Origin of the sequence: Alcaligenes phenolicus, assembly GCF_032063905.1 — a bacterium.
Lineage (GTDB): Bacteria > Pseudomonadota > Gammaproteobacteria > Burkholderiales > Burkholderiaceae_B > Alcaligenes > Alcaligenes phenolicus.
The window spans coordinates 115344-173014 of the sequence record NZ_DAMBOE010000009.1; the positions used below are offsets into that span (position 1 = coordinate 115344).

Genomic DNA, 57671 nt, shown 5'->3' on the forward strand with positions numbered 1-57671 from the left:
TTTCGCCGTCCACTTCCAGGTCGGGAGCGCGTTCAGCCAGGATCTGACGAGCCTTGGCCATCTTGCGCGAGGACTCGGTCTGGCGGCTGCCAAAGTTCGAGTGCGACAAGAGTGCGACACGAGGCACCACGCCAAAGCGTTTGACTTCATCAGCAGCCTGGATCGTCATGTCGGCGATCTGTTCGGCAGTGGGGTTCTCGTTGACGTGGGTGTCGCACACAAACAGAGTTTGTGTAGGCAACATCAGCACGTTCATGGCGGCGAAAGTCTGGGCTTCTTTCTTCAGGCCAATGACTTGCTCAACATAGTGCAGCTGGCTGTCGTAGTTGCTGGCCACACCGCAGATCATGCCGTCAGCATCACCACGTTGCAGCAGCATCACGCCGATCAGCGAGTTGTGCTTGCGTATCATGGCTTTGGCGATGTCTGGAGTCACGCCTTCACGTGCCTTGAGCTTGTAGTAGGCAGTCCACGTCTCGGTGAAGCGATCGTCGTCTTCAGGATCAACGATTTGCACGTTCTTGCCCGCTTCCAGACGCAGGCCAGCTTTCTTGACGCGCATGTCGATCACGCTGGGGCGACCCACCAGAATAGGCTGGGCCAGCTTTTCGTCCACCACGGTTTGCACGGCACGCAATACGCGCTCGTCTTCGCCATCAGCGTAAATGATGCGCTTGGGCGCAGCCTTGGCCTGCATGTACAACGGACGCATCAGCGGGCCGGTGTGGTAGGTCATGGCGATCAGTTTCTGACGGTAGGCGTCCATGTCTTCGATAGGACGGGCGGCAACGCCGGAGTCCATCGCAGCCTGGGCCACGGCAGGTGCGATCTGAACGATCAGACGGGAGTCGAACGGTTTGGGGATGATGTACTCAGGACCAAAACGCAGATCTTCGCCGCCGTAAGCAGTGGCCATATCGTCGCTTTGCTCGACCTGGGCCAGCTCGGCAATGGCTTTCACGCAAGCCAGCTTCATTTCTTCGTTGATCACGCTGGCGCCAACGTCCAGGGCACCACGGAAGATGAAGGGGAAGCACAGCACGTTGTTGACCTGGTTCGGGTAGTCCGAACGGCCGGTCGCGATGATGCAGTCAGGGCGGGCAGCCTTGGCCACTTCGGGGCGGATTTCAGGCTCGGGGTTGGCCAGGGCCAGAATCAGTGGCTTGTCGGCCATGGTCTTGACCATGTCGGCGGACAATACGCCAGGAGCGGAACAACCCAGGAACACGTCAGCGCCAACCATGGCATCAGCCAGGGTGCGGGCGTCGGTTTCCTGAGCGTAGCGAGCCTTGTTGGGCTCCATGTTCTCGTCGCGACCTTTCCAGATGATGCCGCGCGAGTCAGCCACGAAAATGTTGCTCAGCTTCACGCCCAGGGCAACCAGCAAGTCCAGGCAAGCAATGGCAGCAGCGCCAGCGCCCGAGCAAACCAGTTTAATGTCGGCGATGTTCTTGTTAACGACTTTCAGGCCGTTCAGAACAGCGGAGGACGAGATGATGGCGGTACCGTGCTGGTCATCGTGGAACACGGGAATGCTCATGCGCTCGCGCAGCTTCTTCTCGATGTAGAAGCATTCGGGGGCCTTGATGTCTTCCAGGTTCACACCACCCAGGGTGGGTTCCAGTGCGGCAATGATGTCGACCAGCTTGTCCGGATCGGTTTCGTTCAGTTCGATATCGAACACGTCGATGCCGGCGAATTTCTTGAACAGGCAGCCTTTGCCTTCCATGACGGGCTTGGCGGCCAAGGGGCCGATATTGCCCAGACCCAGCACGGCGGTACCGTTGGTAACCACGGCAACCAGGTTGGCGCGCGAGGTGTACTTGGCGGCGGCTTCTTCGCCTTCGGCGTGGATGGCCATGCAAGCAGATGCGACGCCGGGGGAGTAGGCTAGCGAGAGGTCATCTTGATTGGCTAGGGTCTTGGTAGGGACCACCGAGATTTTCCCGGGAGTGGGATACGCGTGATAGTCCAGCGCAAGTTTGGCCAGATCGGCGTTGGCATCCATTTTGGTAAAGCTCCTGATAGGATTTTCTAGTGTAAAAGTGAATCTAATTTATAAGAAATACAGTCACCAGGTAGGTGCTGATTTGTTATAGGCAGCATATGTCATGGCAACGCTTGTTGCCTGCCTCAAGGTGACCAAGGGCAGGCTGGGCTCGGTTTGGTGGAAAAGGGGCCCGCGAAGCGCGTACTTGCTGCACCCGATTAGCATATCGGAATTTTTCCTTCATGTGGGGCAGCCAAGGGGCGTCAATCATGATTTGGAGCGCTTCTTTTGTAAGAATTCGCCCTCGTGATAGATCGATGTGTTTGTTAATGCCAACGGTATGACGCAGTCGCCAAGCATTTTAGATGTCATTAATTGCGCCTTTTGTGTGCGGCGTTATACTAGATCAATACGGCTTGTATAAGGCGTCCTACGTTGCCTTCTGCTCCTGCTATCCGCTAACCGGCGAGGTCCGTGTCGCGGAAGGTTTTCCTGCATCTCAACACGAGTGAAACACTCGGATAGGTGAAGCGTAATAATGTCATCGCAAAAAGAACTGCTCAGTAACTCTTATTTGTTCGGGAGCAATGCTCCTTACGTCGAAGAACTCTACGAGTCCTACCTCGACAATCCAGGCTCCGTCGCCGACCAATGGCGCGAGTACTTCGACCAGCTGCAGCACCAGCCTGCGACTGACGGCCGCGACAGCACCCGCGATCAAGCTCACGCTCCCATCGTCGAGTCCTTCGCTCAGCGTGCCAAAGCCAATGCCTTCCTGACCAGCGCCCAAGCACCGGACCTGACAGTTGCCATGAAGCAAGTGTCGATTCAGTCCATGATTGCTGCTTACCGCTCCCTGGGTGCACGCATTGCTGATCTGGATCCTCTGAAGCGCTCCGAACGCCCCAGCATCCCTGAACTGGACCCTGCTTTCTACGGTTTGACCGAAGCAGATCTGGACCAGGTCTACTCCGCCACCAACACTTACTTCACCAAAGCCGACACCATGACGCTGCGCGACATGCTCAAGGCCTTGCGTGATACGTACTCCCGTTCGGTGGGCGCAGAATTCATGTACATCTCCGACCCGGTCGTCAAGCGCTGGATTCAGCAGCGCCTGGAGTCGGTGCATGGCACAGGTTCTTTCAACGTTGAGCAAAAACGCAACATCTTGCAGCAGCTGACCGAGGCCGAAGGCCTGGAGCGCTTCCTGCATACCAAATACGTCGGTCAGAAACGCTTCTCCCTGGAAGGTGGCGAGAGCTTCATCGCTTGTATGGATGAAGTGGTCAACCACGCTGGCGAGAACGGCGTTCAGGAAATCATCGTGGGTATGGCTCACCGTGGTCGTCTGAACATGCTGGTCAACATCATGGGCAAGATGCCCGGTGACCTGTTTGCCGAGTTTGAAGGCCGTCACGCCGAAGGCTTGACCGACGGCGACGTGAAGTACCACAACGGTTTCTCCAGCGACCTGTCCACTCGTGGCGGTCCGGTTCACCTGTCTCTGGCCTTTAACCCATCCCACCTGGAAATTGTTAACCCAGTGGTCGAGGGGTCGGTCCGTGCTCGTCAGGATCGTCGTAGCGACGAAGACGGCAGCCAGGTTCTGCCCGTGCTGGTTCACGGTGACGCGGCTTTTGCCGGTCAGGGTGTGGTCATGGAAACACTGAACCTGGCCCAGACCCGTGGCTACGGTACCGGTGGTACGCTGCACATCGTTATTAACAACCAGATCGGTTTCACCACCTCTGACCCTCGCGATACACGCTCCACGCTGTATTGCACGGACGTGGTCAAGATGATTGAAGCCCCTGTGTTCCACGTCAACGGCGACGATCCTGAAGCCGTGGTGTTCGTGACTCAGCTGGCTCTGGACTTCCGCCGCGAGTTCAAGCACGACGTGGTGGTTGATATTGTTTGCTTCCGCAAACTGGGCCACAACGAGCAAGACACTCCCTCGATGACCCAGCCGCTGATGTACAAGAAGATTGGTCAGCACAACGGTACGCGCAAACTGTACGCCGACAAGCTGGTTGCTCAAGGCATTCTGTCCGAGAACGAACCCGAAGATCTGGTCAAGGCTTACCGTCAACTGATGGAAGATGGCAAGCGCACGGTTGAACCTGTTCTGACAGACTACAAGAACAAGTACGCCACCGACTGGTCTGCTTTCCTGGGCGCCAAATGGACTGACCAGGCTGACACCGCCTTGCCTATGTCCGAACTGACACGCATCGGTGAAAAACTGACCACCGTGCCAGAAGGCTTTACGGTTCACCCACTGGTCAACCGCATGCTGAACGACCGTCGTGCCATGGCACGTGGCGAAGCTCAGGTGGACTGGGGCATGGGCGAGCACTTGGCCTTTGCAACCTTGGTGAACAACGGCTACGCCATTCGTATTACCGGTCAGGATTCGGGCCGTGGTACGTTTACCCACCGTCACGCTGTGCTGCACGATCAAAAACGTGAGCGCTGGAACGACGGCACCTACATTCCTTTGCAGAACGTCTCCGAAGGCCAGGCCAACTTCACGGTGATCGACTCGGTTCTGTCCGAAGAAGCCGTGCTGGCATTTGAATACGGTTACGCTTCGGCAGAGCCCAACATTTTGACTATCTGGGAAGCTCAGTTCGGCGACTTCGCCAACGGCGCCCAGGTTGTGATCGACCAGTTCATTACGTCGGGTGAAGCCAAGTGGGGCCGTCATTGCGGTCTGACTCTGATGCTGCCACACGGCTACGAAGGTCAGGGTCCGGAGCACTCCTCGGCCCGTATCGAGCGCTTCTTGCAACTGTGCGCTGACAACAATATCCAGGTTGTTCAGCCCACCAACGGCGCTCAGATCTTCCACGTGCTGCGTCGTCAGATGATCCGTCCTTTCCGCAAGCCTTTGGTCATCATGACACCCAAGTCCTTGCTGCGTAATAAAGACGCTACCTCGCCATTGAGCGATCTGGCTGAAGGCCACTTCATGCCCGTGATCGGCGAGACCGATCAGGCAATTGATGCAGCCGCTGTCAAACGTGTTCTGGCTTGCTCGGGCAAGGTTTACTACGATCTGGTGAACCACCGTAAAGAGCTGGAGCGCAACGATATTGCCATTATCCGTGTGGAGCAGTTGTATCCGTTTGCCCACAAGGCCTTCCAGGCAGAGCTGGCTAAATACAGCAACGCCAAGGAAGTTATCTGGGTTCAGGACGAACCTCAAAACCAAGGTGCATGGTTCTACGTTCAGCATCACATCTACGAGAACATGACCGAAGGTCAGAAGCTGGGTTACGCCGGCCGTGCCGCGTCCGCTTCGCCTGCCGTTGGTTACCTGGCCAAACACCAGGAACAACAAAAGGCGCTGCTGGAGCAGGCTTTCGGCGCTCGCAAAGGCTTCATGCTGACCAAATAACGCACCCTAAATTTTAAATACGGAAAATATAATCATGGCAATTACCGACGTTCTGGTTCCCCAACTCTCTGAATCCATCTCCGAAGCCACTTTGCTGGAGTGGAAAAAACAACCTGGCGAAATGGTCCAGGCTGATGAAATCCTGATCGAAGTCGAAACCGACAAGGTTGTGCTGGAAGTTCCCGCTCCTGCCTCGGGCGTGCTGAGCGAAATCGTCAAGGCCAACGGTAGCACCGTTACCTCCGGCGACGTGCTGGCCCGTATCGACTCCGAAGGCAAGGCCAGCGCTGCTGCTCCTGCCACCGCTGCACAAGAAGCCGCTCCTGCTGCTGCCCCAGCCGCTGCCGCTCCTGCTACCAGCTCCGCCGCCTCTTCGGTTGCTTCGCCTGCTGCTGCCAAGATCCTGGCTGAAAAGGGTGTGGAAGCCAGTTCCGTTGAAGGTTCCGGCCGTGGTGGTCGCATCACCAAGGGTGACGCTCTGGAAGCCAACGCCGCTGCCGCCAGCAAGCCTGCAGCTGCTCCTGTTGCACCTCCAACCCTGTCCCTGGACGGCCGTCCAGAGCAGCGCGTGCCCATGAGCCGTCTGCGCGCTCGCATCGCCGAGCGTTTGCTGCAGTCGCAGTCCGAAAACGCCATGCTGACCACGTTCAACGAAGTCAACATGCAAGCGGTGCTGGACCTGCGCAAGAAGTACAAGGATCAGTTCGAGAAAGAGCACGGCGTGAAACTGGGCTTCATGTCCTTCTTCGTCAAGGCTGCTGTTGCCGCCCTGAAGAAATACCCCGTACTGAATGCCTCGGTTGATGGCAAGGACATTATCTACCACGGTTACTTCGACATCGGTGTGGCCGTTGGTAGCCCACGTGGTCTGGTGGTGCCTATTTTGCGTAACGCTGATCAAATGTCCATCGCTGACATCGAAAAGCAAATCGCTGACTTCGGTGCCCGTGCCCGCGACGGCAAGCTGACCCTGGAAGAAATGACAGGCGGTACCTTCTCGATCTCCAACGGTGGCGTGTTCGGCTCCATGCTGTCCACCCCCATCATCAACCCACCTCAGTCCGCCATCCTGGGCATTCACGCCACCAAGGATCGCGCTGTTGTGGAAAACGGTCAGATCGTGATTCGCCCCATGAACTACCTGGCCATGTCCTACGACCACCGTATCATCGACGGCCGCGAAGCCGTTCTGGGTCTGGTGGCCATGAAGGAAGCCTTGGAAGATCCACAGCGTCTGCTGTTGAACGTCTAAGCACGCGGTAGTTTCGGTCTAGTATGTTTACGGCCAAGTGCTTGCTTCTAAGCCTTGGCCGACTTTGTTTAAGGCCCTGGGGGTTGGCGTTCGCCACCTGATACTTTCCCGCCCGACTTCTGGGCGGTCCAGCATGCTTTTTCACATTTATGGGATTTTTTTATGGCTAAGCAATTTGATGTTGTCGTGATTGGTGCAGGCCCTGGTGGCTACATCGCCGCCATCCGTGCTGCTCAACTGGGTATGAGCGTCGCTTGCGTGGACGCATGGTCCACCGCTGAAGGCAAACCTGCTCCTGGCGGTACTTGCACCAACGTTGGTTGCATTCCTTCCAAGGCCTTGCTGCAATCGTCCGAGCACTTCGAGCACGCTAATCTGCATCTGGCTGATCACGGTGTGGACGTCAAGGGCGTATCGCTGAATCTGGACAAGCTGATCGGTCGCAAAGACGTGGTCGTCAAACAGAACAACGACGGCATCCTGTACCTGTTCAAAAAGAACAAGGTTACTTTCTTCCACGGCACCGCTTCCTTTGGCGCCAAGGTTGACGGCGGCTGGTCGGTGAACGTGGCCGGTGCCAACGCTGAAGAGCTGGTTGCCAAGAACGTCATCATCGCTACCGGTAGCTCGGCTCGTGCCTTGCCCGGTGCCGAGTTCGACGAAGAGCAGATTCTGTCCAACGACGGCGCACTGCGTCTGCCCAAGGTTCCCAAGAAGCTGGCCGTTATCGGTGCCGGTGTGATTGGTCTGGAACTGGGTAGTGTGTGGCGTCGCCTGGGTGCCGAAGTGACCATTCTGGAGGGTGCTCCCGAGTTCCTTTCCGCCGTGGATCGCGACGTTGCCAAGGAAGCCCTGAAGGCTTTCACCAAGCAAGGTCTGAAGATCAATGTGGGCGTGAAAGTTGGCGAAATCAAGAAGTCCGCCAAACAGGTCACCATCAACTACGTGGACGCCGCTGGTGCAGAGCACAAGCTGGAAGCCGACAAGCTGATCGTGTCCATCGGCCGTGTGCCTAACACTGCCGGTCTGGGTGCAGACACCATCGGTCTGAAACTGGACGAGCGTGGCTTCGTGGTTGTGGACGACGATTGCGCCACCAGCCTGCCAGGTATCTGGGCGGTGGGTGACGTGGTGCGTGGTCCTATGCTGGCTCACAAAGCCGAAGAGGAAGGTGTGGCTGTGGCCGAGCGTCTGGCTGGTCAGCAACCCCACGTCAACTTCGACACCGTGCCTTGGGTTATCTATACCTCGCCCGAAATCGCTTGGGTTGGCAAGACCGAACAGCAACTGAAGACCGAAGGCCGTGCTTACCGCGCTGGCAGCTTCCCCTTCCTGGCTAACGGCCGTGCCCGCGCACTGGGTGACACGACCGGCTTTGTGAAGGTTCTGGCGGATGCCAAGACGGACGAAGTCCTGGGCGTGCACTTTGTGGGCCCTGTGGCTTCCGAGCTGGTGGCTGAAGCTGTTGCAATAATGGAATTCCGTGGCGCGTCGGAAGATATCGCCCGTATTTGCCATGCTCACCCAACCCTGTCCGAAGCCCTGAAAGAAGCGGCCTTGGCAGTGGACAAACGCGCTCTGAACTTCTGATAGACTTTCAGGGTGTTGTTGGAAAAGGGCGGGCACGGGCTCGCCCTTTTTTTCGTCACGAAAGGCTGATCACAGCAGTCCGTAGCGGCTGCGATGCGTGAGATAATTGACCGCGCAGTATGCTCAAACCCTGCATCAAAAGCGGTGCTGCTGTGGATCGCAGTGCATGCTGGCAGACCACTACCTGTCTTGGACAGGTTCTTTTATTTTCAGTGATATGAATGTTCGCGAGTATTACCATCAGGCTTTAGCGGAAAAAGGCTACCGTGCCGACCAGGCACAGGAGCAAGCTATAGACCGGCTGCAACGCTATTACGACGAGTGGGTAGAGTTTCGCAAAATGCGCTCCAGCGCCTTGCGTCGTATGTTCTCCCGCCCGGAAGTGCCGCGTGGTGTGTACCTGTGGGGTGGGGTCGGGCGCGGCAAGAGCTTCCTGATGGACGCCTTTTACCTGACTGTGCCGCTCAAGCGCAAAACACGAATTCACTTCCATGAGTTCATGCGCGGCGTGCACAAAGAGCTGAATCAGGTTAAAGGCATGAGCGATCCCTTGGATGAGGTCGCCAAGCGTATCGCCAAGCGTTATCGCCTGATCTGTTTTGACGAGTTCCATGTCTCGGATGTGGCCGATGCCATGATTCTGTACAAGCTGCTGCTGGGTCTGTTCGAGCGCGGTACGTCCTTTGTCATGACCTCCAACTACGAGCCCTCTACCTTGTATCCGGAAGGCCTGCACCGCGATCGGATCTTGCCCGCGATCGCGCTGATCCAGAAGAACATGGATATCATGAACGTGGATACGGGCGTGGATTATCGCCGTCGTGCTCTGGAGCAGGTGAAAACCTATTTGACGCCATTGGGCCCGCAGACCACCGCAGAGCTGCAGTCCATGTTCACCGCCTTGTCGGACACGGCCCCTCAAGAGCCGGTGCTCAGTATTGAAAACCGGGATGTAAAAGCGGTCGCCTTGTCCGGTTCAGCCGTCTGGTTTGATTTCGAGACCCTGTGCGTCAGCCCACGTTCGCAAAATGACTATCTGGAACTGGCGAACCGCTTCCAGACCGTGATTTTGTCTGATGTGCCTCGCATGACGGCGCGTGATGCCTCTGCGGCGCGACGCTTCACCTGGCTGGTCGACGTTTTTTACGATCACAAGGTGAAGTTCATCATGTCCGCAGCGGTGCCTGAAGAAGAATTGTATGTGGATGGCCCTATGGCCAATGAGTTCCACCGTACTGTCTCGCGTTTGATGGAAATGCAATCGCGAGAGTACCTGGAGTCAGAACGGCGCCAGGCAGTTATTTTGTAGGAGGCTGGGCGCGGCCACTGGCCACGCGCCTGACTCCTGAACCCTGACACGTAGTTTTATAAGCGTATTTTTTATCATGACGACACGAGTACTGACCGGCGTTACAACGACCGGTATTCCACACTTGGGTAATTATGCCGGGGCGATTCGTCCTGCTATCCGTGCTAGCCAGCAAGCCGATGTCGACGCATTTTTCTTCATGGCGGACTACCACGCCCTGATCAAATGTGACGATCCGGAGCGCGTAGCCATTTCGCGCCGTGCGATTGCTGCTACCTGGCTGGCCTGCGGCCTGGATGTGGAAAAAGTAACGTTCTACCGTCAATCCGATATTCCGGAAATTCCGGAGCTGTCCTGGATGCTGGGTTGCGTAACCGGCAAGGGCTTGATGAACCGTGCGCACGCTTACAAGGCTTCTGTCGACAAGAATGAAGCTGCGGGCGTAGAGCCTGATGATGGCGTTACCATGGGCCTGTTCAGCTACCCCGTACTGATGGCGGCCGACATCCTGATGTTCAATGCCCACAAGGTGCCCGTGGGCCGGGATCAGGTGCAGCACCTGGAAATGGCACGCGATATCGCCAAGAGCTTCAACCACCTGTATGGCCGTGGCAAGGAGCTGTTTGTATTGCCTGAAGTACAGGTGGAAGAGGACGTGGCCCTCTTGCCTGGTCTGGATGGCCGCAAGATGTCCAAGAGCTACGACAACACGATTCCTCTGTTCGAGGGTGGTGCCAAGGCACTGAAGGCGGCCATTGCCCGCATCGTGACGGACTCCAAAGGTCCCGGCGAGTCTAAAGATCCCGATGATTCGCACCTGACGGCCTTGTACAAGGCATTTGCGACACCGGAGCAGACCCAAGCCTTCCGTCAGCAGTTGATCGACGGCATGGCCTGGGGCGAGGCCAAGGATGCCTTGCATCAGTTGCTGGAAGCCATGATTGCGCCCATGCGCGATCGCTACGAAGCCTTGATGGCTCGTCCCCAGGATATTGAGGATTTGCTGCAAGTGGGCGCGCGCAAGGCTCGTGCCTACGCTACCCCCTTCATCCATGAATTGAAGGCAGCTGTGGGCCTGCGTGACCCCTTGAGCGTGGCAGTTAGCAAGACTGAAGCCAAGGCTCGTAAAGCTCGTTTTGTGAACTTCCGCGATGAAGACGGCACATTCCGTTTCCGCCTGCAAGATGCTGCTGGACAAGAGCTGTTTCTGTCTCGCTCTTACGCAGACCCAAAACAGGCTGGTGTGGCGATCAAGGCACTGCAGACTGCGGCTTTTGCCGAAGTTGCCAAGCAGGAAGGTCAGGAGTTGCAAATCCATTGTGCCGGTGAAGAAGTGGCACGAGTATCGGCAGATCTGCGTGATGCAGTGGAAGCCGCTTTGGATTCGATGCGCGACTAAGTGGTTCGTCTACTGAGGGATGGATCTGCTATTCAGGATTGATGCCGCATGGATGCAGCAAGCTTCTTTGAGCAGCAGCGCTTCAGCTTGAAGACTGCTTGAAAATGAGCAGCCCCAAAAGAGAGACTTATCTCACTTTTGGGGCTGTTCTTTATGCGCTGTATTGAACGTGTGCAGAAGATCAAAGCTGGAGCTTTGCTTGACCTTGTTCGTGTAATCGGCTTTGGACTTCTGATCCCAGTCCTGGCTGGCCTGCTCCAGCGCTGCAATATCTTCGGCGCAGATCATATCTCGCAACGCCGTGAATTTCTCTTCCGGCCAGTCGTAAATCTTCAAGGCCAATAGCCGTTCAATCGCTGCGTCTTCAAAGCGCTTGCGCACCGGTACAGCCGGGTTGCCTGCCACAATCGTATACGGGGCCACATTCTTGGTGACCAGTGCACCCGAGGCAATTACGGCGCCTTCACCAATGACCACGCCGGGCATGATCATGGCTCGCATGCCGATCCAGGCACCATCGTGAATATGGGTGTCGCCTTTACCGACGTAAGCCTCCGTAATCTTGTCCACGAAGGGGTACAGGCTGAACCAGTCCATGCGGTGGGTGTGATTGCCGCCCATCAGAATCACGGCCTCGGCACCGATACACACGTAGTCGCCAATATGTAGCTGGTCTACCGGCCATTGAGAGGTCCAGGCCTTGCGGCTGTATTCATCCCCGTACAGGTAACGCACCACGCTTTCTTCAAAACTGCCGGTCCAGGCATGGCTGTAGTAGCTGTGCGTGCCACGCACATGGATATTGGGATTGGATACGGTTTCGTGCAGGAGTTCGACCTGCGACCAGTGCTTTTGCACCATGCTTCTCCTTCTGGACTCTGCCGCGCTGGAACTGACTTTGCGCCGGTCCCGGCAAAGTGGGTGTTCGTGTTTGGGCCAAGCAGCCAACCGAGCACAAGAGGCTCGCTTGCTGATGTTGATGGCGGGACTAGTCTAATGCGCTTTGAGCTGCTTGGCATTCAAGCGGGCCAAAAGCATCAAGCCCTGCATGAATGCTCACGCAGGGCTTGATGTGTTTGGGCCTGGGTTGCTGGCCTTATTCGGCTGCTTGAGCGGGAATATCCAGCTTTTCGCACAGACTCAGGATTTCCTCCAGGTTCTCGCGTTTGACCACGATCAGCTGAAATTCCTCGTCATAGCTTTGGGCAAACTCCAACAGACAGTAGGAGGGATGAAACTCCTGTAACTGCTCGTTGGCCCACTGGAAAAAGCCGTCCACGTCCTGAAACGGCATATCGTCGTAGGGAAAGGAAGGCAGATCCTGGCTTTCAAAGGCAGCCAGAATCTCTTCCCACAGTTCGTCCACGGTATCGGCCAGAGCCAGATAGTCGTCCAGCTCGTAGCTGATGGCCAGGATCAGAGCGCCATCCGGATCGTGTTCCATCAAGTTCTGGGCGTGCTTGCCATACGCCTCCCCCATCGCTGTCGGGCTGGCGCTGGCTGTCAGCACGGACTGGCTGATGGCTGCAATATCCTGTTCCTTCTGATCAAATCCGGTCAGCAGATTGAGCAGACGCGTCAGTTGGGAAAGGCGCTCGGTCTCAGTCATGGCTTATCTCCGAAGTTTGCTAAAGGCGGCTGCCATAGCACCTGTCGGTGCCGGTTCAGCTTGCCGGTTGGGGCGATTGTTTCCGGAACGGCGCTGGGGAGCGTTGCCGGTGTTGCTGGAACCACGCATAGGGCCGCTGTCGTCGTTCAGGCGCATGGTCAAGCCGATGCGCTTACGAGCTACATCCACTTCCTGGACTTTAACCTTAACGGTCTGCCCAACGCGAACCACATCACGCGGATCTTTGACAAAGGTCTCGGACAGGGCCGAGATATGCACCAGACCGTCCTGGTGCACACCCACGTCCACAAAGGCACCAAAGTTGGCCACGTTGGTGACCACGCCTTCCAGAATCATGCCGGGCGTCAAATCGTTCAGGGAGTTGATGCCTTCCTGGAACTTGGCGGTGGTGAATTCAGGGCGAGGGTCGCGACCGGGTTTTTCAATTTCATTAAAAATATCACGCACGGTGGGCAAACCAAAGCGTTCATCCGTGAAGTCGGAAGGCGACAAGCCTTTCAGTGCGCCAGATTTTCCCATCACATCGCTGGCCTCGGTTTGCAGGCGCTCCAGAATGCGGGCGGCAACCGGGTAGGCTTCGGGGTGAACCGCCGAGGCGTCCAGAGGGTTGGCTGCACCGGGAATACGCAAAAAGCCCGCTGCCTGTTCAAAGGCTTTTTCACCAAAGCGCGGCACCTCACGCAACTGCTTGCGGCTTTGGAAGGCACCGTTTTCGTCACGCCAGGTGACGATGTTTTTGGCCAGTGTATTGTTCAGGCCCGAAACTCGTGCCAGCAGGGGGGCAGAGGCGGTGTTGACGTCCACACCCACGGCGTTCACACAATCCTCGACCACGGCGTCCAGGCTGCGAGCCAGTTCGCGCTGGTTCACGTCGTGCTGGTATTGGCCAACACCAATGGATTTGGGGTCGATCTTGACCAGCTCGGCCAGCGGATCTTGCAGGCGGCGGGCGATGGAAACGGCACCGCGCAGGCTGACGTCCATATCCGGGAATTCTTGTGCGGCCAGTTCAGAGGCGGAGTACACCGAAGCGCCAGCCTCGGACACGACCACGCGGGTCAAAGGCAACTGCGGGAAAGCGGATTGCAGGTCTGCAACCAGTTTCTCGGTTTCGCGCGACGCTGTGCCGTTACCAATCGCCACCAGTTCAACTTGATAGCGTGTAGCCAGACCGGCCAGAGTACGAATCGCGCCCTCACGATCTCGGCGAGGCTCAAAGGGATAGACGGTGGCCGTATCCAGCACCTTGCCGGTTGCATCGATCACAGCGGCTTTTACGCCGGTGCGAATGCCTGGGTCCAGGCCCAGAACGGCTTTATTGCCAGCGGGGGCTGCCAGCAGCAAATCGCGCAGATTGGCGGCAAACACGCGGGTGGATTCTTGTTCGGCTTCTTCGCGCAGACGGCCAATCAGCTCGGATTCGAATGCTGTCAGCAATTTGACGCGCCAGGTCCAGCGGCAAACCTCGGCCAGCCAATGGTCGCGTGGGCTGGCGTCGGCGGAAAAGTCAGCGCCAATATCGGTCAGCTCGGCGACTTTCAGCACACAAGGGTGGGGCAGAAGCGCATCCTGCTCGGGGTTCAGGCCCAGGCGCAGGTCCAGTGCACCTTGCTGACGACCGCGCAGCAAAGCCAGCACGCGGTGAGAAGGCAGTTGGCGCAGCGCTTCGTTAAAGTCGAACCAGTCGCGGAACTTGTCGCCTTCCTGTTCCTTGCCTTCGGCAACCTTGGAGTACAGGTGAGCGGACTTCCACAGATAGTCGCGCATGGCTTCCAGCAGGTCGGCCTGTTCGGCAAAGCGTTCGGCCAGAATGTCGCGGGCACCGTCCAGGGCGGCTTTGGGCGTGTCGATCTTGGCTTCGGCATTCAGATAGCCTTCGGCCAGCGCCAGAGGATCTGCATTCTTCTGGGCCAGAATGGCGTCCGCCAGCGGCTCCAGACCGGCCTCGCGGGCAATCTGGGCGCGGGTACGACGCTTGGGCTTGTACGGTGCGTACAAGTCTTCCAGACGCTGCTTGGTGTCAGCCGCCAAAATGGCTTGCTCCAGCTCGGGCGTCAGTTTTTCCTGCTGGCGGATCGATTCCAGAATGGCATGACGACGCGATTGCATATCGCGCAAATAGATCAGCCGCACTTCCAGATCACGCAGGACATTATCGTCCAGGCCACCGGTAGCTTCCTTGCGGTAACGGGCAATAAAAGGGACCGTGGCCCCGTTGTCCAAGAGCTCAACCGTAGAGGCGGCTTGTTGGATGCGGATGTTCAGTTCAGAGGCCAGTAGCGCCAGAATCTGTTGGTGATCCTGTTGCTGGGCGAGGGTTTCCACAGTCATTTCAGTTATGGGTCCATCGTTGTAAAAGGGTCTGCAAGCGCCGCATTTTGCCATAAAGACCGGCAGCGACCCAGAATTGGCAGGTATCATCTTGTATGTATTCCACTGTGATTGTAGACAGTTCTGTCATTCGTCACCTCTCCCTGAGCGGTTTTGCCCCATGTTGTTGCAGGATTATTCCGATATCTTTTCTCCCCAAGGCCCTCTGGCAGAGTCTGTCTCGCACTATCGTCCGCGGCAGGCTCAGCTGGAGCTGGCCCAAGCCATCAGCGAGACGGTTGCCGAGTCCGGCGTATTGATTGCCGAGGCTGGTACCGGAACGGGCAAGACCTGGGCCTATCTGGTGCCCGTGTTCATGCAAGGTGGCAAAGCCTTGGTCTCGACCGGGACGCGCACCTTGCAGGATCAATTGTTCCGTCGGGATATTCCCCACCTGCGCAAGGCGCTGGCCTTGCCGGTGGATGTGGCCTTGCTCAAGGGGCGCAGCAACTACGTTTGTCATTACCATTTGGAACGATTGGGTCAGGATGACCGTGCCCTGAAGTCCCGTGCGGAAATTGCTTATCTGCGGGCCATCCAGCTTTTTACTGAACGCAGCCGTAGCGGCGACAAGGGTGAGTTGGCCGAAGTCCCGGAGGACGCGGATATCTGGCACCGAGTCACTTCCACACGCGATAACTGCCTGGGACAGGATTGCCCCTTTGTGCGCGACTGCTTTGTGATGAAGGCGCGCCGTCATGCCCAGGATGCCGATGTGGTGGTGGTGAACCATGCCCTGTTCATGGCCGATCTGGCCTTGCGCGAAGAGGGCGTGACGGATTTGCTGCCTAGCGTGGATCTGGTGGTGTTTGACGAAGCCCACCAACTGCCCGACGTGGCCACACGTTTTCTGGGTAGTAGCGTGTCCTTGTATCAATTGACGGATTTGTGTCGGCAGATAGAAGCGGCAGGTCTGGCCCAGGCACGTGAGACCGTGGATTGGAGTCAGGTGGCCCGCAAGCTGGAGCAAGCGGCTCGGGATTTGCATTTGCGTACTGCGTCGCTGGCGGCACAGGGTGGTCGCGCCACTTTCCAGGCCTTGCCCGAGCCCGAGCTTTTTGATGAGGCGCTGGAGAATTTGCTGGAGACCTTCGACAAGGTCATCAAGATGCTGGCCATGGTGGCTGAGCGTCATCCTGATCTGACGGCGGCGCATAAAAGCGCCTTGGAATTGCGTGCACGCTTGTTCCAATGGAGCCAGCCGGACCGTCAGGGTCGCCACGCCTATTTGCCAGAAAGCGAAAAAGATGAAGACCAGCCTGACGAGTTCGTGCGTTGGGTAGAAAGTGGGCAGCATTATCTGCGCTTGCACAGCGCGCCTTTGTCGGTCGCCAAGATTTTCTCGCGCTACCGAGGCAAAGAGCAGTCCTGGGTGCTGACCTCGGCTACCTTGTCGGTGCATGGTGATTTCAATCACTTCAAGCGTCAGCTGGGTTTGTTTGATGCTCGCACCGAAGCCTGGGCTTCGCCGTTCGATTACCCGAATCAGGCACTGTTCTATGTCCCCAGCACCTTGCCGCTTCCTAGCCATCCCAACTTCAATCAGGCGTTCGTGGATGCGCTCATTCCGCTGATCAAGGCGGGTCAGGGTGGTGTGCTGGTGCTCTGTACCACCTTGCGCTCGGTAGAGCGGATTGCAGATATGCTGCGGGACCGATTTGATCGGGAAGACATCGAACGCAATGTGCTGCGCCAGGGGGAGCGTTCACGGCAAGTTCTGCTGGACGAGTTCCGTGCGCGTGGCAATGCGGTGCTGGTGGGTAGTGCCAGCTTCTGGGAAGGGATTGACCTGCCCGGTGATGCCTTGACGCTGGTTGCTATCGACAAGCTGCCTTTTGCCCCACCGGATGATCCGGTGCTGGAAGCTCGTATCAAGGAATGCAAGGACAGGGGTGGTAATCCCTTCATGGAATACCAGTTGCCCGAAGCTGCCATTGCCTTGAAACAAGGGGCAGGGCGTCTGATCCGTACCGAGCGCGACTGGGGCGTGCTGATGGTGGGCGACACCCGTATTGTCGAGAAACCCTATGGCAAATTGCTGTGGCGTGGTTTGCCGCCCTTTGCCCGTACGCGTGATCCCGCCCGAGCCCTGGCGTTTCTGCGGGAGCAGAAAGCCAGGCGGCAGAGTGCTCAAGCCAGTGATGTGGAACTGAACGACAGCTCTGAACAGGCTTGAGAATATGGCTTGTATTCCGTTTGCCTTGGCTTGGACTACACGCTTGTAGAAGCTTGAGGCAGAGGATCAGAGGAAATAAAGCCAGCCGCTCCCTGTGCAGCCCACCGGGGCTGGCTTTTTTATATAAATCTAGGGCAAGGACTCGTCTGCGATGATGTCCTCTGCCACCAAGCCCCACAAGAACAGATCGGGCGTGCCAGCACCTTCCAGATTGCCCTCTATCTGCTGCAGCACGGACATGATGGCGCTGCGATTGCTGACTGCCTCAAATGCTTCCCGAGTGATAGGCGGATACCAGCCTTGCTTGAGTACAGCGACAGCCATGGCCAGCGCCATGGAAAATACATGTTGGCCCAGCATGGGGACTTGGACCGTTTCACCGGCGCGATTGCGCACATCGAACATCTGCTCTTCATCAGGCAGCTTGGCACCCAGACGCCAGGCCAGTGCCAGCCCGAAGGCTTCGGGAATCATTACGCAAAGCTTGGTCGCACGGACTTCTGACAGGCCGCTGGCTTGCAGTTGAGCGATGCATTCGTCAATGCTTAGCTCCGCTGCCAGTACAGGAATGGCTTGCAGCACCTGTGTTTCTGCTTGTTCGTGATTCATGGTGTCTGCTTTAAGAAGGGGGCACGTCCGGATGCGGGGAAACGGGGGGTGAGGAAAAGTGTGGTGCATGTCCACACTTGTTCAGAGGTCAACAATCTATTCTGCTGATCTTGCATCAGGGCAATTTTAACCAGGATCTTCAGCACGAGGCCCGTCAGAAAACGGTCCGCCGTTCCATGAAAAACGTCATTTCGAAGGGCGTTCATGAGGCGGGTTAAATTGTTTAAATATAAAGCACTTGGCTGCCGAACGCAGGGTAATCCCCATCCTCCAACAGATTGACTCCCTAAACCTGGCTCATTACCATTACAACATACAGATATGTATGTTCTAAATCCACTTGTGTTTGGTGATCCTAATGACGACAGAAAAGACTTTGCCGCGGGTAATGCGTTTTGATGAGTTGGCCTTCCAGCCTCGACAGGAAAAACCCGAGATGGCGCAACTGGCCCAGACCGTGGGAGAGCAGGACGGTACGCCTTTAAGTGCCGGTTATGCCCGCTTGAGCAAGGCACGGATTGAATGGACCGTCTTGTATGACGAAGTGGTCACGGTGATTGAAGGCAGCATCAACATTCACACTCCACAAGGTGTGTTGACGGCAGGGCCTCTGGATTGCATCTGGCTGCCCGCTGGCACGCCCTTGATTTACGAAACAGAATCCGCCTTGATTCATTACTGTCTGCACCCCAGCAACTGGGCCAGCGCACGGACGGCCGCATGAGCATCCGGAAAATCGCGCGTCTGCCGGAGAACGACAAGACCAATGGGTGGAGTCGGCTGTTGACTCCTCGCACCCCCAAACCGTCCCTGCTTAAAGACATACAGGCGGATTGGGTGATTGTCGGTGGTGGTCTGGCCGGTTTGGCCGCCGCCCGTCGTCTGGCAGAGAACCTCCCCGGTGACAGCATCGTGGTACTGGAAGCGGATCAGGTGGGCGAGGGGGCTCAAGGTCGAAACTCTGGCTTTGCCATTGATAGCCCCCACAACGTGGGTAGCTCCATGGGCGAGCTGGATGCCGCGCGTTCGCATCTGCGCCTGGCACGTACGGCGATTGCGTATCTGAAAACACAGGTAGAGCGTTACGGCATTGAATGCGACTGGAGTCCGATCGGTAAATTCCACGCTGCGGTCTCGCAAGAGGGCGTAGAGAAAACACTGAAGCCGACGCGTCAGGTTCTGGATTCCTTGCAAGAGCCGTACGAATGGCTGGACGGCAAAGCCTTGCACGACAAGCTGGGGTTCACGCATTTCCGCACAGGGATTTACACCCCCGGCACCGTCTTGCTGAACCCTGCGGGTCTGTCACGCGGTCTGGCCGACAATATGCCCCCCAACGTCACCGTCTACGAAAAAACGCCCGTGCTGTCCCTGCAGCAAGGCGACGGTGTCACGCTGGAAACCCCCGGAGGCAAGGTTCGTGCAGGCAAGATGATTCTGGCCGTGAATGTGTTCGCCGAGCAGTTCGGTTTTTACAGCGGCAAGCTGATGCCAATGGCGGCTCATGCCAGCCTGACCCGTTGCCTGACGCAAAGCGAGCAGCGTGAGCTGGGTGGGTTGCCCAGTTGGGGATTGACCCCCGCCAATGCCTTTGTGGGCATCACCATGCGTCGCACCAATGACCAACGCATTCTGATCCGCCAGCACATGACTTACGCGCCCAATCTGCGCAGTGATGATGAAAGCCGCCGCCGCGTGCGCATTGAGCACAAAACCCTGTTTGACGAGCGTTTCCCGAATCTGAAAAACGTGGAAATGGAGCACACCTGGACCGGCTTTATCTGCCTGTCCCGTAATGGCTCCCCAGGCTTTGGTCAGGTGGCACCGCATGTGTATTCTGCGGTGTGTCAGAACGGGGTGGGTCTGACCAAGGGCACGATTTCCGGCATGTTGGTCGCCGATCTGGCTTGCGGTGTGGACAATCCCTTGATTGCCGAGATGCAGGCTTTGGGGCAACCCGATGCCTTGCCGCCACGTCCGTTTCTGGATGTGGGTGTCCGGGCCCGTTTGGGCTGGGAGTTATGGCGGCACCGGGCGGAAGCCTGACAGCCGAAGTTTGAACAATAAATTTAAAAGAAATACCCAGGAGGAGTTATGAAGCTTTTGAGCAAGACTTTGCTGACGGTGATGTTCAGTCTGAGCGCGGCCACCGTGTCCGCACAGACCGTGCGCATTGCAACGGACTCGGGCGCGCAAGGTTCGCCTAGCGGTGATGCCATCGAGAAATGGGCTGCGCTGATCAAAGAGGGTACGCAAGGTGCAGTGTCGCCACGCGTTTTTTATCAAAACCAGTTGGGTGGTCAGGAAGAGGTGTTCGACCAGCATGTAGCCGGTGATGTGCAGTTGATGTTGAACTGGCCCATGACTTCCTACGACAAGCGCATTGCGGTGATCTACACACCCTATATGTTCACCACCTGGGAAGAAGCCTTGGCCGCGTACCAGCCCGGTGGCTGGTTGAATGAAACGCTGGACGGTATCTACCAAGAGAACGGCTTGAAGTTTTTCGGTGCCTGGCCTGAAGGATTCAATGGCGTCGCCACCAAAGGTAAACATGCCGTGACGGTAGAAGACGCCAGGAACATCAAGGTACGTGTCCCCCCGATCCCCATGATGCAGCAATCGGTGCAAGCCATGGGTTATCAGACAGCGGCCATTGACTGGGGCGAAGTGTTTACCTCGATTCAGACCGGCGTGGTGGATGGCGACGCAGCCAACGTCATTTACTACGACTACGAGTATTTCCGCGACACGCTGGATTACTACGTGCGCAGCAAGCAGCAGTTCATTACCGGCGTGCTGTCCATGAACCTGGAAGCCTGGGAAGCCTTGACGCCCGAGCAGCAGAAAGTGATTCAGACCTCGGCCATCACCATCATGCAAGATCAGTTTTCCAAGGCCCAGGTCGCGGACGCAGCCATTGTGGAGAAGTGGAAGGCGCTGGGTAAAAACTACCTTGAGCTCGACAAGGAGCAGTTGGCTGCCTTGGGTACGCATGTCCGCTCCAAGGTCTGGCCGTCCATGCACGCTGAAGTGGGCGACAGCATCATGGCCCATATCGAGAAAAACGCTTCGGCTCTCAAGTGAACACCTTGGAACAAGGGAGTACGACGGTGAGTGAGGATATTCCGATCAAGCGCGGGCCAACCCTGATCGCGCTGGAATGGCTGGCCATTGTGTCCAGTATCGTGGTGGCGGCAGGTTTGGCCTATGTGGTGGCAGCACGTTATTACCTGAACTGGCCGGCAGCCGGCGTGCACACCATTGTGATGGTGGCGGCGATCTGGCTGTATATGACGGGGGCCTTGATTGCCAGCCAGTCCCGTCAGCATCTGGTGGTGGATTACCTGTCGCATCGTTTGAAGACCCCACGGGCGCGCGCTATCCATCGTTTCATCGTGTCGGTACTGGTGCTGATCATTGTGGTGGCTTTTGCCTATTGGACCTTGCGCATGTTCATGTGGGGTTCCCGGTTCTCGACCACGATGGCCGAACTTGGAATTCCTGTCTGGGTGCCGCAAGCCGCTATTGGTCTGAACGCCGCCGGTAGCCTGATGTATGCCTTGCGCGATGTTTATCAGTCTTTAATGGCCTTGCGCCATGGGGGCCATTGATTATGCATGCTGGATTTTCTGTTCTCTTGCTCCTGTTCCTGCTGGGTGTCGGGGTGCCGGTGGCCTGGTCCTTTGCGGGCACGCTGCTGATGTTGACGCTGGTGTATGACGTCAACTTGAACACCTTGATGCTGCAAGGTTTTCGTTCCTTGAACTCACTGGTTCTGCTGGCTTTGCCTTTGTTCATCATGGCGGGTTACTTGATGCAGGCAGGCGGGATTGCGCACCGTTTGGTGGGTTTCGCCGAAATGCTGGTCAAGAATCGTCGTGGTGGCATGGGGGCCAGCATGGTGCTGGCTTCGGGGGTGTTCGGGGCGATTTCGGGTACGGCCTCGGCGGCGGTGGCGTCCATTGGCACCATTCTGGTCGACCCCATGGAGCAGCGTGGTTATCCGCGTCAGTACTCGGCCGCCTTGCTGGGGATTTCCTCTTTGCTGGGGATTCTGATTCCGCCGTCCATCACCATGATTCTGTTCGCGGTGGTGACACAGCAGTCGGTAGTGGCGTGTTTTGCCGCCACGATCGGGCCAGGGATTCTGTTGATGGTTGGGTTGACGCTGTTCAACTATGTGGTGGCTGGACGCTGGTTCAAGGAACTGCCACCACAAGCTGTTGATGAAAAATCCCGTCGTTCTTCCCTCAAGACTTTGCTTTATGCCGTGCCCGCCTTGTGTATTCCTACCTTGATTCTGGGTGGCATTTACGGGGGCGTATTCACGCCTACAGAGGCGGCAGCGGTGGCGGTTGTGCTGGTGATTGGTATTGGCTGTTTTGTGTATCGTGAACTGACCCTGCGCAAGCTGCGCGACAGCTTCGTACGTACGGCAGAGACTACGGGCACCGTTATCCTGATCTTGCTGTTCTCCTTTCTGATCGGCCGTATTTTGGTTGCGCAAGGCGTGCCACAGGACCTGACCGCCTTTGTGACGGGTCTGGTGGACAGCCCCATCGGCATTCTCTTGATGGTCAATGTGTTCCTGATCCTGGTGGGCATGATTATTGACGATGTGTCCTTGACCGTGGTGGTGGCTCCCTTGCTGCTGCCTTTGGTGGGCGTGGCCGATGTCAATCCGATACAGTTCGCCGCGATTGTGGCGTGTGCGGTGATTGTGGGTTCCAACAGCCCGCCGATGGCGCCTGTGCTGTACATGTCCTGCCGTATCAGCAAGGTGACGGTACATCGTTCCTTTGGTCCGGCCATCGCCATGATCGTGTTTGTGGCTATTCCGATTCAATTGATCACCACTTTCGTGCCCGCTGTTTCCTTGGCGTTTCCACGAATGCTGGGCCTGTTATAAGAGGAGCGCCGGTATACTTTGGCGACTAAAGCGACTCTACAAGCAGGCGATATGAGCGATAAGGAATTGATTGAACGTGTGGCCCAGGCCGGCGCGCTGACCGAGCCCAATGTGCATTTGACGCGGGCGGATTGGCTGGAGGCGGCCATTCGCCTGTTTATGCAGGAAGGCGTGGAGGCGGTGCGCATCACTCGCCTGGCGCAAGTGATGGCCGTCACGCGAGGCAGTTTTTATTGGCATTTCAAGGACAGGGACGATCTGCTGGATGGTCTGGTCGGTTTCTGGGAACAAAAGAACATGCGCTCCACCATGCTGGCGCTGGAGAATGTGGACAATCTGCAAGATGGCATGTTGTCCCTGTTCTCTACCTGGCTGGACGTGTCCCGTTTTGAGCCGGGCCTGGATATGGCCATGCGGGATTGGGCAAGGCGCTCCGAGCGTGTGCGTCAGGCGGTAGCGCGGGCGGATAAAGCCTGCATGAATGCCTTGGCCAATTTCTTTCAGCGCATGGGTGTGGAAGAGATTGAAGCCCAGACCCGAGCCCGGACGACGTATTTTTGTCAGATTGGCTATTACTTGATTGGTTTGCAGGAAGAACTGGAAGACCGGATGGTGTATCTGGATGACACCATGAAGATCCTGGGTGGTCAGCCCCTGGACCCAGCCAAGGCCAAGGCTTTTGCAGAGCGTATGTATAGCGTGCAAAAGGACAATGCCAAGAAGGTGGGGTGATATGCCTGATGCTCTGGAGCCTGTGGGGACGGAGCGTGTTTAGACGGCCGCAGGCTAAGGAGCTACCTGACTTGCCGTTCCTGTTTTGATGAGCAGGGCAGAGCAGACTGGTAAGGAATATCAGCTTGAAGCCGGAAAACTAAAAAGGCCGAATCCCATGCAGGATTCGGCCTTTTTTGACTGCGTTCTGTGAGACGTTTTATTGTCGCTTTACAAAGGCAGTCCGTGTTTCGTGCTGCTTTGCCTCATGGCTTAGAACCAGTTAATCGGGTTCCAGTAGTTAACCTTGGCATCCAGACCGTCTTTGAAGTAGGTGGAGTCCGGGAAGTTCTGATCCATCACGCGTTTGGTAGTGTCACGCAGCTCGGTTTGACCCATCTTGTCGTAGGACAGGTACATCAAGTACAGCGCGCGTTCAGCAATAGGCACGCCCTTGAAGTCCGTAATCACGGTTTGCGCACGGTTCACGGCAGCCACGTAAGCGCCACGCTTGTAGTAGTACTCGGCTACGTGTACTTCGTTCTGGGCGATGGTGCTGACCAGCCAGGTCAAGCGCTTGGCGGCATCCGGTGCGTAACGGCTATTGGGGTAGCGTTGCAGCAGATCGTTAAAGGCTTCGTAGGATTCACGCAGACCTTTGGGGTCACGCTCGCTGGGGTCCTGTTGGGTAATGTTGGACAGGGCAGCGCTAGGAGGCGTAAAGGAGATCAGCCCTTTCAGGTACAGCATGTAGTCGGTACCGGGGTGGCTGGGGTACTGCTTCTGGAAGCGGTCGATAGCGGCCAGGGCTTTGGCAGGCTCTTCGTCTTTCCAGTTGATATAGGCTTGGTCGATCAGCGATTGCTGTGCGTAAGTGCCAAAGGGGTAGCGGGACTCGACGGCTTCCAGGCGGGTACGCGCGTCTTTCCAGTTGCCGGCGGACATTTCTTCACGGGCGTCTTTATACAGGCGCTCGGCGGTCCAACCCGAGGTGGGGTCAACTTCTTTTTTGGTAGTGCCGCAGCCAGCAAGCAAAGTGGCAGCCAGCATTAATGCGGCTACTTGGGCCAGCTTGGTACCACGAATGCGTGGCAAGTTCAGGTTCAGGCGAGTCACAAAAGCGTCCTTGGTGTTAGCATTGCTGCTCAATTATATGATTTGTCGCCATGCCTGACACAGATACTGAAAAAGATAGTGTTGTTTCTTCCGACGCACTGCGTTTTATCCTTCCCATCACTGCGTCTCCCGACCGTCTGGACAAGACTTTAGCGCGTTTACTGCCACAGCATTCGCGCAGCCGTCTACAGTCCTGGGTCGAGAGTGGGCATGTTCTCGTCAACGGCCAGGCCGTCAAGGTCAAGCATACGGTTTACCCCGGTGATACCGTGCTGGTCTGGGAGCAGCAGGCCCCAGAAGACATGGCCTTCGAACCCGATGACGTGGACTTCGAGATTGTGGCTCAAAGCGACTCCTGGCTGGTGGTTAACAAGCCAGTGGGTCTGGTCACGCATCCTGGCGCGGGTAACTGGCGTGGCACCTTGCTCAATGGTTTGCTGTTTCGCTTCCCCAATTTGCGTCAGGTACCCCGTGCCGGTGTTGTACACCGGCTGGACAAAGACACTTCCGGCTTGCTGGTCGTGGCCCGCACGGAAGTCGCACAAACTCACTTTGTCCGACAACTGCAAGAGCGTAGCATGGGACGCCAGTATCTGGCGTTGGTCCACGGCGTCTTGCCGGGTCAGGGCTCGGTGGATGAGCCGATTGGACGCGATTTGCGCGTGCCAGTGCGCATGAGTACTGGGCCGTCCGTCGCTCCCAAGCATGCTGTAACGCATTATCAAATGTTGCGTCAGGGTTATGCAGGCGAGGAAGCGGTGACCGAGGTGGCTTGCCGACTGGAGACAGGGCGTACCCACCAGATTCGTGTCCACCTGAGCTCAATCAAGCATCCTTTGCTGGCCGATACCTTATATGGTGGCCGCGTTGTCGCGGGGGCGCAGCGCCAAATGCTGCATGCCCATGTGCTGGAGTTTGATGATCCCGATACGGGCGAGCGCCGTCGCTTCTCGGCGGAGCCACCGTCTGACTATCAGTCTGTTGCAGAGGCGATTGAATGGCACACTCAAAGCTGATTCCTGGTGTTAGCGGCCCCGAACAAGCGGGGCTGCTTTATTTCTGTACGACTCGGGCAGGGGGCGTCAGCCAGGACGAGCGTGACAGCCTGAATCTGGGCCTGAATACCGGCGACGATCCGGAGCGGGTGCAGGTTAACCGCCAGCGGCTGGCGGACTTCCTGGGTTCGGAGCCAGTCTGGCTGGCACAGGTACACGGCACAGACGTGCTGGATGCGGATCAAGATGTTTTGCCTGCCGTGCCCAGACAGTTTGATGCTGCCATCACTACACGCCGGGATCGTACCCTGGCCATTCTGACCGCCGATTGCCTGCCGGTGGTGATCTGGGACGAACAATCTCAGGTATTGGGTGTGGCCCATGCCGGTTGGCGTGGTCTGCAAGCCGGAGTCCTGGAACGTACCTGGCAGGCGATGACTGCCCGTTGTCCCCAGGCGCACTCCTGGCAAGCCTGGATTGGTCCGGCAATCAGTCAGGAGCACTTCGAAGTCGGGCAGGAGGTCTTTGATGCCTATGTTCAGGATGAGCCGGAATTGGTCGCCTTTTTTATTCAGGGAAAGCGTTCTGGAAAATGGCAGGCGGATTTGCCCGGTATTGCCCGCCACCGTTTGGAAAAATTAAGCCCTGGAAAAATGACCGTGCACTTGAGCGGCTTGTGTACGTTTCAAGAGAATGAATTGTTTTATTCCTACCGCCGCTCGCCCTTGACCGGCCGACAGGCCACCATTGCTCGCTTGAACCTGCTTTAACGGTTTTTTGATCGTATTAAATACGATATGGAATCTTTAATTCCGTCTATTGGCGTGCCAGCCTAATTAATTACCCCAATTGACTGCTTTTGTTACGAACGTCATGCTCTAAGCGTATTTGCAATTCGTTTACAGGTGGCAGATGTCGAGCAACAACAGAGCTTTTCAAGGTTTTGGCAAACCGATGGATGCTACCCGCTGTGCCGAACTTCAGGCTCGTTACATGCAGCAGTGGCAGGATCTGTGGGACCAGGCCCAGCGCGGTGCCTTGCCACCTCCCCAGGATCGCCGGTTTGCGGATGCTGCCTGGCAGAGCAATCCCACCGCCTTGTTCAATGCCCATATCTGGCAGCTTAGCGTTCAGGCCATGAACGAGATGCTGGACTCGATGGAGCTGGAAGCCGCGCAGCGTGAGCGCCTGAGCTTTTCCATGATGCAGTGGGCCGAGGCCATGTCGCCCAGCAACTATTTGATGCTTAACCCCCAGGCCCTGCAAACCATGATGGATACGGGCGGCCAGTCCGTGCTGGAAGGGATGTCCAATTTTATGGAAGACTGGCAAAAAGGCCGTCTGACACAAACGGATGAAAGCCAGTTTCAACTGGGGCAAAACGTGGGTACCACCCCCGGTGCCGTGGTATTCCAGAACGATATTTTTCAACTGATTCAATACGCGCCTACCACCAGCATGGTGCATGCCGTGCCTTTGCTGATCGTGCCGCCTTGCATTAACAAGTTCTACATTCTGGACCTGCAGCCGGAGAATTCCTTTGTACGCCACGCCCTGGATCAGGGGCTGACGGTATACCTGATGTCCTGGCGCAATCCCCAGCCGAATGACGCGGCCCATATCCATGCATTTAGTTGGCAGGATTATCTGGAGCAGGGCGTGTTGGAGGCGGTTCGCGTCAGCCAGGAGCTGTCGGGACAGGAAAAAATCAATACACTGGGTTTTTGCATCGGTGGCACCTTGCTGGCCAGCGCTTTGGCACTGGCACGCGATAAAGGTCAGGACCCGGCCGCTTCCATGACCTTGCTGACCACCATGCTGGACTTCACTGACGTGGGCATGCTGAGTGTCTTTATCGACGAAGCACAGGTTGCGTTTCGGGAGTGGCAGTTGGGGCAGGGCGGATTGCTCAATGCCCGCGAGCTGGCCAGTACCTTTTCTTTCCTGCGCCCCGCCGAGCTGGTTTGGAACTATGTGAACAGCAACTACTTGCAGGGTAAAAAACCACCTGCTTTTGACTTGCTGTACTGGAACTCCGACGGCACTCATTTGCCCGGTCCTTTCTTTACCTGGTATTTGCGCAATACCTATCTGGAAAATCGTCTAGTTCAAAAAGGTGGTGTCCCTGTGGGGGCGCACCGCGCGGATCTGAGCCAACTGGATTTGCCTGTGTATCTGTATGGCTCGAAAGAAGACCATATCGTGCCCTGGCAGTCGGCCTATGCGTCCTTGCAGGCACTGCCTGCGGCTCAGCATCGTTTTGTGCTGGGAGCTTCGGGCCATATCGCAGGCGTGATCAATCCGCCTGCCAAGCAGCGCCGTAATTACTGGGTGCTGCAAGATGGCGAGCCAGTCGCCACGCTGGATGCCCAGCAGTATATGGAGCGGGCTCAGTCCGTACCTGGTAGCTGGTGGTCCGATTGGATTGCGTGGCTTGTACCCTTGTCGGGTTCGCGGCGTCGCGCCAAACGTCGTCTGGGCCATGCGCGTTATCCCGTGCTGGAGGATGCGCCCGGCAGTTATGTGAAAGTGCGCGCCAGTTAATTTTCAATTTTTCAGGTTTCGGGAGCAGGGCGGTCTGCCTGCTTCCATTATCCCGACGCCAGGCTTTTTCATTGCCCGGGCCGGCCCAGGGATCGAGCTTTGTCACCCCTTTCAGGAGAAGTATATGAGCAGCAAAGTAGCTTACGTAACTGGTGGTATGGGAGGGATAGGGACAGTCATTTGTCAGCGTCTGGCTAAAGACGGTTTTACCGTTATTGCAGGCTGCGGCCCCAACCGCGATTTTCAGAAATGGTTGGGCGAGCAGGCCGAGCTGGGCTACACATTTCATGCTTCGGTGGGCAACGTAGCAGACTGGGACTCGACCGTTGAAACCTTTAAAAAGGTCTTTGCCGATTTTGGTCGTGTGGACGTGCTGGTCAATAATGCCGGGATCACACGCGACGGCACCTTCCGTAAAATGAGCCAGGAAGACTGGCGTGCGGTGATCGACACCAACCTGAACAGCTTGTTCAACGTGACCAAACAAGTCATTGATGGCATGGTAGAGCGCCAATGGGGCCGCATCATCAACATCAGTTCGGTGAACGGGCAGAAAGGACAGTTTGGCCAGACCAACTACTCCACGGCCAAAGCCGGGATTCACGGCTTTACCATGGCCCTGGCCCAGGAGGTTGCCAATAAGGGGGTGACGGTCAATACTATTTCCCCCGGTTATATTGGTACGGACATGGTGCGTGCGATTCGCCCCGATGTTCTGGAGAAAATCGTGGCGACCATTCCAGTGGGCCGTTTGGGTACACCGGATGAAATTGGTTCCATGGTGGCCTGGCTGGCCTCGGGTGATTCCGGCTTTGCCACGGGTGCGGATTTCTCCTTGAACGGTGGCTTGCACATGAGCTAAGGCTTGTTGCAGTGCATAGCGCGTGTTTTTGATTTATTGATTAGGAAGTAAGCACCAGCATGGGATCCCCTCGACTCATCAAGAAATACCCCAATCGTCGCTTGTACGACACGCAGGCCAGCGCTTACATCACCATGGTTGATGTCAAGCAACTGGTCCTGTCAGGAGAGGAGTTCGCGGTCGTCGATGCCAAAAGCGGCGAGGACCTGACGCGCAGTATTCTGTTGCAGATCATTCTTGAGGAAGAAAGCGGGGGTATCCCCATGTTCTCCACTCCGGTGCTGATGCAGATCATCCGCTTTTATGGCAATGCCATGCAGGGGGTGATGGGCTCGTATCTGGAAAAGAACATTCAGGCCTTCATGGAAATCCAGGAGCGCATGACCGAGCAGTCCAAGGGCGTCTACGGCGGTCAGTTCGGCCCCGAAGCCTGGGCGCAGTTCATGAGCATACAGGCGCCTGTGATGCAAACCGTCATGAACAGCTATATCGATCAGAGCAAGAATCTGTTTGTGCAAATGCAGGACCAGATGCAGGATCAGACCCGGCAAATGTTCTCGGTCTTTCCCTTTGCGCCACCAGGCAAAGACAAGAAAGACTGATTTTTAGCTTGCCAGCGTTTTAAACGGGGTATGGCTGCTTAGTGCTTCCTGATAGCGGGCCACATGGCCCGCTTCTTCATGCAGGAACTCTTCAATTGCGTGGGCAAAGCGGGGGTCAGCAATCCAGTGCGCCGAGCTGGTGGGAGTGGGCAGCAAACCTCGCGAGAGTTTGTGTTCTCCTTGTGCACCGCCTTCAAAGAAACGCAGTTGCTGCGCAATGCAGAACTGAATTGCCTGGTTGTAGCAGGTCTCGAAATGCAGGCCTGGCACGTATCGAGTACAGCCCCAATAACGTCCATAAAGAGTGTGCCCGTTCCGCAGCGACAGGGCGCAGGCTACATCTTGCCCATCTTGTTGCGCCAGAATCAGTACCAGAGAGTCGGGTAGATGTTCGTGCAGGCGCGCAAAGAAATCCCGATTCAGATAGGGGCGTTGTCCGCGCTCCTGATAGGTATTGGCATAGCACTGGTAAAAGTAGTCCAGGTTCTGCTCGCTAATCTCCTGACCCTGTTTGTGCTCAAAGGACAGCCCCTGCTCGTAAACCTTGCGACTGTCCTGCCGCATTTTTTTGCGTTTTTGCTGGGTCAGGGAAGCCAGGAAGTCCTCGTAGCTGGCGTAGTTCTGGTTCTGCCAGTGAAACTGCACATCGTGGCGAATCATGAAGCCCGCCTGCTCCAGAGCTTGCCTGTCCTCCGGATTCGGGAACAGGACATGCACAGAGGACAGCTGATTACTTTGCGTCAGCTGGATCAGTTGCCTGGCCAGCAGTACGCGATCCTCCAGGGTGTGAGCCAGCAGGCGAGGGCCGCTGACGGGTGTAAACGGGATGGCACACAGGAGCTTGGGGTAATAGTCCAGCCCGTGGCGTTGATAAGCCTGAGCCCAGCCCTGATCAAACACATACTCGCCGCGCGAATGGTGCTTCAGATACAGGGGCACGGCACCACACAGCGTCTGGCCACGATGCATCAGGAGGTAATGTGGCGACCAGCCTGTCTGTGGAATGGCGCAGCCAGCTTCGTCCAATGACCTCAGAAAAGCATGACTGAGCAACAGGTGATGGCCAGAGAGCGCGTCCCAGTGTGCCGCGTCGAGCTGACTCAGTTGTGTGCAAAGTGAAAATTGGATGGGTTCAGTGCTGGCCATGGCAAGGGGGACTTCGGTGCGCCTATTTTGAAACAAGGGTAGGGTATTGCCCGTGACGGCTTTGTATACTAGCCAGCGTTTCATGCAAAGGGAAGGCTTGTTGGGCATTGTCGCCTGTGCTTGCCCAATACGAGGAATTCATGAAGAAAATTGCGTTGGCGCTGGGTACGTGGATGGTGCTGGCAGGTTCGGCTCAAGCGGGTCCAGCTTGTGAGTATTTGCGTAATTATGTCGCGTTACAGCCGCAAACCGGCGACGAGCTGCAGATGCAGGATCAGGATGGTGCTTGCCTGGTTCAGAACGGACAATGGTCGGCCGGCTTCTCGTCAATGCTGCTGGCCTTTGATGAGCTGGTCTTGCGTGATGAAGGCTTGGCATCGTTGTCCGAGCGGCAAGTTATTCCAGACTCCATGGATCTACAAGTGGGCGGGATCTATGTTCTGACAGGACGTTTGCCTGGGCAGGACTACGTTATGCGCCTGCAAGCCAAGCCTATGGATTTCACTTTCAAGTACAAGTGGGACTCGGCCTTGGCACAACTGCATTTGGAGCAGATTCGGCTGCGTAGTCAGTACCTGCGTGAGGTTCGTGCTCAGGCGCAATTCGGGATTAAGTCGGCAGCAGGACGTGCTTTGGGCGCGGATGATCTTGAGCAGGCGGAGCTTAAAAGTCTGAATCTGTACCTGGATAATCAAAACTTGATCCAGTCCATGGTCATGCCCGCATTGGTGATGAACATGAGCATGTACGAAGACCCGCGCCCCGGCATTGAAAAGGCCTTGTTGGCAGCGCGCACTTCCGTGCAGTTGATGCCTGACTCGGTGGCGGATCGGGACAGCCGTGATGCCTTGCTGGCATTTATTGCTCAGCTCCCCGCGCCTCAAGGGCGCTTGTCGTTGAATATGACAATGGATCCCCCTTGGCCAGCGGCACGTCTGGAGTCTGGCTTGTCTGTGGATCAGGTTCGTAAATTGATGTCTGGCATGAAGGTGCAAGCCAGATTCAATACAGGGCAAGAAATCCCTTCTGTCTATGTCTGGCTGCGTGACCGTCTGCGCCACGCCTTGCGTTTGTTTGGTCCTCGTAAGGCCGGCGACGACGTCTCGTATTAATCGGCGCCACGCACGCTTGGCTTTTGAGGGCTGCGGTGATTTTCTGCCTATCGCGATTGATAGTGCAGGTGCTGTTCAATGCACGGACATGGCTTGGAGTACCAGGAGTATCCTGGCCATGTTGTTTGGTATGCCGTGAGCAGAAAGGCTTCATGAGCTGAGCGCCTGAAGCAGGACGAAAAAAAACCGCCGCATAAGCGGCGGTTTTTTAAATTTGGTTGCGGGGGCAGGATTTGAACCTACGACCTTCGGGTTATGAGCCCGACGAGCTACCATGCTGCTCCACCCCGCGTCAGAAAAGTAACTATAACATAGTTTTTGATTATGTACATAGTGTGGCGTGTTTATTTCATTAATATTTGGCGATTGCCGCTGGAAGGGGCATAAAGGCTGGATAAAACGATCCTCAATTTTCTTGCGTCTTGCTGGTCGCAATGGTGTAATACGAACTGTGCTTACAGGTTCAGCCGGACTGGCATTTCAAAAAGTTCAAACGCGCAAGCGGCTTCCTGTATAGCGACCAGTTCTTGATAGCTGGCATCTGGCTTTGATAGCAGTCGGCTCCCCTACTAGGCGGGATGTCCCGGCAAAACGAATTTCTCTGTTTCTGGCTTTGCTTCAGGTTTAGGCAATCGATAAGCCCTGCGGTGGTCTGTTGGTGCCTTGATGTTGGCATTTGACAATGTAGACCTGTCGCCCCGATCAGTTATTGCCCCAAACGTTGTTGTGCTGTTTTCGCGTTCCGCCAATCAGGAGCGCCAATTCAAATCCAGTCCGATAGGGCTTGCGGACATACTCATCATCAGCATGTGTGCTTACACAACATTTTTAATTGCTTTTAAAGCGGCTGTTTCTGGTTTGAGCCAGGGCGGTGGGCTTGCGTGCGCGTCCGGCCCGATGCAAGACGGTTCGATGATGGCGACGACGGCGATTCGGATGCGTGCTGTGGCTGCTATGGTGGCCTTTGCTCGGGCTGGGGGTGTTGCCACAGTGCTGATGGCTGGCCTGCGTGTTCTGGCTGTGGGCTGCGCCGCGCGCAAGACTGAAGATCAAAACAGCGGGCAACAAAAAAGCCAGCACAAATTGGCTGGCTTGTTTGATTCTGCTAAGCAGTTCCGGGTGATGGTTGCGGGGGCAGGATTTGAACCTACGACCTTCGGGTTATGAGCCCGACGAGCTACCATGCTGCTCCACCCCGCGCCGGAAAAGATAAATACTAACATGGAATTTTTGCTTTATGCAAGTATCGCCAGAAAGTGAGGCTTCCCAGCAGTGACTGAAAGTGAAATAATCCGAGTCCTGGAGACGGCTTTGCTGTGTGCGCAGCAGCCCATGAACAGCGCCGAGTTGCGCAAAATGTTTGTCTCCCCGCCGCTGAGCGCGGATGATCTGCGCCGTTATCTGGCTATCTTGCAACTGGATTGGAAAGAGCGTGGCCTGGAATTGGTTCAGGTTGCCTCGGGTTGGCGCTTTCAAAGTCGCCCGGCCATGCAAGTGTTTTTGTCCCGTCTTAGTCTGGAGCGCGCGCCCAAGTATTCGCGGGCCGTGCTGGAAACCTTGGCGATTATTGCTTGGCGGCAACCTGTTACCCGTGGGGATATTGAGGACATACGTGGTGTGAGCGTATCGACTCAAATTGTGCGTACCCTGGAGGATCGGGGCTGGATTGAAGTGCTGGGCTATCGTGATGCGCCCGGACGCCCGGCATTGCTGGGAACGACCCGTCAGTTTCTGAATGATCTGGGTCTGCGCTCTTTGGATGAGTTGCCTTCGGTTGAAACTCTGGACTCCCTGGATGCCTTGGCTTCCTTGCCAAACGGGCAAGCAGCCGCGTCGGCTGATCAGGAGCAGAACAAAGAATCGGATCAAGAGCGGGATCAGCAACAGGATCAACAGCAAGATCAACAGCAGGGCGGGGATCATCAGGATCAGAGCCAGGAGCAAGCGGCAGAGCAGGGTGCAGAGCAAGAGTCTGCATCTGTGGCAGGGCAGCAAACTGGTTCCGAAGCAGGGCAAGAAATAGAACTAGAAGCAGAGCAAGACGCTGCTTTGGAAGTGAGCATGGAGCCGCTACAGGCCTCTGTTGCTCAGCTTGAGCTGGAGTCCGAACCGGATTCCGAGCCAGGCAGTCAGGACGATTTGCTTGAGGCAGTTTCAGAAGCGGAGCTGCCACAAACCGAACAAGCTGAAGTGAATACGACACCGGACCCCGTGGATGAGGCCCAGGCTGCGGCTGGCCTATCGGATATACAGGTACCGGACGAAATAAAAAACTCTGGAGTAAATGATTAAAAATGACTGATTCGCACGAGACGAACACAGCCTCCATGTCGGACGCCTCTGGCGCGGCCGACCCCAAGAATCCCCGCGCGAAGGGCCAGGGGCGCAAGCTGCGCACGCCGTTTCGCCGCCGTCGTGGCGATGCCACGCAAGAGTCGGCTCCCCGCCAGAATGAAGAGGTCCAGGCGGCCGCTCCTGGTGAGGCCAAGGCCCGCCCAGCTCGCCCACAAAACAATCGACGCAAACCTGCGGCTGCTGGTCGTCGTCCAGATACACGCGGTGGCGCCAACAAGCGGCCAGGCAACACCCAGGCCGCTCGTTACTCCAACCCTGCTGACGACGCTCCGGTTGTGATTCTGGATGGTGATGATGACATCGCATTCAGCCATCTGGACAAGCAAAGTCGTTTGTCGCAGCGCCTGGGTAAGTACATGGGCAGCGACTTGGTGCAGCCTAAATTGCACAAGGTGCTGGCCGAAGCCGGTATCGGTTCGCGCCGCGATATGGAAGAACTGATCGTTGCGGGCCGTGTCTCCGTCAATGGCGAACCTGCCCATATCGGTCAGCGTGTCAGCGCCGATGACAAGGTGCGTATCAATGGTCAACTGATCAATCGTGCCAACACCAAGCGTCCTCCGCGCGTGATTCTGTATCACAAGCCGGCTGGCGAAATTGTCACGCACGACGATCCCGAAGGCCGTGCCACCGTGTTTGGTCGCCTGCCTTCCCTGAAAGTTGGCAAGTGGTTGTCGGTCGGTCGGCTGGATTTGAATACCGAGGGTTTGCTGATCTTCACGACATCGGGTGATATTGCCAACCGCATGATGCATCCACGCTACGGTGCCGAGCGTGAATACGCAGTACGTGTTCTGGGTGAGCTGAGCGAAGAGCAAATGCAATCCATGCGCGATGGCGTTCAGTTGGAAGACGGTGTGGCCAAGTTCGGCATGATCGAATTTTTGGGTGGCGAAGGCAGCAACCGTTGGTATCGCGTCACTATTCATGAAGGCCGTAACCGTGAGGTGCGCCGCATGTTTGAAGCGATGGGTGTGACGGTCAGCCGTCTGATTCGCACCCGTTTTGGGGATGTGGGTCTGCCTAAAAATCTGCGTCGTGGCCGTTGGGAAGAATTGGATGCTGACGTGGTGATGGCATTCATGCTGCGCCTGGGGCTGGTGAAAGAATCGGATGACGAAGGCACCCACCAGCGTCGCGAACGTCAACCTCTGTCCCACGACAGCGCTTTGCCTCCCGGTTTTGGTACGCTGGAGCACAACGGTCTGAGTGGTGCTCGCATGGGGCGTGGTGGTCGTGTGGCAGGTCGCGGTCGCTCCTCAAATAATGTGCGTGTAAACGAATCCGTCAGCGGTGCCTTGTTCATTAGCGGTGGTCTGGCCAATGGTCATCCCGATGGAGGTCGCCGTGAACACGGCGGTCAAGGGCGTGGTGCTCCACGTGGCGGTCAGGGTGCTCGTGGTCAGCAGCGCGGTCGTTCGGCGGAAGGGCGTTCTTCGGAAGGTCGTGCGCATGAAGGTCGCAGTCGCGAGGGGCGTTCGCAGGAAGGTGCGCGCGTGCACAATGGCCGCCGTCCAGCACGTGGCGATCAGGCGCGTGGTGAGCAGGCCCGTGGTGGTCACGCTCGCGGGGCACAGGAAGGACGTGCGCCGTCGGCCCGTCGCGGCGCCTCCGATCGTGCCGGTGCCGGGCAAACGCCCAGGGCGCCTGTGAAGAAAACAACGGTGGTGCGCCGTGTCAGCCGTCGTGATGACGACTGGCAGCCAGCCAGCTCGGCAGCTCATGAATCCCACTTGGGACGCGGGCGCCGGTAAAGCCAAGTCGCACGGACTTTGAGTTTGTGGCCCGGACCCTGCGGTTTGGGCCTGTAAGGCCGTGTGAATGCACGTATTTTCCGGTTTTCTGGTAGAATATAGAACTTGGCTCAGAGACGTTTGTGTCGGCTGGGTCTTTTTTGATGCTGCGCGCCAGCGAATAGGGCGGTCTTTCAAGGCAAAGACCGCGTGGATCATCCGGTTCGGTTGCGCCTGCAACTATCCCGATTTGACGTTGGCAATGCGCAAGACCAGGGCCCGCTTGATTCTCAAGCGTGCATGGTGACCATGGGCTGGCGTACAGCCCATTTTTTTTGGATTTTATGGCAGACATTCTAGCTTTGGCACAAGAGACCCTGGCGGGTACCGAGTACGAACTGGTGGACGTGGAGCGTGCGCCGCTAGGCTTGTTACGCATCGTCATCGATCACCCGGAAGGGGTGCGTATCGAACACTGTGAATGGGTGTCTAAACAACTGTCGCGCGTTTTCGAGGTGGAAAACGTGGACTACAAACGCATGGAAGTGACGTCGCCGGGGGTGGATCGCCCCTTGTTGCGCGTTGCTGACTACGTGCGTTTTTCGGGTGAGCGGGTGCAGGTGCGCCTGCATGAAGCACTCGATAATCGGAAAGTGTTTGTGGGTACGCTCCACGCTCCTGAAGGGGCGCTACCGGCTAGTGTTCCGCTGGATACCGTTTTTAGGCTGGAACTGGACGAAGCATCGGGCAAGCTGACGCAGGTCGAATTCACCTATGACCAGGTGGATCGTGCCAAATTGGATCCCGTTCTTGATTTCAAGGGTAAGAAGCGATGAGTCGCGAAATTCTATTGCTGGTCGATGCGCTGGCGCGTGAAAAATCCGTAGCGCGTGATGTCGTGTTCACCGCGCTCGAGAGCGCCTTGGCCTCGGCCATGAAAAAGCGCTTCAAGGAAGATGTCGATATCCGTGTGGAAATCGACAGGGAAACCGGCGCCCATGAAGGGTTCCGGCGCTGGCTGGTCGTGCCCGACGAGGCCGGCCTGCAAGAGCCCGATAAACAGGAAATGCTGTCGGACGCCCGGGAAATCGATCCCGAGCTGCAAGTGGACGATTACATCGAAGAGCCGCTCGAGCCTATCGAGTTTGGCCGTATCGGTGCCCAGGCTGCCAAGCAGGCCATCCTGCAAAAAATCCGTGATGCCGAGCGCGAGCAAGTGCTCAACGACTTCCTGGAGCGTGGTGAGACCATTGTTTCCGGTACGGTCAAGCGCATGGACAAGGGCGATGCCATTATCGAAATGGGCAAGATCGAAGCACGTTTGCCTCGCTCGGAAATGATCCCCAAGGAAAATATCCGCGTGGGCGACCGTGTTCGCGCCTGGGTACAGAAGGTGGACTACGCCGCTCGTGGCCAGCAGGTCATCCTGTCGCGTACAGCACCTGAATTCATTAAAGAACTGTTCGAGAACGAAGTGCCCGAGATCGAACAGGGCCTGCTGGAAATCAAGGCCGCTGCCCGTGATGCGGGTGTGCGCGCCAAGATCGCTGTTATTGCTTACGACAAGCGTATCGATCCTATCGGTACTTGTGTGGGCATGCGTGGTTCGCGCGTGACTGCGGTGCGTAACGAACTGGGTGGCGAGCAGGTCGATATCGTGTTGTGGGCCGATGATCCGGCCGAATTCGTGATCGGTGCTTTGGCGCCGGCACACGTCGAATCCATTCTGGTGGACGAAGACAAGCACGCCATGGATGTGGTGGTAGACGAAGAAAACCTGCCCAAGGCGATTGGTTCGCGTGGTCAGAACGTGCGTCTGGCATCGGAATTGACGGGCTGGCAGATCAACATCATGACACCGGAAGAAAGCCGCAACCGTCAGGACGAAGAGCGCGAAGAGTTGCGCGCGACCTTCATGTCCCGTCTGGATGTGGACGAAGCCGTGGCCGATATTCTGATCGACGAAGGGTTTACCGGTCTGGAAGAAATCGCTTATGTGCCGCTGCAGGAATTGCAGGACATCGAAGCCTTTGACGAAGAAACCGTCAACGAGCTGCGTGCCCGCGCCCGCAATGCACTGCTGAGCGAGGCCATCGCCAAGGAAGAATTGGTACAGACCGCGGTCAAGGAACTGGCAGGAGTCGAGGGCATGACGCCCGAGCTGATCGCCGTACTGGCCGAAAACGAGATTACAACGCTGGATGAACTGGCGGAACTGGCAACGGACGAACTGTCCGAGATGACCGGCCTGGCGCAAGATGCAGCCAGCGAACTGATCATGCGTGCCCGTGCCCACTGGTTTGACGACGAGGCCTGATATGTCTAGCTAGGTCCCGCGCGTTGTATTCATTAAGAATAGTTGTAGTAAAGCAAGAGAGAGTCGAATGTCGAGTAACACTGTCGCCCAGTTCGCTCAAGAACTGAAAATGCCTGCGAATGTTCTGCTGGAGCAGTTGCGTAGCGCAGGTATTGAGCTCAAATCAGTTGATGACGCCATCACTGATTCGGATAAGGCGAAGCTGCTTGAATCGTTGCGCCGCTCGCACGGCAGTCAGGAAGGCAACAAGATCACCCTGACTCGCCGTCAAACATCGGAGATCCGTCAGGATGACGGATCGGGTCGCTCCCGCACGATTCAGGTGGAAACACGCAAAAAACGCGTGTTTGTAAAGCGTGATCCCTCCGAGCTGGTGGCAGAAGCCAATGCGGCATTGGCACAGGAAAATGCAAAGGAGCAAGCTGCTCAGGCCCAGGCGGCCAGTCAGGAAAAACCGGCTGTTGAACAGGCGCCTGCCGCGCCTGTCAGCAAGCCCCTAGATCCTGTGGCAGCAACTCCTGAAGCTCCTGTGAAAGAGCAAGCCCCTGTCGAGTCCAAGCCTGAGCCCAAGCCAGAGCCTGAACCCGAAGTGGTTGCTGCTCCCGAGCCGACTCCTGTTGCCGAGCCTGCGCCCGAACCTGCTGCTCCTGCACAGCCCGTTGAGGCCGCTCAGGAAGACACAAAGAAACCCGAGCCTCAGCCTCAGGAACAAGCACCTGCTGCAACGGAGCCATCCGAAGCCGCGGCAGCGCCTGTTCAGGAAAAGGCCGAATCGGCTCCCTCTCCTAGGGCCCAAGAAAAGCCCGTGGAACCTACTAAATCTGTAAACGACGCCCGTCAAGCTAACTCTGTGAATAAAAATCAGCACCCTCAAGGGACTAAAACGCCCACTTCGACTGGAAAACCTCGGGATATGGCCGCTACTGGTCAGCGCCGTGCAGTTCGTGGCCCGGTGATTCCTCCTGTTGCCGCCGATGTGGAGCAAGACCAGGATCGTGATCGCGCCCGTAAGGCCGCAGAGGCCGAAGCCGCTGCGTTGCGCGATATGTTGAACCGTCCTCGTAAGGTCTTGCGTGCTCCCGAGCCAGAGGCTGATAGCAAGGCAGGGGCCAAGGGCGCTCAGAAGAAAGACGCCAAAGGCTCCAAGACCGAGAAGGCCCCGGGCAAACCCGTCAAGACTGACAGCACCCCTGGCTGGACCAGCGATGCCAGCCGCAAGAAGCAGCCTTCCAAGGCTGATGTGGCTTCCGCCGGTGCCGGTGGTGGTCGTGAAGGCTGGAAAGCCAATGCCAAGGCAGGTCGTGGCAAGGGTGGTCGTGGTGGTCGCAACGCTCAGGCCGAGCGTCGTGAACCACAAGTGGCAGAATTCATTGCCCGTGAAGTGCACGTGCCGGAAACTATTTCGGTCAGCGATCTGGCTCACCGGATGGCTGTCAAGGCTGCCGAGGTGATCAAGCACCTGATGAAGCTGGGTCAGATGGTTACCATCAACCAGGTTCTGGATCAGGAAACAGCCATGATTCTGGTCGAAGAACTGGGTCACAAGGCGATTGCTGCCAAGCTGGACGATCCTGAAGCCTTCCTGGTCGATACCGATGCTCAGAACGACGCCGAACTGAAGCCCCGTGCTCCAGTGGTAACTGTCATGGGGCACGTTGACCACGGCAAGACTTCGCTGCTGGATTACATCCGTCGTGCCAAGATCGCCTCGGGCGAGGCCGGTGGTATTACACAGCACATCGGTGCGTACAACGTCAAGACAGAACGCGGCACGGCTACGTTCCTGGACACCCCCGGTCACGAAGCCTTTACGGCCATGCGTGCCCGCGGTACCAAAGCCACTGACGTGGTGATTCTGGTGGTGGCCTCCGATGACGGTGTGATGCCCCAGACCCGTGAAGCCATTCACCATGCTCGTGCCGCTGGTGTGCCGCTGGTAGTGGCGATCAACAAGATTGATAAACCTGAAGCTAATCCAGAGCGCGTCAAGCAAGAGCTGGTAGCCGAAGAAGTGGTGCCTGAAGAATACGGTGGCGATGTGCCCTTTATTCCTGTGTCGGCCAAGACCGGCCAGGGCATCGACGAATTGCTGGAAAACGTGCTGTTGCAGGCCGAAATGCTGGAGTTGAAAGCTCCGGTTGACGCACCTGCCAAGGGTACGGTTATTGAAGCCCGTCTGGACAAGGGCCGTGGTCCTGTGGCCACCATCCTGGTTCAAAGCGGTACCTTGAACCGTGGTGACAGCGTGCTGGTCGGTGCCTCCTTCGGTCGCGTTCGCGCCATGCTGAACGAAACCGGCAAGTCGCTGAATTCGGCTGGTCCGTCGATTCCTGTAGAAATCCAGGGTCTGACTGAAGTGCCCGCTGCAGGTGATGAACTGGTTGTCATGGCTGATGAGCGTAAAGCTCGTGAGATCGCGCTATTCCGTCAAGGCAAGTTCCGTGATGTGAAACTGTCGCGTCAACAGGCCGCCAAGCTGGAGTCCATGTTCGACAACCTGGGCGAAGGCATGCAAACCCTGTCGCTCATCATCAAGACCGACGTTCAGGGCTCGCAGGAAGCGCTGGTACAGTCGCTGGTCAAGCTGTCTACCGACGAAGTGCGTGTGGTGGTTGTACACGCCGCCGTGGGTGGCATCTCCGAGAGCGACGTCAACCTGGCGATTGCATCCAACGCAGTAGTGATCGGCTTTAACGTCCGTGCCGAGCAAAGCGCCAAGAAACTGGCTGAAGCCAACGGCATTGATCTGCGTTACTACAACATCATTTACGATGCGGTTGACGAGGTCAAGGCAGCCCTGTCCGGCATGCTGGCTCCCGAACAGCGCGAAGAAGTCATCGGTATGGTTGAAATCCGCGAAGTCTACAATGTGTCGCGCATCGGTAATATCGCCGGTTGTATGGTTACCGAAGGCGTGGTTCGTCGCGATTCGCAAGTTCGCTTGCTGCGCAACAACGTCGTGCATTGGAGTGGCTACCTGGATTCCCTGCGCCGCTTCAAGGACGACGTCAAGGAAGTGCGTTCCGGCTTCGATTGCGGTATCACGCTGCGTGGCAACAACGACATCCAAGTGGGCGACCAGCTTGAGATCTTCGAGATCAAAGAGATCGCCCGGACACTGTAATTTATGGCACGACACAAGTCCAAACCAAACCCGGGGCGCAACCTGCGCCTGGCCGACCAGATCCAGAAGGATCTGGCGGTCCTGATCCAGCGCGAGATCGACATGACCCGCGCTGGTCTGATTACCTTGACCGGCGTGGAGCTGTCTCCAGACTACGCACACGCCAAAGTGTATTACTCGGTGCTGGGCGCCGAGCCTGAAGTCGCTCAGGCGGCTTTGACCGAGAAGGCCGGTTGGTTGCACTCGCTGTTGTTCAAGCTGCTGCACATCCACACGGTTCCTACTCTGCATTTTCATCACGACCGACAGTTGGAACGCGGCATGGAGCTCTCCAAGCTCATCGACAGCGCCAACCAGGCCGATAGCGAATTGACTGGCTCTGCTTCCAAATCGGACGAGCCAGACGAACAGCCCTGACGCGGCTGTTGTTTCTTCACGGATTGACACACGATGGCTACGCGAAAACGCGGGCAGTTGATTGATGGTGTGCTGCTACTGGACAAGTCCGACGGAATGTCCAGCAACCACGCTTTGCAGCGTGCCCGCCGCACTCTGGATGCCCGCAAAGCTGGCCATACTGGAACCCTGGACCCGTTTGCAACGGGCCTGCTGGTTTGCTGTTTTGGCCGGGCTACCAAGATTTCCGCCACGATGCTGGAAGCAGACAAAGCCTATGAAGCTACCTTGCAGTTTGGACAGGAAACCGATTCAGGTGACTTGACCGGCAATGTGGTGTCCCAGGCTCCGGCAGATTTTGCCGGTGTCACCCTCGAGGCGCTGGAAGCAGTTCTACCTGCTTTCCGAGGACCCATTACCCAGGTGCCGCCCATGTATTCCGCGCTCAAGCGCGATGGCAAGCCCCTGTATGAATATGCCCGTCAGGGTATAGAGCTGGAACGTGAGGCACGACATCTCGTGATTCACGATTTGCAGGTGCAAGACTTTACGCCGCAATCGGCGCGTTTGTTTGTACGTTGCAGCAAGGGAACTTATATCCGAACCCTGGCGCAAGACATTGGACGTGCTCTGGGGTGTTTTGCCCATCTGACGGCCTTGCGCCGGACAGAATTAGGACCTTTTCATATCGACGACGCCTACACCCTGGACGGGTTGCAGGCGATGGAAGACCCGATGTCGGCCTTGCTGGCCATCGAGAGCTTGCCTACCGAGATTTTGCCCAAAAAACTTCAATCAGAAGGATGAGTTATGAGACGCGCATTGCGCAATGTGGCCATTATTGCCCACGTTGACCACGGGAAGACCACCCTGGTCGATCAATTGTTGAGACAGGCAGGTACGTTCCGTGACAACGAACATATCTCCGAACGTGTCATGGACTCGGGCGATATCGAGAAAGAGCGCGGTATTACCATTCTGGCGAAGAACTGTGCCGTCGAATACGAAGGCACCCACATCAACATTATCGACACCCCCGGTCACGCCGACTTCGGTGGTGAGGTCGAACGCGTGCTGTCCATGGTTGACGGCGTGTTGTTGCTGGTGGATGCGGTTGAAGGCCCCATGCCTCAAACCCGCTTTGTGACTCGCAAAGCTCTGGAACTGGGTCTGCGTCCGATTGTGGTGGTCAACAAGGTTGACCGTCCCGGCGCCCGTCCTGACTTCGCGATCAACGCTACGTTCGACTTGTTCGACAAACTGGGCGCGACCGACGAACAGCTGGATTTCCCCATCATTTATGCATCGGGTCTGTCGGGCTACGCCGGTTTGACCGAAGACGTGCGTGAAGGCGATATGCGTCCTTTGTTCGACGCTATCCTGGAGCACGTGCCCCAGCGTGAAGACGACGTCAACGCACCGTTGCAGTTGCAGATCTGTTCCCTGGACTACAGCTCCTACGTGGGCAAGATCGGTGTAGGCCGTGTGAACCGTGGCCGCGTGCGCGCTGCCCAGGACGTGGTCGTGAAATTTGGTCCTGATGGCGAAGTCATCAAAGGCCGTATCAATCAGGTTCTGAAGTTCAAGGGCCTGGAGCGTGTATCGGTGGACGAAGCCGAAGCCGGCGACATCGTGTTGATCAACGGTATTGAAGAGCTGGGCATTGGTTGCACGGTGACCGATCCTGCTCACCAGGAAGCTCTGCCTTTGCTGCGCATTGACGAGCCTACGCTGACCATGAACTTCATGGTGAACACCTCGCCTCTGGCAGGCCGTGAAGGCAAGTTCGTGACCAGCCGTCAGTTGCGTGATCGCCTGGACCGTGAATTGAAGTCCAACGTGGCTTTGCGTGTTAACGAAACCGACGACGACACCGTATTTGAAGTCTGCGGTCGCGGTGAGTTGCACCTGACCATTCTGATCGAAAACATGCGTCGCGAGGGCTATGAAATGGCCGTGTCGCGTCCACGCGTGCTGATTCGTGAAGAGAACGGCGTCAAGATGGAGCCCTACGAGCAGCTGACCGTGGACGTCGAAGACGGCCACCAAGGCGGCGTGATGGAAGAACTGGGTCGCCGTCGCGGTGACTTGCAGGATATGGTTGCTGACGGCCGTGGTCGTACACGTCTGGAGTACCGTATTCCCGCCCGTGGCCTGATCGGTTTCCAGGGCGAGTTCATGACGCTGACACGCGGTACCGGCTTGATGAGCCACACCTTCGACGAGTTCCGCCCCATGCGCGAAGGCACGGTTGGCGAGCGTCGTAACGGCGTGCTGATCAGCCAGGACGACGGTGATGCCGTGGCCTACGCCTTGTGGAAGCTGCAGGATCGTGGTCGCATGTTCGTGTCCCCGGGTGATGCCCTGTACGAAGGCATGATCATCGGTATTCACAGCCGCGACAACGACCTGGTGGTTAACCCCATCAAGGAAAAGAAACTGACCAACGTGCGTGCTTCCGGCAAGGACGAGCACATTGATCTGGTTCCACCTATTCGTCTGACTCTTGAATACGCCGTGGACTTCCTGGATGACGACGAGCTGGTTGAAGTGACTCCCAAGTCCATTCGCCTGCGCAAGCGTTACCTGAAAGAACACGAGCGCCGTCGCAGCCAACGCGAAAGTTAATTTTTCGGGTTTAGCGATACGAGAAAACGCCTGCTTGATGCAGGCGTTTTTTTTGTCTTACTATGGTTGGCGTCAGCCGGATTTAGAACGCGGTATTAAAAAGCTGGGGTGTATGCATAAGCACCCCAGCTTGATTTTTAAATTCAAGAAAGGGTGTGGGATAAATAAAATTGATTAAGTGGCTTATTGAGTCTGATGGGTTGCTTTAATTTCTGCTTAATACCTGCTTGATACAAACTGGCTGGACACATTACCAAGCTCGCTTTGCAAAGTCTCAGTTGTGGCTGGGCATCTTCTTGTTTTTGAAAAGATTTTTTCAGCTCAAGAGCCGGTGCGCAGTTTCCCCCATTAAGGAGAATACTGATGGTGCAGCATATTGTGATTGTAGGTGGTGGTATTGGCGGCACGATGACCGCCAATCATCTGGTGACCAAGCTATACCCGGAAATTCGCTCTGGTAAAGTCCGCATTACCATGCTGTCCAACTCTCCCTGGCATTATTACAAGCCCGCTTTTATGTACGTGGCGTTTGATGCTTTTTTTCGGGACGAGTTGCGACGTCCGCAAATTTCACTTTTGCACCCCGAAATTGATTTTCAGCTAGAGGAAGTCAGTGGTTTTGACTTCAAGGCCAGCCGCCTGCATTGCGCCAGTGGCAAGAAGATTGATTACGACTACCTGGTGCTGTCTACGGGCTGCGTGCCCTCTCCGGAAAAAATTGAAGGTTTGAAAGAGGGCGGTGACCACTTCTATCAGCATGCTCCTGCGCGTCAACTGGCTGACCGCCTGAGCAAGTTGGAAAAAGGCCGCGTATTGGTAACGGTCACCTTCCCCAAAACTCATAACGTTCCTCACCAGTGCGGTATTGCACCGGTAGAAACAACCTTGATGCTGGACGAGTACCTGCGTCGTCGTGGTGTACGCGACAAGGTGGAGATTGCCTACACCTATCCCACGACCTCTCAGCTTTTGCGTAATTGTCTGTTCATGCAGAACGAGGTTTGTCAGGTCTTGCCGCCCATTTTTGAGGACCGGGATATCAAGCATCAACGCGGTTTCACTTTGAGCCGGGTGGACCCTGAACGCAAGATTGCCTATTCCGAAGAAGGCGCAGAAGAGCCGTTCGACCTCCTGATGGCGACTCCTCCCATTACGGCGGTGCCTGCTGTGCGTGACTCGGGGATTTCTCAAGCCGCCGACAATGAAGGCTGGGTCCCCACCGATCACCAAACCATGAAGGTGCTGGGGCTGGACAATGTCTACGTGCTGGGTGACACGGTGGACCTGCCTATCAGTAAAGCGGGCGGCTCCTGCCATAACCAATCGCCCGTGGTGGTTAACAACCTGGCCTCAGAGCTGCGATTTGGGCGCACCAGCGACGAATACGATGGCCGTGTGGTGGCGGTAGCCCAAATGGGTCTGGAGGGCGGTATGCCGCTCTGGTACGACTACAAGGAGGATGTGCATCCCACGCCGCCCACCAAACTGGGTGGACTGCTGCGCAAGGGTTTTAACCGGGGTATTTACTGGGCCGTGGCCCGTGGCTTGGTCTAATTCAGGAGAGACAGATGAATTCGGTATCGGATAAATCCTTGAATCCCGGTGATGCGGGCGCTGCTCAGAAGGCCCCTTCCGCCCTGGAAAGCCTGCTGGGAGAAGACCCAGGCATCAAGGGCCTGGATGAGTTGATCGGTAAGATCGAACCTTTGCTGGCCGGTGGTCGCCTTAATCGGGTGGTGGATGCGGTGTCTTTGTTGGCCGATCTGGTGGATATGACGGACGACTATATGCTCGAAAAGCTTATGAAGGGCTTTGAGGAGGGCATAGGGGCCGCCTGGTCGGTTGGAAACGCGGCACGTATGGCTTCGGACCAAGTGCGGGCCACGGAGACCACACCGACCCTGATGGGCCTGATACGACTGGCCAAGGAGCCGGAAGTGCGTCGCGGCCTGACGTTCTTTTTGATGATGGCCGGTGTGATGGGGCGCCAGATGCGTTATCAGAACCTGGATCACACGGGGGACTGACACGGCCGCTGTATCGCTAAAGAAAAAAGGGCAGCTTGTGAAAGCGGCCCTTTTTTCTTGTTCAGCATCTCAGCACTCAGTGATTCAAGAATGCCATTTGGCGCTTTTCCACGATACGGAAAATGCCCACCAGAATGAAGGACACGCACAGGTAAATCAGTGCAGCAATCCCGTAGGAGGTAAAGGTTTGGTAGGTGGCCGCATTGGCATCACGCGCGATCTTGAGCAGGTCAGGAACGGTAGCGGTAAAAGCCAGCGAGGTGGCATGCAGCATCAGCACCACTTCATTGCTGTAAGCAGGCAGCACACGGCGCAGGGCTTGTGGCAGAATCACGCGGCGGTACAAGGTCCAGCCGGACATGCCATAGGCACGGGCCGACTCGACTTCACCGGGAGGCATGGAGCGAATGGCCCCGGCAAAAATCTCGGTGGTGTAGCCAACAGTGTTCAAGGTCAGTGCCAGAATCATGCAATTGAAGCCGCTCATGAAGAAGGCTTCCAATGCAGGCACGGATTTGACGATGGCCAGCTTGTACATGGCGGTGTAGATCAAAAGGATCTGCACGTACAAGGGAGTGCCACGGAAAAAGTAGGTGAAGGCACCAATAGGGCGCGATAGCCAGGCCTTGCCCGAGACACGGCCAATGGCCATGAAAATCGACAGGAAAAAGCCGATGGTAACCGAGATCACCAGCAGCCAAAGTGTCATGGCCAGACCCGAGAGCTGACCATTGCTTTGGTACAGATAGGCGCGCCAGAATTCGTTCAGGACATCCATTAGAACTGTGCTCCTTTCACGCCAATGTTGTAGCGTCGTTCCAGGTAGCCCAGTCCAATATTGCTGACGGCGGTCAGGCCCAGATAGATCAGGGCAGTGATGCCAACAAAGAGGAAGGAGTTGAAGGTCGCGTTACCGGCATTTTGCGCAATCTTGACCACATCGCTCAGGCCGATCAGGGACACCAGCGCGGTGGATTTGAGCAGGATTTGCCAGTTATTGCCCAGTCCGGGCAGGGCGTAGCGCATCATTTGAGGAATCTGGATGCGATGCAGAACTTGCCAGGCGCTCCAGCCACAGGCTTTGCCCGCTTCCATCTGGCCCTTGGGGATGGCCATCAGGGCGCCGCGGAAGGTTTCGGCAAAGTAAGCACCATAAATAAAGCCCAGCGTGACCACACCGGCCCCGAAGGGATCGATCTCGATCATGTCCCATTCCAGCCAGTCAGTCAGTTCGTTCAACCAGATTTGCAGGCTGAAAAAGAACAGCATCAAAAGCACCAGATCCGGGACGCCCCGGATCAAGGTGGTGTACAAACCGCCCACCCATCGCAGCAGCGAGGTGCGGGACAGTTTCATCAGGGCAGCGACCAGACCCAGCACCAGGGAAACCAGCAGCGAGAGCACTGCCAGTTTGATGGTTTCCCAGGTGCCGACCAGCAACTGCGGCCCATAACCGTAAAGCAACATGGTTCAGGTATCCAGGTCAGGGCGCGATGCGAATGTTTTCTTTTTGGAAGTATTTGTCGGCAAAGGTCTGCATGGTGCCATCGGCCTTCATTTCGCGCAGAACTTCATCAACAGTTTTCTTGAGTTTCTTGTTGCCCTTGCGAATACCCATGGCGATAGGCTCGTTCAGAATAGGGCTGTCGTCCACGGTGCTGCCAGTCAGCTCAAAGTCGGCACCGGCAGGCTTGCTCAAAAAGCCTTCAACGGCGTTCTGGGCTTCCTGGAAGGTGGCGTCCACGCGGCCGCCGGCCAGGTCATTGAAAGCGTCGGTGTAGCTGGGGTAAGCCACGATGGTGACACCGTTGTTGGCCCAGTTCTGGCGCGCATAGGTTTCCATGGTGGTGCCTTGCTGCACACCGACACGCTTGCCTTTCAGGGATTCGGCGGTGGGCTCCAGACCGCTGCCTTTGCGGGCGGCCAGGCGAACCGGCACGATATACATGGGCTCGCTGAAGTCGATGACCTTGGCACGTGCCTCGGTGGCGGTCATGGTGGAGTTGGCCAGATCGAATTTGCGGGCTTGCAGGCCGGGGATCAAGCTGTCAAAGGATTGATCGATCCACACGCACTTGGCTTGCAGGCGCTTACAGATTTCGTTGCCGATGTCGATGTCAAAGCCTTGCAGCTCGCCACTGGGATCCAGAAACTCGAAGGGGGGATAACCCGCTTCAGTGGCAAAACGGATTTCGGACGGCCCGGCTGCATGAGCAGCAGCGGGCACCAAGGCACTGCAAAAAGCCACCATCAGGAGGCGGGCAAGCATTTTGTTCATGTGGAGGACTCCGGCAAATATCGACTAGCTTGTGGCATTCAATACAAATTCGGCCCTGCTGATGGAGGGCCGAAGAAAGACTGCAAATTTAACCCGTACGCCTTACTGGGGCAATGCGGGTTCCGCCCTAGGCAGTACGCAGCACTGGTTGATGTAGCCCATGACCTCGTCCAGATCGTCGGTCAGGACCAGCAAATTCAGGTCTTTCGGACCAATCAGGCCCATCTCCATCAATTGGTCACCAATCCATTCGATCAGGCCGGACCAAAAGGAAGTGCCGATCAGTACAATGGGTGCGGGTGGGACTTTGCCTGTTTGAACCAGGGTCATGACTTCAAATAGCTCGTCCAGGGTACCGAAACCGCCAGGCAGGGCAATGTAGGCCCAGCTGTGCATGAAAAAGGTGGCCTTGCGCGAGTAGAAGTACTCGAACTGCAGACTTTGTGTCTGGTAAGGGTTGTTGGTGGTTTCGTGAGGCAAGCGTATATTCAGGCCAATACTTTGCCCGCCTGCTTCGTACGCGCCTTTATTGGCGGCTTCCATCAGGCCAGGGCCACCGCCAGCAATCAGGGTGACGCCCGCTTCGGCCAGACGACGGCCCAGTTCCTGGGCCAGTTCGTAGTAAGGATGACCGGGTTTGATGCGTGCGCTGCCGAAAACACTAACGCCAGCACCCATTTCTTTTAATGTATCGACCGCAGTTTGCAGCTCCTTCATGATGGTAGGAATCTGCTCAGAGGCCGGTAAACGGACGATTTTATTGTTAGACATGAAAAAAACCTTGTTGCTCGTTGATGGTTCCAGCTATCTGTACCGAGCGTACCATGCGATGCCCGATCTGCGAAACGCGCAAGGCCAGCCCACAGGCGCCTTGTACGGGGTCATCAATATGCTGCGCCGTCTGCTACAGGATTATCAAGCGGACTATATGGTATGCGTATTTGATGCCAAAGGCCGCACATTCCGGGACGATCTGTACGATCAATACAAGGCTAACCGGCCCTCCATGCCCGAAGATATGGCGGTGCAAATAGAGCCTATTCACAAAGCGGTACGCGCCATGGGCTGGCATCTGATTTGTCAGCCTGGCGTAGAGGCCGACGATATCATCGGCACGCTTTCCCGTCTGGCGGCAGAAAATGGCATCGAGACCGTGGTGTCTACCGGGGACAAGGACCTGGCCCAGCTGGTCAATGAGCATGTGCAGCTGGTCAACACCATGAGTAACGAAAAGCTGGATGTAGAAGGCGTTACCAGCAAGTATGGGGTACGCCCGGATCAGATTATCGATTATTTGATGCTGATTGGCGACACCTCGGACAATATTCCCGGCGTTCCCAAGGTGGGGCCCAAGACGGCCGCCAAGTGGTTGGGCGAATATGGCAGCCTGGATGAACTGTTGCAACATGCCGACAAAATCAAGGGTGTGGCCGGCCAGAATCTGCGCGATTTCAGTTCCAACTTTGAAATGACGCGCAAACTGGTCACCGTCAAACTTGATTGCGAAGTGCCTGGGTTTACGGGGGATTTCGAGGCGCTGGAGCCAGAGCCCCGCGACAACGCCGTGTTGCAGGACATCTACGAGACCTTCGGTTTCCGCAGCTGGTTGCGTGAATTGACGGATGATCCCAAGCGCGTTCCAGCCCAGGATGCCCGTGTCGAGGCTGAAACGCCTGCTGCGCCTGCCGAGCTGGATTACCAGACCGTCACGACGAAAGAACAACTGCAGTCCCTGCTAAGCCTGCTGGAAAAGGCCGAGCTGGTGGCGTTGGATACTGAGACTACCTCCCTGGATCCCTTGATGGCGCGTCTGGTGGGCTTGTCGGTGTCGGTCAAGGCGGGGCAGGCTTTTTATGTGCCGGTGGCTCATCGTGGCTCGCTGGATGTAGAACAGCTGGATAAAGACTATGTGCTGGAAACGCTGCGCCCCTGGTTGGAAAGCGCAGAGGCGGCCAAGGTCCTGCATAACGCCAAATACGATACCCATGTCTTGCTGAATGAAAAAGTCAGCCTGCGCGGTATTCGCGAGGACACCATGTTGCAGGCTTATGTTCTGCAATCGCACAAGCGTGTCGGCATGGAAGAGCTGGCCTTGCAATGGCTGGGTCTGAAAGGGGCGTCTTACGAAGATATTTGCGGCAAGGGGGCCAAGCAGATTGGCTTTGACGAGGTGGATATCCCCGTGGCCTCGCAATACGCTTGTGAAGACGCGGATTACACCTTGCGTCTGCATCAGTGCCTGCGCCCTCAAGTAGCCAAGGAAGAGGGGCTGGAGCGTATCTATTTGCTGGAAGTTCAGGCCTCGGATGTTCTGACCATTGTGGAGCGCAATGGCGTCAAGATTGATGTGCCTACCCTGGCGCGCCAAAGCCACGAGCTGGGCCAGAAAATGCTGGAACTGGAAAACAAGGCTTACGAGCTGGCCGACCAGCCTTTCAATATGAACTCCCCCAAGCAAGTGGGCGAGATTCTGTTCGGCAAGCTGGGTATTCCGGTGGTTCGTAAAACGGCCAGCGGTGCTCCCTCTACCGATGAGGATGTGCTGACCCGTTTGGCTCAGGATTACCCCTTGCCGCAGGTACTGCTGGAATACCGTGGCCTGGCCAAACTCAAGTCCACCTACACGGACAAACTGCCCAAAATGGTGAATCCGGACAGTGGTCGTGTGCATACCCGTTATGCACAGGCTGCCGTCATTACCGGGCGTCTGGCTTCTTCCGATCCCAATTTGCAGAACATTCCAGTGCGTACCGCAGAAGGCCGCCGTGTTCGCGCCGCTTTCGTGTCTGAACTGGGCAAAGTGGTGTCGGCTGACTATTCCCAGATCGAATTGCGTGTCATGGCCCATGTATCGGGCGACGAAAATCTGCAGCAGGTGTTCGAGCAGGGCGGGGACGTGCACACGGCAACCGCTGCCGAGATCTTCGGTGTGGATGCCAAGGACGTCAGCTCGGACCAGCGTCGTGCGGCCAAGGCGATTAACTTTGGGCTCATCTACGGTATGGGCGAATTTGGTCTGGCCAGCAATCTGGGCATTACTCGTGACGCAGCCCGTGCCTATATTGATCGCTACTTCGCCCGCTATCCTGGCGTGGCCAGCTACATGACGCGCATCAAGGCTCAGGCGCATGAGCAGGGTTATGTGGAAACCGTGTTCGGTCGCCGTCTGTGGCTACCTGAACTGAAGGGCGCGAAAGGGCCACGCATGGCCGGTGCAGAGCGTGCCGCCATTAACGCGCCGATGCAGGGCACGTCGGCCGACCTGATCAAGATGGCCATGGTGGCTGTGCAGCGCTGGCTGGAAGAAAAAGGGCTGCGCACGCAGATGGTGATGCAGGTCCATGACGAACTGGTATTTGACGTACCTGAAGACGAGTTGGATATTCTGCGTGAAAACCTGCCGGGCCTGATGTGCAATGTGGCCAAGCTGGATATTCCGCTGGTGGCTGAAGTGGGCGTGGGTGATAACTGGGAACAGGCTCACTAAGGCTTCTTGGCAAGCTAAAGGAAAAGGCGACCTGATGGTCGCCTTTTTTTTAAAGCAGCAGAGCGGCTTGTTTTCACCGCCTGGCTGCAGTCTGTTTATTCCTCGTTGGAGCGTACTCGGTTGGGCAGCAGCTCGTCGTGCTTGGCCAGAATTGGATAGGCTGCAGCGCTGACCAGATAGGAGTTGATGGTACGCACGTCGCGCAAAATCTCCAGGTACAAGGAGCCCTGCTCGGCGGAGTCCAGCTGTCCGGCCTTGATCTTGCGAATATGGCGGTCTCCCGCCGCCACTTCCAGTTCGCGGAAGAAGTCTTTTTCAAAGGCCAGGAAGCGGGCGGTTTTTACATCTTCGGCCACAAACAGGGCCGCTGCCTGACGTTGGTTGCGAATCAGCCTGTCCATGACTTTGCCGATTTCAGCCTGTTCTTCCGATTGCAGTATCCAGCCTTGCTTGCGCAGCTTGGCCGTGTGGCTGAGCAAGCCATTGACGCTGATGGTGGCGGCGTGCGAGATATTGGTGGAGAAGGTCAGAATATCGTTCAGACGACGGGTATCTTTCTTGCTCAGGTTTTCCTGGTCCATACTGGCCAGATAAGTGGTGATCAACGGCTCCAGACGGTTGACGGCATTGCTGATATAGCGCGCATGGTTAATGCTTTGGGCGCTATTGTTCAGCATGTTCTGGCGGGCCGTATCCAGGATCTCCTGCAGCATATCGGACAGACGCAACGCCTCACGCGCTGCATTGCCCAAGGCCACGGCAGGCACTTCCTGAGCGGACTGGTCCAGATACAAGGGCAGGCCAGGATCATCCGGGTCGGTGCGGCGGGGCAGATAACGGCTCAGCAGCCGCGAATAGGGTTTGAGTAAAGGCAGGAACAAGGCTGCCACGGCCAGGTTGAAGAAGGTATGGAAGTTGGCCACAGCACGAGCTGGGTCATTGGTAAACCAGCTCATCAAATCCGGAATCCAGGGCAGCAAAATCATGCCGACCAGACAACCAAACACACGTGTGCCCAAGTTGCCGATGGGCAGACGTTTGTTGGCTGGGTCCTTGGAGCCGCCAGCCCCTTCCAGAATCGGGTTGATAGCGGTACCCACGTTGGCACCCAGCACCAATGCGTAGGTCAGTTGCGGGTCCATATGCTGGTGACTGGCCAGCGAGATGATCAGCACCACAATGGCCACACTGGAGTGCGCGGCCCAGGTTAGCAGAGCGGCCAGCAACATGCCCGTCATGGGACTGCCTGCCAGCGCTTCCAGAATGGTTTGCAGCAGGGGGGCGTCCTGAATGGGGGAGAACAAGCCCACCAGTTCATGCAGGGACAGCAGCAAGAGGCCCAGACCAATAAAGACGCGACCCAGGTCACGACGGCGTCCAGGCTCCTGCGAGCGGAATAGCCAGACGCCCAGAAGAATCAGGGCGGGGGCCAGCGCGGTCATCTTGAAGGACAGCAGTTGCACGATCAGCGTCGTGCCCACATTGGCGCCCAGCATGGCGGCCAGGGCCGGAACCAGGGCAACCATGCCGGTGGCGGCAAAGCTGGTAATCATCAGTCCGGTGGCGGTACTGCTTTGAATGGCGGCGGTAATGGCCGCACCCGCAAAAAAGGCGCGGCGGGGGCGGCCCAGGGCATGGCCCATCCAGACGCCCAGCTCAGCACCAAAGGCGCGTTGCACACCGCTTTGCACCATGTGGATACCCCACAGGAGCAAGGCGATATAACCCCCGAAATCGAGAAGTGCGAAGATTTCTTTCATTGCTAAATAATAGCCCAGCGCATCTTGCAAGCGTGAGCCTCAGGTATCAGTTAGACCCATCTAGGTGTTGGAGGATTGCCGCGCTTGTCGGGCAGCCTGATCCAGCCCGTGTGCAAACTGCGTTTGTTCCTGATCGGAGAAGGCCGACAGAAACAGTTCCTGCACAGCGCTTTGGTAGATCTGCCACATCTGTTTGCGCAAGGCCCGGCCTTCATCCGTGATGCTGGCAAAGGCGGCCCGACCATCTTCCGAGGAACGACTGCGCTGGACCAGCCTCTGGGCTTCCAGCCGGTCGATCAGTCGCGTCAGGTTATAGCGTTCTATGACCAGTCGGTCGGCCAGCTCATGCATGCGACGGGTCCCCTCCGGCCCGCTTTCCAGTCCCCACAACACGTCGTACCAGGCATAGGGTGGCAACTTTTCGGCAGCCAGTCTGCGTTCGATTTCTTTCAGGATGCTGCGGTGCGCGCGCACAAAGGAAAACCACAGATCCGTGTCGGAGCGACTCATCGTTCTTTCCCCCAGGAATTTATTTTTTAGTTGCAAATGCAATTATACGCGGATAAGATGCGCTCATAAAGTAGTTGCAATTGCAATCGTATGGGTGAGGGTCTGTCCTGCCCTGCGTCTTGTTCAGGCCGTGAGGACGTCGCGTGGCGGATCCGGCCTATCCACCTGGAGATTGTTATGAATCACGCTTTGCAGATCGCGGATGTGGACCCGCAAGAGACGACCGAGTGGCTGGATGCCCTGGAATCGGTCACGGCGGCAGTAGGACGCCCCCGTGCCCACTACCTGATTGATCAATTGCTGGATTTCGATGCGCGTCATCACGGTGACCTGTACACACGCGTGACCACTTCGTATGTGAATACCATTCCGGTGCATAAGCAAAGCCCGTATCCCGGTGACAAGGAGCTGGAGCGCAAACTCAATGCCTATGTTCGCTGGAACGCCATGGTCATGGTGCTGCGTGCCGGTCGGCACTCCAATGTAGGCGGACACATTGCTACTTATCAGTCCGCGGCCGTTCTGTACGACGTGGGCTTTGACCATTTTTTCCGGGGCCGCACAGAAAGCTTTGATGGTGACCTAGTCTATATACAGGGGCATTCGGCCCCCGGTATTTATGGCCGTGCTTATGTGGAAGGGCGCCTGGATGATGAACAGATGGATAACTTCCGTCGTGAGGCGGGGCGTCGTGGCCTGTCGTCTTACCCGCATCCACGCCTGATGCCCGAGTTCTGGCAATTTCCCACGGTGTCCATGGGCTTGGGACCTTTGATGGCTGCCTATCAGGCACGCTATATGCGCTATCTGGATTTTCGTGGTTTGAAGCCTATGGATGGCCGCAAGGTCTGGGCGTTCCTGGGGGATGGGGAAATGGATCAGGCCGAGTCCCTGTCCGCCATTGCCGTGGGTGGCCGAGAGAAACTGGACAACCTGATCTTCGTAGTCAACTGCAATTTGCAGCGGCTGGATGGCCCTGTGCGTGGCAATAGCAAAGTCATTCAGGAACTGGAAGCGACTTTCCGGGCAGCAGGCTGGAATGTCATCAAGGTAATTTGGGGCGCAGGCTGGGATAAGCTGCTGGCCAAAGATGAAACCGGCTTGCTGCGCAAACGCATGATGGAATGCGTGGACGGGGATTATCAGACCTTCAAGTCCCAAAGTGGCGCTTATGTACGTGAGCACTTCTTTGGCAAGTATCCCGAGCTGCTGGAACTGGTAGCGGATTTGTCGGACGATGACATCTGGGCTCTGGCCCGTGGTGGTCACGATCCCGACAAGGTCTACGCCGCTTATGCCCAAGCCGCACGTAATAGTCATGGCGGGCCGACCGCAATTCTGGTGAAAACCGTGAAGGGTTTTGGCATGGGTGAGGCCGGTGAAGGCCAGAACATCAATCACCAGCTCAAGAAAATGAGCGCGGATGCCGTGCGTGCTTTCCGGGATCGCTTCCAGCTACCTGTTTCGGACGAACAACTGGAAGAGTTGCCGTATCTGCGCCCCGAGCCAGGCAGCCCGGAAGCGGTTTACTTGCAGCAACGTCGTGCAGCTCTGGGCGGCTTTGCGCCATCGCGCAGAACTTCCGTTCCGGCCTTGGCTGTTCCCGCGCTGGACAGTTTTGCGGCGCAGTTGAAGGGCACGGGCGAGCGTGGCCTGTCCACGACCATGGCCTTTGTGCGTATTTTGAGCACCTTGTTGAAAGACCCGGTACTGGGCAAATTGATTGTGCCCATCGTGCCGGATGAGTCGCGCACCTTTGGCATGGAAGGTCTGTTCCGCCAGATCGGTATCCACTCTTATTTAGGGCAGCTGTATACGCCGCAAGATGCGGGCCAACTGAGCTATTACAAAGAGGCCAAGGACGGACAGATTCTGCAGGAAGGCCTGAATGAGTCCGGGGCGATCTCGTCCTGGATTGCAGCAGGCACGGCCTACAGTAATCACGGTGTACCCACGATTCCGCTCTTTATCTTCTACTCCATGTTCGGTTTTCAGCGAGTAGGGGACTTTATCTGGGCTGCGGCGGATGCACGGACACGAGGCTTCTTGTTTGGCGCAACCTCGGGCCGCACCACCTTGATGGGCGAAGGTTTGCAGCACGATGATGGTCATAGCCATGTGCTCTCCAGCGTAGTGCCTAGCTGCCGCTCTTATGACCCGACCTTCTCCTATGAGCTGGCCGTGATCATGCAGGATGGTATTCGTCGCATGTATCAGGATCAGGAGGACGTGTTCTATTACATTACCGTGCTCAATGAAAACTACCCGCATCCCGAGATGCCCGAAGGTGTGGAGCAGGGCATTATCAAAGGGCTGTATCTCTTGCAGGCGGGACCGCAGCAAAAAGCCAAGGCCCCGCGTGTGCAGTTGATGGGCAGTGGCTCTATCTTGATGGAGGTGCTGGCTGCCGCACAATTGCTGCAAGAGGACTTTGGTGTGGCCAGCGATGTGTGGAGTGCGCCCAGCCTGAACCAACTGCGTCGTGATGGTCTGGACACAGAACGCTGGAACACCTTGCATCCGGAAAGCGAGCCGCGTATCCCTTATGTGCAGTCTTGCCTGGAAGGGCATGCAGGCCCGATTGTGGTTGCCACGGACTATATGAAGATTGTGGGCGAGCAGATCCGACCCTTTTTGCCGGAGCGTCGTTTGCTGGCTTTGGGTACGGACGGCTTTGGGCGTTCCGACACACGGGCCTCGTTGCGCGAGTTCTTTGAGGTGGATCGGCACTTTATCGTGGTCTCGGCCTTGAAGGCCTTGGCCGACGAAGGTTCGGTGCCACGCTCGCTGGTCAGCGATGCCTTGCAGCGCTATCAAATCAATCCTGAAAAGACCAATCCCATGAAGCCTTGAGTCTTGCCAGTCCGGTCGTCTTTTTTGGGCAAATGGCGACCGGCGGCGGGACACCTGCCAGCAAAGGGTGTGATGGCTTGATGTCTCCCCCGGTCAGGTCAGCTCTTTGCTGGCTGGTCCCTTTTCATGGCGGCGAGTCCGCCATTTTTCTCTATCAAATCTTCATCATTCTGTGCCACATTACGGCATGGATTATTCAATTTCTCGGGCCCGCCTGGCGGGCCTTGCTATCTTTGGGGCCTTGGGCAGCCAGGCTTATGCTCAAACCCAGCCACATGAATTGGCGCGTGCAGATGGCAGCTCCATTCATTATTACGTCCAGCCTGCCATCGCCCCTCAAGAAGGTGTGCATGAACTGCTTCTGATTGTGCAAGGTTCGGATTGCAATAGCGTGGCGCACAAGAAAGTTGTTTGGGAAACCCTGGCCAAGGCTCGTCCGCAAGCCCAGGTGCTGGCGGTGGAAAAATATGCG

At 56.7% G+C, this 57671-nt stretch carries 44 protein-coding genes and 2 tRNA genes (2 of these 46 cut by a window edge); 31 read left to right on the plus strand and 15 right to left on the minus strand.

Going from position 1 to position 57671, the window contains the following annotated elements:
- Positions 1-2008, minus strand: the 5' portion of a protein-coding gene (locus tag U2949_RS16830; RefSeq protein WP_026484296.1) for an NADP-dependent malic enzyme. 287 nt of this gene lie to the left of the window's left edge; the window shows 2008 of its 2295 coding nt (coding positions 1-2008); it begins with the start codon at positions 2006-2008; its stop codon lies off the left edge, out of view.
- A 520-nt stretch (positions 2009-2528) separates the two neighbouring features.
- Between U2949_RS16830 and U2949_RS16835 the strand changes: the two genes are divergently transcribed.
- The 5 genes from U2949_RS16835 (at position 2529) to U2949_RS16855 (ending at position 10946) form a co-directional block, all read left to right on the plus strand.
- Positions 2529-5396, plus strand: a complete 2868-nt coding sequence (locus U2949_RS16835; protein WP_026484297.1) for a 2-oxoglutarate dehydrogenase E1 component — start codon at positions 2529-2531, stop codon at positions 5394-5396.
- Positions 5397-5430: 34 nt separating this feature from the next.
- Positions 5431-6648, plus strand: a complete 1218-nt coding sequence (gene odhB / locus U2949_RS16840) for a 2-oxoglutarate dehydrogenase complex dihydrolipoyllysine-residue succinyltransferase (protein WP_257723438.1) — start codon at positions 5431-5433, stop codon at positions 6646-6648.
- Between the two features lie 162 nt (positions 6649-6810).
- On the plus strand, positions 6811-8238 hold the full coding sequence (gene lpdA / locus U2949_RS16845; protein WP_009457672.1) for a dihydrolipoyl dehydrogenase: 1428 nt from the start codon (positions 6811-6813) through the stop codon (positions 8236-8238).
- A 217-nt stretch (positions 8239-8455) separates the two neighbouring features.
- Positions 8456-9547, plus strand: a complete 1092-nt coding sequence (gene zapE, locus U2949_RS16850) for a cell division protein ZapE (protein ID WP_035271417.1) — start codon at positions 8456-8458, stop codon at positions 9545-9547.
- Between the two features lie 76 nt (positions 9548-9623).
- Positions 9624-10946, plus strand: a complete 1323-nt coding sequence (locus U2949_RS16855; RefSeq protein ID WP_321288960.1) for a tryptophan--tRNA ligase — start codon at positions 9624-9626, stop codon at positions 10944-10946.
- 132 nt (positions 10947-11078) lie between these two features.
- Here the strand turns inward: U2949_RS16855 and U2949_RS16860 are convergent, their stop codons facing one another.
- The 3 genes from U2949_RS16860 to U2949_RS16870 all read right to left on the minus strand — a co-directional run bounded on the left by U2949_RS16860 (position 11079) and on the right by U2949_RS16870 (position 14907).
- A complete protein-coding gene (locus U2949_RS16860; protein WP_321288962.1) occupies positions 11079-11807 on the minus strand; it encodes a CatB-related O-acetyltransferase in 729 nt (242 codons plus the stop codon).
- 235 nt (positions 11808-12042) lie between these two features.
- Entirely contained in the window at positions 12043-12555 is a 513-nt protein-coding gene (locus U2949_RS16865) for a hypothetical protein (protein ID WP_321288965.1), read from the minus strand.
- A 3-nt stretch (positions 12556-12558) separates the two neighbouring features.
- Entirely contained in the window at positions 12559-14907 is a 2349-nt protein-coding gene (locus U2949_RS16870) for a Tex family protein (protein WP_321288967.1), read from the minus strand.
- Between the two features lie 160 nt (positions 14908-15067).
- On the opposite strand from U2949_RS16870, the gene U2949_RS16875 reads away from it, so the two are divergent.
- A complete protein-coding gene (locus U2949_RS16875; protein ID WP_026484303.1) occupies positions 15068-17122 on the plus strand; it encodes an ATP-dependent DNA helicase in 2055 nt (684 codons plus the stop codon).
- A 129-nt stretch (positions 17123-17251) separates the two neighbouring features.
- Here U2949_RS16875 and U2949_RS16880 read toward each other — a convergent pair whose 3' ends face one another.
- A complete protein-coding gene (locus U2949_RS16880) occupies positions 17252-17731 on the minus strand; it encodes a hypothetical protein (protein WP_026484304.1) in 480 nt (159 codons plus the stop codon).
- A gap of 358 nt (positions 17732-18089) precedes the next feature.
- Between U2949_RS16880 and U2949_RS16885 the strand changes: the two genes are divergently transcribed.
- From U2949_RS16885 to U2949_RS16910, 6 genes are read left to right on the plus strand one after another with little or no spacing between them, the layout of a single operon-like run.
- Positions 18090-18455 (plus strand): ethanolamine utilization protein EutQ, encoded by a 366-nt coding sequence (locus U2949_RS16885; protein WP_257723435.1) that lies wholly within the window; start codon positions 18090-18092, stop codon positions 18453-18455.
- On the plus strand, positions 18452-19777 hold the full coding sequence (locus U2949_RS16890) for an NAD(P)/FAD-dependent oxidoreductase (RefSeq protein WP_321288970.1): 1326 nt from the start codon (positions 18452-18454) through the stop codon (positions 19775-19777). The genes U2949_RS16885 and U2949_RS16890 overlap by 4 nt, the downstream gene beginning before the upstream one ends.
- Before the next feature lie 48 nt (positions 19778-19825).
- Positions 19826-20818, plus strand: a complete 993-nt coding sequence (gene dctP, locus U2949_RS16895; RefSeq protein WP_257723433.1) for a TRAP transporter substrate-binding protein DctP — start codon at positions 19826-19828, stop codon at positions 20816-20818.
- A gap of 26 nt (positions 20819-20844) precedes the next feature.
- Positions 20845-21345 carry a TRAP transporter small permease gene (locus tag U2949_RS16900; RefSeq protein ID WP_321288972.1) on the plus strand — a complete coding sequence of 167 codons (501 nt, stop codon included), beginning with the start codon at positions 20845-20847 and terminating at the stop codon, positions 21343-21345.
- A 2-nt stretch (positions 21346-21347) separates the two neighbouring features.
- Positions 21348-22643 (plus strand): TRAP transporter large permease, encoded by a 1296-nt coding sequence (locus tag U2949_RS16905; protein WP_321288974.1) that lies wholly within the window; start codon positions 21348-21350, stop codon positions 22641-22643.
- Between the two features lie 51 nt (positions 22644-22694).
- Positions 22695-23375, plus strand: a complete 681-nt coding sequence (locus tag U2949_RS16910) for a TetR/AcrR family transcriptional regulator (protein ID WP_051316344.1) — start codon at positions 22695-22697, stop codon at positions 23373-23375.
- A 252-nt stretch (positions 23376-23627) separates the two neighbouring features.
- On the opposite strand, the gene U2949_RS16915 is transcribed toward U2949_RS16910, so the two are convergent.
- Complete coding sequence (locus U2949_RS16915; protein ID WP_026484309.1) at positions 23628-24425, minus strand: outer membrane protein assembly factor BamD; 798 nt, start codon at positions 24423-24425, stop codon at positions 23628-23630.
- Between the two features lie 95 nt (positions 24426-24520).
- Between U2949_RS16915 and U2949_RS16920 the strand changes: the two genes are divergently transcribed.
- The 5 genes from U2949_RS16920 (at position 24521) to phaR (ending at position 29473) form a co-directional block, all read left to right on the plus strand.
- On the plus strand, positions 24521-25486 hold the full coding sequence (locus tag U2949_RS16920; RefSeq protein ID WP_026484310.1) for an RluA family pseudouridine synthase: 966 nt from the start codon (positions 24521-24523) through the stop codon (positions 25484-25486).
- Positions 25468-26235: a peptidoglycan editing factor PgeF gene (gene pgeF / locus U2949_RS16925; protein WP_321288979.1), complete on the plus strand. Its 768-nt coding sequence runs from the start codon at positions 25468-25470 to the stop codon at positions 26233-26235. The genes U2949_RS16920 and pgeF overlap by 19 nt, the downstream gene beginning before the upstream one ends.
- Positions 26236-26377: 142 nt before the next feature.
- Positions 26378-28009: a PHA/PHB synthase family protein gene (locus U2949_RS16930; RefSeq protein WP_026484312.1), complete on the plus strand. Its 1632-nt coding sequence runs from the start codon at positions 26378-26380 to the stop codon at positions 28007-28009.
- Between the two features lie 124 nt (positions 28010-28133).
- Positions 28134-28871 (plus strand): acetoacetyl-CoA reductase, encoded by a 738-nt coding sequence (gene phbB / locus U2949_RS16935; protein ID WP_009457629.1) that lies wholly within the window; start codon positions 28134-28136, stop codon positions 28869-28871.
- Positions 28872-28930: 59 nt separating this feature from the next.
- Positions 28931-29473, plus strand: a complete 543-nt coding sequence (gene phaR, locus U2949_RS16940) for a polyhydroxyalkanoate synthesis repressor PhaR (RefSeq protein ID WP_009457627.1) — start codon at positions 28931-28933, stop codon at positions 29471-29473.
- 3 nt (positions 29474-29476) lie between these two features.
- Here the strand turns inward: phaR and U2949_RS16945 are convergent, their stop codons facing one another.
- Positions 29477-30619: a GNAT family N-acetyltransferase gene (locus U2949_RS16945; RefSeq protein ID WP_257723429.1), complete on the minus strand. Its 1143-nt coding sequence runs from the start codon at positions 30617-30619 to the stop codon at positions 29477-29479.
- A 140-nt stretch (positions 30620-30759) separates the two neighbouring features.
- Between U2949_RS16945 and U2949_RS16950 the strand changes: the two genes are divergently transcribed.
- Positions 30760-31731, plus strand: coding sequence for a hypothetical protein (locus U2949_RS16950; RefSeq protein WP_321288981.1), 972 nt, complete (start codon positions 30760-30762; stop codon positions 31729-31731).
- Between the two features lie 215 nt (positions 31732-31946).
- Here U2949_RS16950 and U2949_RS16955 read toward each other — a convergent pair.
- Together U2949_RS16955 and U2949_RS16960 are read right to left on the minus strand one after the other, a co-directional pair.
- Positions 31947-32023: transfer RNA gene (locus U2949_RS16955), tRNA-Met, on the minus strand.
- Between the two features lie 831 nt (positions 32024-32854).
- A tRNA-Met gene (locus U2949_RS16960) sits at positions 32855-32931 on the minus strand.
- A gap of 72 nt (positions 32932-33003) precedes the next feature.
- Here U2949_RS16960 and scpB point away from each other — a divergent pair.
- The 10 genes from scpB (at position 33004) to U2949_RS17010 (ending at position 46311) form a co-directional block, all read left to right on the plus strand.
- Positions 33004-34023, plus strand: a complete 1020-nt coding sequence (scpB, locus tag U2949_RS16965; RefSeq protein ID WP_321288992.1) for an SMC-Scp complex subunit ScpB — start codon at positions 33004-33006, stop codon at positions 34021-34023.
- 2 nt (positions 34024-34025) lie between these two features.
- Positions 34026-35840, plus strand: coding sequence for a 23S rRNA pseudouridine(2605) synthase RluB (gene rluB / locus U2949_RS16970; RefSeq protein WP_321288993.1), 1815 nt, complete (start codon positions 34026-34028; stop codon positions 35838-35840).
- 323 nt (positions 35841-36163) lie between these two features.
- Complete coding sequence (rimP, locus tag U2949_RS16975; protein WP_026484318.1) at positions 36164-36655, plus strand: ribosome maturation factor RimP; 492 nt, start codon at positions 36164-36166, stop codon at positions 36653-36655.
- On the plus strand, positions 36652-38136 hold the full coding sequence (gene nusA / locus U2949_RS16980) for a transcription termination factor NusA (RefSeq protein ID WP_321288994.1): 1485 nt from the start codon (positions 36652-36654) through the stop codon (positions 38134-38136). The genes rimP and nusA overlap by 4 nt, the downstream gene beginning before the upstream one ends.
- 67 nt (positions 38137-38203) lie before the next feature.
- A complete protein-coding gene (gene infB / locus U2949_RS16985; protein WP_026484320.1) occupies positions 38204-41260 on the plus strand; it encodes a translation initiation factor IF-2 in 3057 nt (1018 codons plus the stop codon).
- A 3-nt stretch (positions 41261-41263) separates the two neighbouring features.
- A complete protein-coding gene (gene rbfA, locus U2949_RS16990; RefSeq protein WP_009457603.1) occupies positions 41264-41677 on the plus strand; it encodes a 30S ribosome-binding factor RbfA in 414 nt (137 codons plus the stop codon).
- 33 nt (positions 41678-41710) lie between these two features.
- Positions 41711-42463 carry a tRNA pseudouridine(55) synthase TruB gene (gene truB / locus U2949_RS16995; RefSeq protein ID WP_022983561.1) on the plus strand — a complete coding sequence of 251 codons (753 nt, stop codon included), beginning with the start codon at positions 41711-41713 and terminating at the stop codon, positions 42461-42463.
- 3 nt (positions 42464-42466) lie between these two features.
- The gene (gene typA / locus U2949_RS17000) at positions 42467-44284 is read left to right on the plus strand and encodes a translational GTPase TypA (protein WP_009457601.1); all 1818 of its coding nucleotides are present in this window, start codon (positions 42467-42469) and stop codon (positions 44282-44284) included.
- A 363-nt stretch (positions 44285-44647) separates the two neighbouring features.
- Positions 44648-45838 carry an NAD(P)/FAD-dependent oxidoreductase gene (locus tag U2949_RS17005; protein ID WP_321288998.1) on the plus strand — a complete coding sequence of 397 codons (1191 nt, stop codon included), beginning with the start codon at positions 44648-44650 and terminating at the stop codon, positions 45836-45838.
- Positions 45839-45852: 14 nt separating this feature from the next.
- Positions 45853-46311, plus strand: coding sequence for a DUF1641 domain-containing protein (locus U2949_RS17010; RefSeq protein ID WP_026484322.1), 459 nt, complete (start codon positions 45853-45855; stop codon positions 46309-46311).
- Positions 46312-46387: 76 nt separating this feature from the next.
- Here the strand turns inward: U2949_RS17010 and hisM are convergent, their stop codons facing one another.
- From hisM to U2949_RS17030, 4 genes are all read right to left on the minus strand, one after another.
- A complete protein-coding gene (hisM, locus tag U2949_RS17015) occupies positions 46388-47089 on the minus strand; it encodes a histidine ABC transporter permease HisM (protein ID WP_026484323.1) in 702 nt (233 codons plus the stop codon).
- Positions 47089-47778 (minus strand): ABC transporter permease, encoded by a 690-nt coding sequence (locus tag U2949_RS17020; protein ID WP_009457595.1) that lies wholly within the window; start codon positions 47776-47778, stop codon positions 47089-47091. Before U2949_RS17020 ends, hisM begins: the two co-directional genes overlap by 1 nt.
- A gap of 16 nt (positions 47779-47794) precedes the next feature.
- Positions 47795-48589, minus strand: coding sequence for an ABC transporter substrate-binding protein (locus U2949_RS17025; protein WP_035275101.1), 795 nt, complete (start codon positions 48587-48589; stop codon positions 47795-47797).
- A 102-nt stretch (positions 48590-48691) separates the two neighbouring features.
- Positions 48692-49360, minus strand: coding sequence for an LOG family protein (locus tag U2949_RS17030; protein WP_009457591.1), 669 nt, complete (start codon positions 49358-49360; stop codon positions 48692-48694).
- On the opposite strand from U2949_RS17030, the gene polA reads away from it, so the two are divergent.
- Entirely contained in the window at positions 49359-52076 is a 2718-nt protein-coding gene (gene polA, locus U2949_RS17035; protein WP_026484326.1) for a DNA polymerase I, read from the plus strand. The two genes, U2949_RS17030 and polA, sit on opposite strands and share 2 nt — an antisense overlap.
- 95 nt (positions 52077-52171) lie before the next feature.
- On the opposite strand, the gene U2949_RS17040 is transcribed toward polA, so the two are convergent.
- Together U2949_RS17040 and U2949_RS17045 are read right to left on the minus strand one after the other, a co-directional pair.
- Positions 52172-53836 (minus strand): Na/Pi cotransporter family protein, encoded by a 1665-nt coding sequence (locus tag U2949_RS17040; protein ID WP_026484327.1) that lies wholly within the window; start codon positions 53834-53836, stop codon positions 52172-52174.
- Positions 53837-53896: 60 nt separating this feature from the next.
- Positions 53897-54346: a MarR family winged helix-turn-helix transcriptional regulator gene (locus U2949_RS17045; RefSeq protein WP_321289004.1), complete on the minus strand. Its 450-nt coding sequence runs from the start codon at positions 54344-54346 to the stop codon at positions 53897-53899.
- Between the two features lie 177 nt (positions 54347-54523).
- Here U2949_RS17045 and aceE point away from each other — a divergent pair, with 177 nt between their 5' ends.
- Positions 54524-57199, plus strand: a complete 2676-nt coding sequence (gene aceE, locus U2949_RS17050) for a pyruvate dehydrogenase (acetyl-transferring), homodimeric type (protein ID WP_321289006.1) — start codon at positions 54524-54526, stop codon at positions 57197-57199.
- A 187-nt stretch (positions 57200-57386) separates the two neighbouring features.
- Positions 57387-57671 carry the beginning of a prolyl oligopeptidase family serine peptidase gene (locus tag U2949_RS17055; protein WP_321289008.1) on the plus strand. The gene runs 660 nt beyond the window's last position, so the window shows 285 of its 945 coding nt (coding positions 1-285); the start codon lies at positions 57387-57389; the stop codon falls past the right edge of the window.

What these genes read in the sequence shown, in the direction of transcription:
- U2949_RS16835 (WP_026484297.1), top strand. Translation starts at nt 2,529, where the DNA reads ATGTCATCGCAAAAAGAACTGCTCAGTAACTCTTATTTGTTCGGGAGC.
- odhB (WP_257723438.1), top strand. Translation starts at nt 5,431, where the DNA reads ATGGCAATTACCGACGTTCTGGTTCCCCAACTCTCTGAATCCATCTCC.
- lpdA (WP_009457672.1), top strand. Translation starts at nt 6,811, where the DNA reads ATGGCTAAGCAATTTGATGTTGTCGTGATTGGTGCAGGCCCTGGTGGC.
- zapE (WP_035271417.1), top strand. Translation starts at nt 8,456, where the DNA reads ATGAATGTTCGCGAGTATTACCATCAGGCTTTAGCGGAAAAAGGCTAC.
- U2949_RS16855 (WP_321288960.1), top strand. Translation starts at nt 9,624, where the DNA reads ATGACGACACGAGTACTGACCGGCGTTACAACGACCGGTATTCCACAC.
- U2949_RS16860 (WP_321288962.1), bottom strand. Translation starts at nt 11,807, where the DNA reads ATGGTGCAAAAGCACTGGTCGCAGGTCGAACTCCTGCACGAAACCGTA.
- U2949_RS16865 (WP_321288965.1), bottom strand. Translation starts at nt 12,555, where the DNA reads ATGACTGAGACCGAGCGCCTTTCCCAACTGACGCGTCTGCTCAATCTG.
- U2949_RS16870 (WP_321288967.1), bottom strand. Translation starts at nt 14,907, where the DNA reads ATGACTGTGGAAACCCTCGCCCAGCAACAGGATCACCAACAGATTCTG.
- U2949_RS16875 (WP_026484303.1), top strand. Translation starts at nt 15,068, where the DNA reads ATGTTGTTGCAGGATTATTCCGATATCTTTTCTCCCCAAGGCCCTCTG.
- U2949_RS16880 (WP_026484304.1), bottom strand. Translation starts at nt 17,731, where the DNA reads ATGAATCACGAACAAGCAGAAACACAGGTGCTGCAAGCCATTCCTGTA.
- U2949_RS16885 (WP_257723435.1), top strand. Translation starts at nt 18,090, where the DNA reads ATGACGACAGAAAAGACTTTGCCGCGGGTAATGCGTTTTGATGAGTTG.
- U2949_RS16890 (WP_321288970.1), top strand. Translation starts at nt 18,452, where the DNA reads ATGAGCATCCGGAAAATCGCGCGTCTGCCGGAGAACGACAAGACCAAT.
- dctP (WP_257723433.1), top strand. Translation starts at nt 19,826, where the DNA reads ATGAAGCTTTTGAGCAAGACTTTGCTGACGGTGATGTTCAGTCTGAGC.
- U2949_RS16905 (WP_321288974.1), top strand. Translation starts at nt 21,348, where the DNA reads ATGCATGCTGGATTTTCTGTTCTCTTGCTCCTGTTCCTGCTGGGTGTC.
- U2949_RS16910 (WP_051316344.1), top strand. Translation starts at nt 22,695, where the DNA reads ATGAGCGATAAGGAATTGATTGAACGTGTGGCCCAGGCCGGCGCGCTG.
- U2949_RS16920 (WP_026484310.1), top strand. Translation starts at nt 24,521, where the DNA reads ATGCCTGACACAGATACTGAAAAAGATAGTGTTGTTTCTTCCGACGCA.
- pgeF (WP_321288979.1), top strand. Translation starts at nt 25,468, where the DNA reads ATGGCACACTCAAAGCTGATTCCTGGTGTTAGCGGCCCCGAACAAGCG.
- U2949_RS16930 (WP_026484312.1), top strand. Translation starts at nt 26,378, where the DNA reads ATGTCGAGCAACAACAGAGCTTTTCAAGGTTTTGGCAAACCGATGGAT.
- phbB (WP_009457629.1), top strand. Translation starts at nt 28,134, where the DNA reads ATGAGCAGCAAAGTAGCTTACGTAACTGGTGGTATGGGAGGGATAGGG.
- phaR (WP_009457627.1), top strand. Translation starts at nt 28,931, where the DNA reads ATGGGATCCCCTCGACTCATCAAGAAATACCCCAATCGTCGCTTGTAC.
- U2949_RS16945 (WP_257723429.1), bottom strand. Translation starts at nt 30,619, where the DNA reads ATGGCCAGCACTGAACCCATCCAATTTTCACTTTGCACACAACTGAGT.
- U2949_RS16950 (WP_321288981.1), top strand. Translation starts at nt 30,760, where the DNA reads ATGAAGAAAATTGCGTTGGCGCTGGGTACGTGGATGGTGCTGGCAGGT.
- rluB (WP_321288993.1), top strand. Translation starts at nt 34,026, where the DNA reads ATGACTGATTCGCACGAGACGAACACAGCCTCCATGTCGGACGCCTCT.
- rimP (WP_026484318.1), top strand. Translation starts at nt 36,164, where the DNA reads ATGGCAGACATTCTAGCTTTGGCACAAGAGACCCTGGCGGGTACCGAG.
- nusA (WP_321288994.1), top strand. Translation starts at nt 36,652, where the DNA reads ATGAGTCGCGAAATTCTATTGCTGGTCGATGCGCTGGCGCGTGAAAAA.
- infB (WP_026484320.1), top strand. Translation starts at nt 38,204, where the DNA reads ATGTCGAGTAACACTGTCGCCCAGTTCGCTCAAGAACTGAAAATGCCT.
- rbfA (WP_009457603.1), top strand. Translation starts at nt 41,264, where the DNA reads ATGGCACGACACAAGTCCAAACCAAACCCGGGGCGCAACCTGCGCCTG.
- truB (WP_022983561.1), top strand. Translation starts at nt 41,711, where the DNA reads ATGGCTACGCGAAAACGCGGGCAGTTGATTGATGGTGTGCTGCTACTG.
- typA (WP_009457601.1), top strand. Translation starts at nt 42,467, where the DNA reads ATGAGACGCGCATTGCGCAATGTGGCCATTATTGCCCACGTTGACCAC.
- U2949_RS17005 (WP_321288998.1), top strand. Translation starts at nt 44,648, where the DNA reads ATGGTGCAGCATATTGTGATTGTAGGTGGTGGTATTGGCGGCACGATG.
- U2949_RS17010 (WP_026484322.1), top strand. Translation starts at nt 45,853, where the DNA reads ATGAATTCGGTATCGGATAAATCCTTGAATCCCGGTGATGCGGGCGCT.
- hisM (WP_026484323.1), bottom strand. Translation starts at nt 47,089, where the DNA reads ATGGATGTCCTGAACGAATTCTGGCGCGCCTATCTGTACCAAAGCAAT.
- U2949_RS17020 (WP_009457595.1), bottom strand. Translation starts at nt 47,778, where the DNA reads ATGTTGCTTTACGGTTATGGGCCGCAGTTGCTGGTCGGCACCTGGGAA.
- U2949_RS17025 (WP_035275101.1), bottom strand. Translation starts at nt 48,589, where the DNA reads ATGAACAAAATGCTTGCCCGCCTCCTGATGGTGGCTTTTTGCAGTGCC.
- polA (WP_026484326.1), top strand. Translation starts at nt 49,359, where the DNA reads ATGAAAAAAACCTTGTTGCTCGTTGATGGTTCCAGCTATCTGTACCGA.
- U2949_RS17030 (WP_009457591.1), bottom strand. Translation starts at nt 49,360, where the DNA reads ATGTCTAACAATAAAATCGTCCGTTTACCGGCCTCTGAGCAGATTCCT.
- U2949_RS17040 (WP_026484327.1), bottom strand. Translation starts at nt 53,836, where the DNA reads ATGAAAGAAATCTTCGCACTTCTCGATTTCGGGGGTTATATCGCCTTG.
- U2949_RS17045 (WP_321289004.1), bottom strand. Translation starts at nt 54,346, where the DNA reads ATGAGTCGCTCCGACACGGATCTGTGGTTTTCCTTTGTGCGCGCGCAC.
- aceE (WP_321289006.1), top strand. Translation starts at nt 54,524, where the DNA reads ATGAATCACGCTTTGCAGATCGCGGATGTGGACCCGCAAGAGACGACC.